Source organism: Streptomyces sp. NBC_01237, assembly GCF_035917275.1.
Classification (GTDB): domain Bacteria; phylum Actinomycetota; class Actinomycetes; order Streptomycetales; family Streptomycetaceae; genus Streptomyces.
In genome coordinates this window covers 6,820,038-6,877,708 of the sequence record NZ_CP108508.1, presented here as the reverse complement: position 1 = coordinate 6,877,708, position 57,671 = coordinate 6,820,038, and the positions used below count along the sequence as shown (strand labels likewise).

The following is a 57,671-nucleotide window of genomic DNA, read 5'->3' as shown; positions in this document are numbered from 1 at the left end:
CGCCGGACTCGGCTCCGTCGGTACCGTCGAGCTCGTCGGCGACCTGCCCGGCCTCGCGCGCTTCGTCCGCCGTGTCCTCGGCGGAACCACTCTTCTTGCGACGTCCGAACACGTCAATGTCCTTCCCGGTCGGATACGACCGATGCGTAGCTGTTCCCACCGTCGGTGATCCCGCCCCTGACACCGTCCACGGCGGCATGACCGCCGGTGGACCCGAAGCCCCCCTCGGCCCGCGCCGAGCCGGGAAGCTCCGCCACCTCGTGGAAGCGCACCTTCTCGACCTGCTGGACGACCAGTTGGGCAATCCGGTCGAACCGCTCGAACCGCACGCTCTCGCGCGGGTCGAGATTGACCACGATCACCTTGATCTCCCCACGGTACCCGGCATCAACCGTCCCTGGGGCATTCACCAGGGCGACTCCGCAGCGGGCCGCGAGGCCCGAACGCGGGTGCACGAACGCGGCGTACCCGTCGGGCAGGGCGATCGACACTCCGGTGGGCAGCACGGTCCGCTCGCCGGGGGCGAGTTCCGCGGCCTCGGTGGTCACCAGGTCGGCCCCGGCGTCGCCCGGATGTCCGTAGGACGGAATCGGCACGTCCGGGTCGACGAGTCGGATCAGTACGTCGACGGGCTGTCGCATCAGGGGTTCACCTCGAAGGCACGGGCGCGCTTGACCTGGTCGGGGTCGGCCATCGCTGCGCGGATCTCGGCCGGGCGGCCGTTCTCGATGAAGTGGTCGACCTTGACCTCGATGAAGAGCGCGTCGGCACGGACCGCGACGGGCCCGTCCGGGCCGCCGATCCGGCCGGTGGCACTGGAGTAGATCTTCCGGCCGTGTACGGCGGTGATCCGCGCGTCGAGGTGCAGCACGGTGTCCACCGGAACCGGCCGCACGAAGTCGGTCTCCAGCCGCCCGGTCACCGCGATGACCCGCAGGAGCCAGTTCAGCGAGCCGAGGGTCTCGTCCAGCGCCGTGGCCAGTACGCCACCGTGCGCGAGGCCCGGTGCGCCCTGGTGGGCGGCCTTCACGGTGAACTCGGCGGTCACGCTCACGCCGTCGCCGGCCCGCGCCTGGAGGTGCAGACCGTGCGGCTGTCCCCCACCGCAGCCGAAACAGTGTTCGTAGTGCGCGCCGAGGAGCTCGCCGGGGGCGGGCGCGTCGGGGTGCCGGACCGGCGCCACCGCGTCGGCCGGGGGTGTCAGAGCTGCAGATGTTCCACTCACAGGCGCAGACCTTACCCGCGCGGACTACCCCGGGTCGCGCCGTGCCAAGCTTGGATTCATGCAGCCTTCCGCACCGCCCTTCGACGAACGTCTCACCGCCCCCCGTTCCTGGTGGTTCATCGCCTTCGGGGTCGGCATCGCCTGTGCGCTGATGCTCCTGCCGCTCGGCACCCTGCCCCTGCTCGGCGGCCTGGTCGGCGGCACCGCCGCGACGGCGGTCGTGGTGAGTTCGTACGGATCCGTACGGATCCGGGTGGTGGCGGGCGCGCTGGTCGCGGGTGACGCGCGGATTCCGCTGTCGGCGCTCGGGGAGCCCGAGGTGCTGGACGCGGAGGAGGCGCGGGCCTGGCGCTCGCACAAGGCGGACGCGCGGGCGTTCATGCTGCTGCGCAGCTATGTGCCGACGGCGGTGCGGGTGGAGGTCACGGATCCGTCCGACCCGACTCCGTACGTCTATCTGTCCACCCGGGACCCGCAGGGCCTGGCGGCGGCGCTCACGGCGGTACGGGCGGCCTGAGCGCCCTTCGCGGGGCCTGCTTCCCCGTCCCTGAGGACAGCCCTCAGTGCTCGTCGTTCCCGGTGGTCCTGTCGGTCGTCCCGGGCAGCTCGGCCGGATGTGCGGGCTGCTCCAGGGGAGGCAGCTCGGTGAGCCGGTCCCAGTCGACCTGCTGCTTGCGCAGGTCCTTCCTGACCCTCTCGGCGAGCTTCTTGGTGTCGCGGCGGTTCATCACGGCGCCGACCGCGGCGCCGACCATGAACGGAATCAGGTTCGGCAGATCGCGCACCATGCGCTTCATGATCTGCTGGCGCAGCTCGCGTTTCATCTGGCCGCCCAGTGCAGCGTTGAGCGTGGTGGGCCGGGAGACGTCGATGCCGCGCTCCTCGGTCCAGGACGTCAGATACGCGGTGGAGCGCTGGGCGAGATTGCCCTGCGGGCGCCGGCCGTAGACCTCGTGGAGCTCGGCGACGAGCTTCATCTCGATCGCGGCGACGCCGGTGATCTCCGCTGCCAGCTCGGCGAGCATGGCGGGCGGTACGGGCAGCATGGCCGCCGCCCCGATGCCCGCGCCGACGGTCGCGGTCGCTCTGCTCGCGCCCGCGATGAGTTTGTCGGCGAGTTCCTCGGGGCCGAGTCCCGGAAACTGCGCGCGCAGGGTGGCCAGATCCCGCACCGGGACGCGGGGAGCCATGTCGATGATCCGGTCGGCCAGCTGGCCGACCGCGGCCCTGGCGCTCTCTCCGCCCTTGCGTACGCCCCGTTTCAGTGTGTCCAGACGGCCCGCCCCGGTCCTGGGCTCCGTCGTCGTGGTCTGTTCGGCCCCGTCCGGTACGCCTGCCGCCCCGGCCACTTCGAGCGAGGCCGAACGGCCCCGCTCGTCGTCGGAGGTACCGGAAGGATCGGGCAGGGCGGCAGAACGCTCGGCAGACGGGCTGATGCCCTCTGCCGGGCCTGTGCCGCCCTGATGCGTCTCCGGACCGTGCCGGCGCCGCAGGCGCCGCTTCCGGAACGGTGTGTCGCCCGCCACGGCCGACTCGACCTCAGTCGCAGTCGCGGCAGATCGGCTGGCCGTTCTTCTCGCGGGCCAGCTGACTCCGGTGGTGCACGAGGAAGCAGCTCATGCAGGTGAACTCATCGGCCTGCTTGGGCAGGACCCGGACGGCCAGTTCCTCGTTGGAAAGGTCCGCGCCGGGCAGCTCCAGCCCTTCGGCCGCGTCGAACTCGTCGACGTCGACGGCGGATGCCGTCTTGTCGCTCCGACGAGCCTTGAGCTCTTCGAGGCTGTCCTGGTCCACGTCGTCGTCGGTCTTGCGTGGGGTGTCGTAATCCGTTGCCATGTCGCTCTCCCCCTCATGGGTGTCTGCGGGTGTCTCAGCGCACGTAACGCGTGAGAGGCCGGACTTGTGCCCGACCTGAGGCGGAGATCTTGCCTCACATCAAGGTCTGTTACTCAATCGACACCCAACCGGACAACCGCGACGGCGTTCGGCTTGGGTGGCGATGGGGACCGTACACGGTCCTGATGGTGCAGTTCACGGGCGCCACCCCGTGTACTTCCCGTGATATCGGCCCCCGAAAACCCGGACGATTACCGGCTTTCCGATGGAGGCTTGATCACGGAGAGTAGATGGCCTGAAAATCGCTTCTGTGATCGATCACACATGGATCGAGGGGGAACGGGTCCTGAAAATTCCGCCCAAAGCGAACACAGGGATTCGGTGCGGGCGTCACACCGTGCAGCCTCTCAGACCGGCAGGGTGACACGCATCACGAGACCACCGCCCTCGCGGGGCTCCGCGATGATACGGCCTCCGTGGGCCCGCGCGACGGATCGCGCGATCGACAGGCCGAGGCCGACCCCCTTGTCGCTGCCGGTGCGCTCCGTGCGCAGCCGTCTGAAGGGCTCGAAGAGGTTGTCGATCTCGTACGCCGGCACCACAGGACCTGTGTTCGAGACGACCAGCAGGGCGTGTCCGGGCTGGAGCTCGGTGGTGACCTCCACCCAGCCCGCATCGGCCACGTTGTAGCGCACCGCGTTCTGTACGAGGTTCAGGGCGATCCGCTCCAGCAGGACCCCGTTGCCCTGCACGACGGCCACCGCCCGCTCGCCGCGGATCGTCACGCCCTTCGACGTGGCCTCCGCACGGGCCTGGTCGATGGCGCGCTCGGCGACTTCGGCGAGGTCGACGGGCTTGCGCTCGACGATCTGGTTGTCGCTGCGGGCGAGCAGCAGCAGACCCTCCACCAGCTGCTCGCTGCGCTCGTTGGTGGCCAGGAGGGTCTTGCCGAGCTGCTGGAGCTCCGGCGGGGCCTCCGGGTCGGAGAGATGGACCTCCAGGAGCGTGCGGTTGATCGCGAGCGGGGTGCGCAGCTCGTGCGAGGCGTTGCCGACGAACCGCTGCTGGGCGGTGAAGGCCCGCTCCAGCCGGTCCAGCATGTCGTCGAAGGTGTCGGACAGCTCCTTGAGCTCGTCGTCCGGGCCGTCCAGCTCGATCCGGCGGGACAGGTCGGTGCCCGCCACTCTGCGGGCGGTGCGGGTGATCCGGCCCAGCGGGGACAGGACGCGGCCCGCCATGGCGTACCCGAAGGCGAACGCGATGACGCTCAGGCCGACCAGGGTCAGCAGCGAGCGGTTGAGCAGCGTGTCCAGCGCGTGCTGGCGCTGCTCCCCGTTGCACGCCTTGAGCGCGGCGTTGGCCTGGTCGGCGGAGAGGCCCGGGGTGAGCGCCGGGCAGGCGTTGTTGGTCAGCTGGATCTTGCTGTCGGGCAGCAGCTTGAAGGGCAGCTCGGTGCCCACGTGCAGGGCCTGGGCGGCCAGCATGTAGATGATCGACAGCAGCAGGATGCCCGCGATCAGGAACATGCCGCCGTACAGCAGGGTGAGCCGTATCCGGATGGTCGGGCGCAGCCAGGGGTACGAGGGCTCCTGCTGCTTGGGTTCCCAGGTGGGCTTCGGAGGCGCGGTGAGCGGCGCGGGGGCGGCCACGGCCCTCAGATCCGGTATCCGGAGCCGGGCACGGTGACGATGACGGGCGGCTCGCCGAGCTTGCGGCGCAGCGTCATGACGGTGACCCGCACGACGTTCGTGAACGGGTCGGTGTTCTCGTCCCAGGCCTTCTCCAGGAGCTGCTCGGCCGAGACGACCGCGCCCTCGCTCCGCATCAGGACCTCCAGTACCGCGAACTCCTTCGGGGCGAGCTGGATCTCCTGCTCGTCCCGGAAGACCTCGCGGCGGTTCGGGTCGAGCTTGATGCCGGCCCGCTCCAGGACCGGCGGCAGCGCCACGGTCGTACGGCGCCCGAGGGCCCGTACCCGGGCGGTCAGCTCGCTGAAGGCGAAGGGCTTGGGCAGATAGTCGTCCGCGCCCAGCTCCAGGCCCTCGACGCGGTCGCTGACGTCACCGGAGGCGGTGAGCATGAGCACCCGGGTGGGCATGCCCAGCTCGACGATCCTGCGGCAGACGTCGTCGCCGTGCACCAGCGGGAGGTCCCGGTCCAGCACCACGACGTCGTAGTCATTGACCCCGACGCGCTCCAGGGCCGCCGCTCCGTCGTAGACCACGTCGACGGCCATGGCCTCCCGGCGCAGTCCGGTGGCCACCGCATCGGCGAGCAGCTGCTCGTCCTCGACGACGAGTACGCGCACGGCGCATTCCTTCCTTAGGTCCTTCGATATGTACACACGGCGAACGGCCCGTGTCGGGGCCGCTCGCTCCACGGTCAGCAGCACCGACTGTGCGCATCCATCCTGCCCGCAACGCGCATAAACCGGCGGTAAGACGACGCGCGGCCACCTGCGGCTCCGGGGAATTCGCCGGATTCCCGGACCAGTTGAGGTTTCTCTGAGGCTGCGCGTGGGGAGGAGGGGTTCACACCCGCGATCACGCCACGCACGTGGCATGCCACAGCCCGCTCCGCACACCGGCGAAATGGCGTGATCACCCGCTCCTGCGGCCCCCGGCCGGAGGAATCCCGGGCACACCCCCGTGCCACCGACCCACGATGAGGGGGCGCTTTATGGACGCTTTCACCGCTGGTCTGCTGCAACGCATCAAGAGCACCGAGTCCGACCTCACGCGTGCTCGCGAGACGGGCGACGACTTCCTCGCGGACGTCGAGCAGGGCGAGCTGGACGACCTGCACCGCCTGGCCGCCGAGCACGGCGTCGAAATCGGCGCCACAAGCGTCTGAGTCGCTGCGAGAGGGCCCCGGTGCCGTGATCGGCACCGGGGCCCTTCGCTGCACCCGAACGCCCGCCGGAGCCCCCACCAGGGGCTTCGACGGGCGTTCTGTCAGTCGTGCCAGGCGCCCAGCTCTTCGAGGAGGGCCTGGAGCGGCTCGAAGACGCCGGGGGTGGCGGCCACGGTCAGGTCGCCGTCGGCGGGCAGTCCGGGGCGTCCGCCGGTGAGCGCGCCCGCTTCCCGGGCGATCAGGTCGCCCGCCGCCAGGTCCCACGGGTGGAGCCCGCGCTCGTAGTAGCCGTCGAGCCGGCCGGCCGCGACATCGCAGAGGTCGACGGCGGCCGAACCGCTGCGCCGGATGTCGCGCAGCCGCGGGATGAGCACCCGGGCGACGTCCGCCTGGTGCGTACGGACGTCGCTGACGTAGTTGAAGCCGGTCGACACGAGGGCCTGGTCGAGCGGCGGGGCGGGCCGGGCGCGCAGGACGTTCCCGTTCGCGTACGCACCGCCGCCGAGCACCGCCCGGTACGTCTCGCGGCGCATCGGCGCCTCGACGACGCCCACGACCCGCTCGCCGTCGCGTTCGGCGGCGATCGACACGGCCCAGGTCGGCAGGCCGTAGAGGTAGTTCACCGTGCCGTCGAGCGGGTCGATGACCCAGCGGATACCGCTGCTGCCCGCGGAGCTGGCGCCCTCCTCACCGAGGAAGCCGTCCTGCGGGCGGCGCTCGGACAGGAAGCCGGTGATCAGCTTCTCGGCGGCGATGTCCATCTCGGTGACGATGTCGATGGGGCTGGACTTCGTCGCGGCCACTCCCAGGTCGGCCGGGCGGCCGTCGCGCAGCAGGGCTCCGGCGCGGCGGGCGGCCTCCAGGGCGAGGTCGAGCAGTTCGGACAGGTCGGGGTCGGTCACAGCACTCCCAGGGGCTCGGTACGTCCGGGCTTCTCCGTGCGTACGGGCGTCTCGGTGGCGGGCGTCGTGGTGCGGTCGTCTCGGGTCGGGCGTCTCAGCTGCCGCGGCCCGGTGTCCACCGGGGCCGGCCGCCTCCTTCACGCGTACGGGCTGTCGGCGCCCGCGGCGGCCGGCTTGAGCGCCCTGGCCGGGCAGCAGCCGGCCGGGCACAGGTCGTGCGAGGGGCCGAGCGCGCCCAGTGCGCAGGGCGTCACCGGGCTCCCCCGCTCGGCCTCGGCGCGCTCCAGGATCAGCTCGCGTACGGCGGCGGCGAACCGCGGGTCGGCGCCGACCGTCGCGGACCGGCGGACCGGCAGACCCAGCTCCGCCGCCTTCGCGGTGGCCTCGGTGTCGAGGTCGTACAGGACCTCCATGTGGTCCGAGACGAAGCCGATGGGGGCCATCACGACCGCCGGGACGCCCTCGCCGTGCAGCGCCTCGATGTGGTCGCAGATGTCGGGTTCCAGCCACGGAATGTGCGGGGCTCCGCTGCGCGACTGGTAGACGAGCCGCCAGGGGTACTCGATGCCGGTCTCCTCGCGCACGGCGTCGACGATCACGCGGGCGACGTCGAGGTGCTCGGCGACATAGGCGCCGCCGTCGCCGTGCGCCTCCGGGGGGCCGGAGGTGTCGGCGGCGGAGACCGGGATCGAGTGCGTGGTGAAGGCCAGATGCGCACCGGCCCTGACGTCCTCGGGGAGGTCTGCCAGCGAGGCCAGCACCCCGTCGGCCATGGGCCGCACGAAGCCGGGGTGGTTGAAGTAGTGGCGCAGCTTGTCCACCCGCGGCACCGCCACCCCCTCGGCCTCCAGGACCGCGAGCGACTCGGCGAGGTTCTCGCGGTACTGACGGCAGCCGGAGTACGAGGCGTACGCGCTGGTGGCGAGGACGGCGATACGGCGGTGGCCGTCACCGGCCATCTCGCGCAGCGTGTCGGTGAGGTACGGCGCCCAGTTGCGGTTGCCCCAGTACACCGGCAGATCCAGGCCGTGGTCCGCGAAGTCCTTGCGCAGGGCGTCGAGCAGCGCCCTGTTCTGCGCGTTGATCGGGCTGACGCCGCCGAACAGGAAGTAGTGCTTGCCTACCTCCTTCAGCCGTTCCTCGGGGATGCCCCGGCCGCGGGTCACGTTCGCCAGGAACGGGACCACGTCGTCCGGGCCTTCGGGGCCACCGAAGGAGAGCAGCAGCAGGGCGTCGTAGGGAGCGGGATCGCACAGATCGGACATGACCTCGATCCTGCCACCCGCCGGGGACGGTGCGGCAACCGACATCGGCCCCGGTCCCGGGCCCCGCCCGCGGCGTCCCGGCCGCCGCTCCCCGCCGCCGGAGAGGCCGTAAGCTGTATCGGCCATCTTCACGCATGACAGGCTCGACCGGAGTGCCCCTTGCCCAGCCCCTACCGCGCCATCTTCGCCGCCCCCGGCTCCAAGGGGTTCTCCGCCGCCGGATTCTTCGGCCGCATGCCGCTGTCCATGATGGGCATCGGCGTGGTGACCATGGTTTCGCAGATCACCGGCCGGTACGGGCTGGCCGGTGCGCTCTCCGCCACGCTCGCCATGGCGGCGGCGGTCTTCGGCCCGCAGATCTCCCGGCTGGTCGACCGCTACGGGCAGCGGCGCGTGCTGCGCCCGGTCACCCTGGTCTCGGTGGCGGCGGTCACCGGGCTGCTGATCTGCGCCCAGCAGCGGCTGCCCGACTGGACGCTGTTCGTCTTCGCCGCGGGCGCGGGCTGTGTACCGAGCGTGGGGTCGATGGTCCGGGCCCGCTGGGCGGAGATCTACCGCGGCTCGGGCCGCGAGCTGCACACCGCGTACTCGTGGGAGTCGATCGTCGACGAGGTGTGCTTCATCTTCGGGCCGATCATCTCGATCGGGCTCTCCACCGCCTGGTTCCCGGAGGCGGGACCGCTGCTGGCCGCCGTGTTCCTGGTGGTCGGCGTCTTCTGGCTGACGGCGCAGCGCGCCACCGAGCCGGTGCCGCACCCCAAGTCGCAGCACACCGGCGGCTCGGCGCTGCGCTCCCCCGGTCTCCAGGTCCTGGTGATCACGTTCGTGGCGACGGGTGCGATCTTCGGGGCGGTCGACGTGGTGACGGTGGCCTTCGCCGAGGAGCGCGGCCACAAGGCGGCGGCCAGCCTCGTGCTGGCGGTCTACGCGCTGGGATCCTGCCTGGCGGGGGCCGTGTTCGGGCTGCTGCACCTGAAGGGCAAGCCCGGCACCAGGTGGCTGGTGGGGGTCTGCGCGATGGCCGTGAGTATGATCCCCCTCCAACTGGCCGGGAACCTTCCGTTTCTGGCCGTGGCGCTCTTTGTCGCGGGCCTCGCCATCGCACCGACGATGGTGACCACCATGGCCCTCGTCGAGCAGCACGTACCGCGCACCAAACTGACCGAGGGCATGACCTGGACCAGCACCGGGCTCGCGGTCGGGGTGGCGCTCGGCTCCTCGGCCGCCGGCTGGGTGGTCGACGCGTCCGGGGCCGAGGCGGGGTACGCGGTGCCCGCCGTGGCGGGAGCACTCGCGGCCGCGGTGGCGTTCCTGGGGTATCGCCGGCTTGCCAAGCCGGTACCTACGGGAGGGCGCGGGGAACATGACGGACACCTACGCACGGACAACGGCGAGCACGTGGCGTAACTGGGCGGGCAATGTCACCGCCCGACCGGTACGGACCGTGTCCCCCGCCTCGGTGGACGAGCTCGCCGAGACGCTCCGCGGGGCACGCGAGGACGGCCTGAAGGTCAAGCCGGCCGGCACCGGACACTCGTTCACGGCGGCGGCGGCCACCGACGGGGTGCTGATACGCCCCGACCTGCTCACCGGAATCCGGGAGATCGACCGTACGGCGATGACGGTGACGGTCGAGGCCGGCACCCCGCTCAAGCGGCTCAACACCGCTCTCGCCCGCGAGGGACTGTCGCTCACGAACATGGGCGACATCATGGACCAGACGGTCGCCGGGGCCACCTCCACCGGTACCCACGGCACCGGCCGCGACTCGGCGTCGATATCCGCGCAGATACGCGCCGTCGAGATGGTCACCGCCGACGGCACGGTGCTGCGCTGCTCGGCCGAGGAGAACCCGGACGTGTTCGCCGTGGCCCGCCTCGGGCTCGGCGCCCTCGGCGTGATCACGGCGATCACCTTCGCCGTGGAGCCGGTGTTCCTGCTGACCGCCCGTGAGGAGCCGATGACCTTCGACCGGGTCACCGCCGACTTCGACCGGCTGCTGACCGAGAACGAGCACTTCGAGTTCTACTGGTTCCCGCACACCGGCAACTGCAACACCAAGCGCAACAACCGCAGCGCGGGCCCCGCCGCCCCGCCCGGCAGGGTCAGCGGCTGGATCGATGACGAACTGCTCTCCAACGGGGTCTTCCAGGTCGCCTGTTCGCTCGGCCGGGCGGTCCCCGCGACCATCCCGTCGATAGCCAAGCTCTCCAGCAGGGCCCTGTCGGCCCGTACCTACACCGACATCCCGTACAAGGTGTTCACCAGCCCGCGCCGGGTGCGCTTCGTGGAGATGGAGTACGCCCTCCCGCGCGAGGCCGCCGTCGAGGCGCTGCGCGAGCTCAAGGCGATGGTGGACCGTTCGCCGCTGCGGATCAGCTTCCCGGTCGAGGTCCGTACGGCGCCCGCCGACGACATCGCGCTCTCCACGGCCTCGGGCCGCGAGAGCGCGTACATCGCCGTGCACCTGTACCGGGGCACGCCCTACCAGGCGTACTTCACCGCCGTCGAACGGATCATGACCGCACATGCCGGCCGCCCGCACTGGGGCAAGATCCACACCCGCGACGCCGACTACCTGGCCGGGGTCTACCCGCGGTTCGGCGAGTTCACCGCGGTACGCGACCGGCTCGACCCGGACCGTCTGTTCGGCAACGACTACCTGCGCCGCGTCCTCGGCGACTGAGGGCGTGTCGGGCTTCGCCACCGCCGCGGCGGTGGCGAAGCCCGACACGCCCCCCGGTGCCCACCGGTATCAGCGCCCGCCGGTGCCCGTGTCGGGCGGGGCCTGCTGCTCCTGGCCCTGGACAGCGCCCTCGCCGGTCGGCTCGGGAGCGGCACTGCCACCTCCGTCACCGGGTGGCGTGGGAGGCGGCGGAGCGGGCGACTGCGTGGTGTCGCCGCCGCCCGAGCGGGAGGGCGTCGGTGTCGGCCCGGTCGTCGATCCCTGGTCCTTGTCCTGGCTCGTGCCCGGGTCCGGGCTCTGCCGGTCGCCCTCGTCCGTGCCGGGCGTGGACCCGGTGCCGGTGCCGGGGCTCTGCCCGTCTCCGTCCGGCTCCTGCCCGGTGCTGCCGGACGGCGCCGGGTCGGCCGGGCCGGAGTCCCGGTCCCCGCCGCGTACGACGGAACCGACGGTCGTCCCCCGGCCACCGCTCAGGTCGTTGCCCGAGACCAGCTCGAACGCGGTGATCCCGACCATCGACACGCCGAAGACCACGGCGGCGGCGAGGACCGGGCGCTTCCAGCCGCGCAGGCGCGTGCCGTGCGTGGTCGCGCCGGAGAACTCGTCGTCCGGCCCGCCCGGCACCGGTACCCGGGCTCCGCCGGCCTGCGGGAGGAGTTGCGTTCGGGCCGGGTCGGCGGCTTCCGGCCCCCGGGCCTCGGGGACCCGCCTCAGCATCCGGGTGCGTTCGGGGTCGAGCCCCAGCACCCGCGTGCGATCCGCGTCGGCGCCGTGGGCACCCTCGGTACCGAGGGCTTCCGCGCCGTCGGTACGGGGCCGCAGCGCTCGCGTACGGTCCGGGTCGTGCTCCACCGTGGGCAGCACCGTCGTGGCGTCGTCGGCCGGCCGCCCCGTCGCCCGGGTCTGCTGGGCCGGCATCGTCTCCCTGGTGCGCACCGTCACCTGACGGCCCGCCGGGTGCGTCACCTGGACCGTGACTTCGCGGATCTGCTCACCCGTACGACGGAAGAAGTGCTGGAAGACCGACCCTCCGCAGGTGGCGACGATGCTCATCACCCCGGCGCCCACGATCGTTCCGTACACGCCCAGCTGCGAGGCCAGTACCGCGGCCGCGACGGCCGCCACGGCACTGCCGGCGACCTGCGGCAGACTCAGATCTATGCGCCTTTCCTTGGGTTCTATGTCACTTTCCGGCTTCTGAACCATTACCAGCCCCTGCTTGACATCTCTCCCACCATGCAACAGGAAGGGACAAATGAGCGAAGTGAATAGTTCCGTTTCTGGCGATTCTGTGAAGCAGGACACGCATCGGGGGCATTTCGCAGGTAACTGGGTAACCCAACTCCCGTGCCGCACGAGAACTTCGGCGGCGCGCCGGTCCACCCAGGTGGCCCAAATGGAGTACTGTGACGAGCCCTGGGGCGGACTCCCGCATGGGTATCCGCAGCTACGGAGGGGGCCGACGGCGGCACTCGAACCGGCGACGCCAAGGCGGCACACGGGCGCCAGCTACACGGGGTGACCATTTTCGGTCACTTCGGGTCGCGATGGGCAACCGTGTCATGCAGGCGTTCCAGGGCCAATGCCCGACACGCCGGGCAACTTGGCAAGGTTGTGGCAGGCTGCACCCGGGCAGGCCACACTCGACTAGCGGAAGCAGCGACGCACGTGACGTCGGCAGGCACCACCCGGGAGGTTCCCATGCCCGAACTGCGTGTCGTGGCCGTCTCAAACGACGGCACACGACTGGTGCTCAAGGCTGCGGACAGCACGGAGTACACGCTTCCGATCGATGAGCGGCTGCGCGCCGCCGTGCGCAACGACCGCGCACGGCTCGGCCAGATCGAGATCGAGGTGGAGAGCCACCTCCGCCCCCGCGACATCCAGGCCCGGATACGTGCCGGTGCCTCCGCGGAGGAGGTCGCTCAATTCGCCGGAATCCCCGTCGACCGTGTTCGCCGCTTCGAGGGCCCCGTGCTCGCGGAGCGCGCCTTCATGGCCGAGCGGGCCCGGAAGACTCCTGTGCGCCGTCCCGGCGAGAACACCGGACCCCAGCTCGGCGAGGCGGTGCAGGAACGGCTCCTGCTGCGCGGCGCCGACAAGGAAACCGTCCAGTGGGACTCCTGGCGCCGTGACGACGGCACCTGGGAGGTCCTCCTCGTCTACCGGGTCGCGGGCGAACCGCACTCGGCGAGCTGGACGTACGACCCGCCCAGACGACTGGTCCAGGCCGTGGACGACGAGGCGCGCTCGCTGATCGGCGAGAGCGACGACGTCGCCGCGCCGGAGCCCAGCTTCCCGTTCGTGCCCCGGATCGCCCGGCTGCCGCGCGACCGGCCGCTGGACCGTGCCCTGGACCGCCAGATCCAGATGGAGCGCCCCGCCCCGCCCGCGCCGGAGCCGGACGACTTCCTGACCGGCCCCTCGGCCGGTGAGCGCGACTCGCTGACCAGCCTGCTGGAAGCGGTGCCGAGCTTCCGCGGCGACATGGTCGTACCGGAACGGCCCTCGCAGCCCGAACCGCCCGCGCTCGAACCCGCCGGGCAGGAGCCCGAGGCCGACGAGCCCCCGGCCGCGGCGGCTTCCGCGGGCGCCGGTTCCGCCTATGCCGATGTCCTGATGCCGCGGGCGGTGGCCGGTCATCGCGACCGGCTGACCGGGACGACCGACCGCCAGGCCGAGGCGGACGGGGTCCGTCCGGGCCGGCGGGCCGCGGTGCCCAGCTGGGACGAGATCGTCTTCGGCACCCGCCGCAAGAAGCAGGACTGATCGAGAAGTGACCCGCAGCGGAACGAGGGCCCGTACGCAGTCGCGTACGGGCCCTCGCCCGTTCTGGGTGCCCGACTTACCGCGGATCGGGCCCCTTGGCGACGGGCCGGGACCCGTCGAAGGACCACTCGGACCAGGAGCCCGGATAGAGGACACCCCGGAATCCGGCGATCTCCAGGGCCAGCACCTCGTGCGCTCCCGAGACCCCCGAGCCGCAGTAGACGCCGACCCCCTCGGCGCTCGTGGCCCCCAGCCCGGAGAAGCGGGCGGCCAGCTCCGCGGCGGGCAGGTAGCGCCCGTCCTCGCCGACGTTCTCCGAGGTCGGCGCCGAAACCGCGCCCGGGACATGACCGCCCACCCGGTCGATCGGCTCCACATCACCCCGATAGCGCTCCGCGGCCCGCGCGTCGAGCAGCAGCCCGGAACGGGCGAAGGCCGCCGCACCGTCCGCGTCCAGCGTCTCCAGCGCACCCGGCTCCGGCCGGAAATCGCCCTCGGCGGGGGCCGGGACCTCGGTGGACAGCTCACCGGTCCACGCCGCGAGACCGCCGTCCAGGACCCGGACGTCCCTGTGCCCCGTCCATCGCAGCAGCCACCAGGCGCGGGCCGCGGCCCAGCCCTGGCCGCCGTCGTACACCACGACGGGAGTACCCCGGGAGACCCCGGCGCGGCGCATCGCGGCGCCGAAGGCTTCGGGGTCCGGCAGCGGATGACGGCCGTTGCTCCCCGCCGGACCCGCGAGTTCCGCGTCGAGATCGACGAAGACCGCGCCGGGGATGTGCCCGGCCTCGTAGTCGGCGCGGCCGTGCGGGCCGCCCAGCTGCCAGCGGACGTCCAGGAGCACCGGCGGACGCGGCCCCGCCGACTCGCTCGCACATTCGGATGCGGTAATGATGGGCTTCATGGGTGCCATCCTCGCTCAGGGGCCGACCCAGCTGTAACAGCGCCGGAACGGACAGACCGCGACAAAGCGGTCTCCTTCCGTCGAGAACCCGGAACTCGCGGCGCGGCCGGGGCGCCTCGCGAGCCGGGTGGTGCAAGCATCTGCACGGGACGAACGCACCCGATCCGGAACACCGGACGGAAACCGACGCCGTTCCCCCGTACGGCCACCACAACGGTCCGAGGAGAGAGAAGACGATGACCGAGGCTGCCGCTCGGCGCACGCCCGGAACACCTTGCTGGGTGAGTCTGATCGTGCACGGCCTGACCGCGACCCAGGAGTTCTACGGAGCCCTGTTCGGCTGGGAGTTTCAGCCGGGGCCCGATCAGCTGGGCCCCTACGTACGCGGTCTGCTCGGCGGGAAAGAGGTCGCGGGCATCGGCCAGCTGCCGCCCGACCGGCATCTGCCGATCGCCTGGACCACCTATCTCGCGACCGACGACGCGGATCTCACCGCTGAGACGATCCGCTCCTGCGGCGGCACGGTCGCGGTCGGGCCGCTCGACGCGGGTGATGCGGGCCGGCTCGCCCTCGCCTCCGACCCCTCGGGGGCCGTGTTCGGGATCTGGCAGGCCGCCGAGCACCTCGGCACCCAAGCGGCGGGGACCCCCGGGACACCCGTCTGGAACGAGCTGGTGACCCGCGAGACCTCCATGGTCGGCAAGTTCTACCAGGCGGTCTTCGGCTATGAGACGGAGGCGGTCGTCTCGGCCGACTTCGACTACCAGACCCTGCATCTGGACGGCCGTCCGGTCGCCTCGCTGCACGGTGTGGGCCACGCCCTGCCGCGCGACCGGGGCCCGCACTGGATGACGTACTTCGAGGTCGCCGACACCGACGAGGCCGCCGCACGGGTCGTGCAGCTGGGCGGGCACGTCCTCACGCCGCCCCAGGAGGGTTCCCACGGCAGGCTCGCGACGGTGTCGGACCCGGAGGGTGCCGTGTTCACGGTCGTACGGTCGCACAAGCGCTGACCCCGGGCTCCCGGCCGGCTCGTCAGCCTGCCGCGCGCACCGGCGGTCCGTCGCCCCCGGGCGCCCTGGCGGTGACCAGCAGACCGACGAGCAGGCCCGCGAGCAGCATGCCGCCGAAGGCCCACCAGAGGGTGTCGGTGTAGCCGCTGAGCATCTTCTCGCGGAGCTGCTCGGGCGACCAGGACGCGGCGGGGCGCAGGCGGGCGGCGAGAACGCCGGTGAGCAGCGCCGCACCGATCGCACTGCCCAGGTGCTGAGCCGCGGTGATCGTCGCCGAGGCCGCGCCGGAGTGTTCCGGGGCGACGGCCGCGGTCGCGGTGGCGAAGACCGGCATGAAGGCCAGGCCGGTGCCGAAGCCGGTGAGGACCATGCCGGGCAGCACCTGGGTCGTGTACGCACCGTCGGCCTCGATGCCGGTCAGGAGCAGCAGTCCGAGAGCCGCGATCGCCAGGCCCGCCACGATCAGGACGCGGGGCGCGACGCGGGGCAGCAGACGGCCGGCGACCTGGGTGGCTCCGATGACGAGGGCGGCGGCCATGGGCAGGAAGGCCGCTCCCTCCGCGGCCGGGGCGTAGCCGTGGACGGTCTGCAGGTAGAAGGCCAGGGTGGTGAACGAGGCGGCGACGCCGAGGCCGGACAGCAGCATGGCGAGGAAGCAGCCGACGCGGTCGCGGCCGTCGACGGTGAACGGCGAAGGGGACGGGCGTGATGTCGTGGTCCAGCGCCACAGGTAGGCCACGAGCAGGACGACGCCCACCACCAACAGGGCCAGGATCAGCAGGTCGTTCCAGCCGCGGGACTCGGCCTCGGTGAGGCCGTGGACGAGGGCGGCGAGTCCGCCGGTGCCGAGCAGCACCCCGAGCACGTCGAAGCGTGCTCCCGTACCACCCGGTCGGTCGTGCGGCAGGGTGAGTGCGCCGATCAGGGCGGCCGCGGCGAGGGGGACGGTGGCGTAAAGGGACACACGCCAGGTCAGGGTCTCCAGGAGCCAGCCGCCCGTGAGCAGCCCGAGTGCCGAACCGCCGCCGCTGATCGCGGCGTAGATCCCGAAGGCTCTGCCGCGTTCCTTCGGGTCGGTGAAACCGGTGGTCACCAGGGCCAGCGCGGCCGGTGTGAGCACCGCGCCGAAGGCTCCCTGCAGGGCGCGGGCCCCGATCAGCATGCTGGAATCGGCCGCCGAGCCGCCGAGCGCGGAGGCGACCGCGAATCCGGCCAGGCCGATGATGAGTGTGCGTCTGCGTCCCACGAGGTCCGTGATGTGCCCGCCGAGCAGCAGCAGGCCGCCGAAGGCGAGCACGTACACGGTGAACATCACGCTCAGCCCACTGGCGGGCAGACCGAGATCGGCCTGGACGGACGGCACCGCCATGGTGAAGGTCGTCGCGTCGATCAGCACCGTCAACTGGGCCAGGGCGACCACCGCCAGCCCCCACCAGCGTCTGGGGTGCGGGGACGCCGGGTCCTGGAGGGGGGCCGTGGCCGGGTGTGCGGACCAGGCGCCGGGGAGTGGGCCCGGCGGTGGCCCGAACCCCTGTGCGGGGACGAAGTGCGCCGGGGCCGTCGGGGCGTACGCGGGCGGCGCGGGCAGCGGGTGGGGCTGCGCGGGCGGGACAGGGGCGGCCGGTTGGACGGCAGGTGTCCCGGCAGGGTCCGCGGTGACGGCTTCCGGGGCGAAGTCCAGCAACTGGGCTGCATGCCGGCCCAGTTGTGCCAGCACGGCGCCCGGCAGCCATTCCGCGGCCTGATCCTCGGCCGTGCGTGCGGCCACCTGCGCAGGGGTGGGCCTCTTGGCCGGGTCCTTCTCCAGACATGCGCGTACGAGGTCGACCAGCGACTCCGGTACGCCGGTCAGGTCCGCCTCCTCCTCCGCGATCCGGAAGAGATGGGCGTTCAGGCCGGTGTCCGTGGCGCCGAAGAGGAGGCGCCCGGTGGCGGCGTGGACAAGGACGGCCCCCAGACAGAACACGTCGCTGGCGGGGGTGAGTTCGAGGCCGCGGACCTGTTCCGGCGACATGAAGCCCGGGGAGCCGATCAGCATGCCGGTGCGGGTGTGCAGGCTGTCCCCGGTCGCCCGGTCCATCGCCCGCGCGATGCCGAAGTCGATGACGCGGGGGCCGTCGACGGTGACGAGGACGTTCGACGGCTTGAGGTCACGATGGATCAGACCCGCCTCGTGCACGGCCTGCAGGGCGAGGGCGAGGCGGTTGGCCAGGGTGTGGACCGCGTACTCGGGCAACGGTCCGAAGTCCTTGGCGACCACGGTGTGCAGGTCGGGCCCCGGGATGTACTGGGTCGCCACCCAGGGAAGGGCGGCCTCGGGGTCGGCGTCGAGCACCGCCGCCGTCCAGCTCCCGCCGACCCGCCGCGCGGCGGCCACTTCACGGGCGAAGCGCCTGCGGAACTCGGGGTCCCCGGCGTATTCGGCCTGCACCACTTTCACGGCCACGGTGCGTCCGCCCTCGGATCGGCCCAGATAGACCAGACCCATGCCTCCCTCGCCCAGCCGGGCGATCAGGCGGTAGGGGCCTATGCGGACCGGATCTTCGGCGATCAGCTGATTCACGGGAGAAAGATAGCCCAACTATCCAACGGGGGTGGGCTCCTCAGGCGAATCGTGCCCGTCCCTGCCACCGGGAAGCGGCGCGGGGCCTCCAGGTTCCACCGCGGTGCCGCTCGCTCCGCGGCCGACGGTGCCCTCCTCGGGCAGGGCGGGTACGTCCGCCACCCGCCTTCCCGCCGGAGGAGAGGACCTGAGGACGCCTCAGCCGTGGTTGACCGGGAGGACATCCGGGGAAAGGGCACCCGCACGGGCCGCGGCGCTGGTCATGCGCCGGTAGTGGTGGCGGCGGCAGAGGACCTCGTAGCCGATCTCCTCGGCCGGGCGGTTGACGTCGCCGACCACGACCTGGGCGCCCTCGACGACCATCTCCCCGTCCACCGTGCGGGCGTTGTGCGTGGCGCGGTCGCCGCACCAGCACAGGGCCTCCACCTGAAGCTGCTCGATCCGGTCCGCGAGCTCGATCAGCCGCTGGGACCCCGGGAACAGCTTCGTGCGGAAGTCCGTCCTGATGCCGAAGGCGAAGACGTCCAGGCCGAGATCGTCGACGACCCGGGCCAACTGGTCGATCTGCTCCGGCGCGAGGAACTGGGCCTCGTCCACGATCACGTAGTCCGCCTTGCCGCCCTGGGACAGCTGGGCGACCAGATACGCGTACAGGTCCATGCCCTCGGTCGCCTCGACCGCCTCCGTCACCAGGCCCAGCCGGGAGGAGAGCTTGCCCTCCCCCGCCCGGTCGTCGCGGGTGAAGATGACGCCCTGGAGTCCGCGAGCCGACCGGTTGTGACCGATCTGGAGGGCCAGCGTGCTCTTTCCGCAGTCCATCGTTCCGGAGAAGAACACAAGCTCGGGCATGAGGGGTCGAGCACCTTTCGGAGGGTGGCCGGTCGGCCGGGAGAACGGAAATCGCGGTTACGAGCGTACTTCGAGGAGCGGGACCAGTTGTTCGACGGGGGTCATCGAGCCGTGCATGCCGACCATCGCGGACTCGTGCGGCTCGTTGACCGACGCGGTGATCACCACATCGTCATGGGCGGCGGCGACCACGTCGCCGATGCGGCCGTACACCCGCTCGTCGATCCGCGGCCCGAACCAGCCGGCCTCGATCGCCTCGTCCCGGCCCGCCACCCAGAACTGCTCGCCGAGCACTTCGCGCCAGACCGTCAGCACATCCGCCTCGGCCCCGGGGACCGCGTACACATGGCGCGCCCGGCCCTCGCCGCCGAGCAGGGCGACGCCCGCGCGCAGTTCCCAGTCCTCGTCGAAGTCGATCCGGGACTGTTCGTCGAAGGGGATGTCGATCATGCCGTGGTCGGCGGTGATGTACAGCGCCGAGCGGGGCGGGAGCTGCTCGGCCAGGCGCTGGGCGAGCCCGTCGACGTACATCAGCTGGCCGCGCCAGGCATCGGAGTCGACACCGAACCGGTGTCCCGCGCCGTCGACCTCGCTGTAGTACGTGTAGACGAGCGAGCGGTCCCCGGCGGCGAGCCGTTCGGCCGCCACGTCCATCCGGTCCTCGCCGCTGAGCCGGCCGAGGAACGAGCCGCCGCTGAGCGCGACCTTGGTGAGCGGGGTCTGCTCGAACGTGGGCGCGGAGACCTGGGCGGTGCGCACACCCGCGGCGTCGGCGAGCCGGAAGACGGTGGGGTACGGCTGCCAGACCTTCGGCGCGGTCCACGGCTTCCAGCGGAGCTGGTTCATCAGCTCGCCGGTCTCGGGATTGCGCGCGGTGTATCCGGGAAGGCCGTGCTCACCGGGCGGCAGCCCCGTACCGACCGAGGCCAGCGAGGTGGCGGTGGTCGCCGGGAATCCCGCGGTGATCGGGCGGCCGGTGCCGCCGCGCGAGGACGACAGCAGGGAGTGCAGGAAGGGGGCCTCGTCCGGATGCGCCTTGATCTGCTCCCAGCCGAGGCCGTCGATCAGGAAGACGCAGTTGCGATCGGCCGGCGTCAGCTCGGGAATCGTCGCGGTGAGACCGGGTACGCCCTGCCCCGCGGCGAGGGTGGGCAGCAGATCGGCGAGCGAGCCACTGCCGTACTCGGGAACGGGTGCGGTGTCGAGAGCGAGCGGGACAGGGTCCTGCCAGGCCGGCTGGGCCATCAGCGGCCGGTCGCCGCGGTGGCGGCCGTGGCCTCGGAGAGCGACTGGGCGAAGGCGAGGGTCTGCCGGACGGCGTCCGGACCGTCACCGGCCTCGCTGACGCGCAGGCTCAGGTCGTCGGCGGTGGAGCTGCCGGTGTAGCCGTGGTCCGCCTCGCAGTTGGGGTCACCGCAGGCGGCGGGCTCCAGATCGATCCGGGAGACGGCGCCCCAGCCGATGGTGAGGACGACCTCGCGGGGCAGCGTGCCCGGTACGTACTTCTCGGGGTTGGCCACCACCCGGCTGACCACGACCGACGAGATCCGGTCGAGCTTGACCGACTCGGTGGACGTGGTGGCGTACGGCGTCGGGGAGCTGGTGTCGGCGGCCTGCTCGTCGGTGTGGCTGACGATGAACCGGTTCTCCGTCAGGACGAGGACCGTGACATGGCGGCGCACTTCGTTGGAGTCGAAGGTGGTCTCCTGGTGGACCAGGTACGAAGCAACCGGCTCGCCGCCGACGGCGGCCTCCACCGCCTCGGCCACGAGGGCCGGGTAGTAGCCGCTGCGCTCGATCGCCGCGCGCAGCCCCTGGGTCGTCGTACCGGTCTTTGCCATGCGGACCATCCTACGGGGGGCTGATGGCTGCCGGGGACGCCATGGGGCGGGTCGGTGGGGCCGGGGCGGCAGGCCGGCCGGCACCGGTCAGTAGCTGGGGAGGCGGCGCGGGCCGCGGTCGGTGCGGGCGGGGGGCGGGGCGAGGCGGACGCTCGCGCCCAGCACGCTCAGCCCCTGGGTGGCGACCACGACCGGTTCGAGCGCGACGGAGACCACCTCCGGATGGTCGTCGACCAGGCGGGACACCCGGAGCAGCAGCTCTTCGAGCGCCGCGGTGTCGACGGGCGCCGCACCGCGCCAGCCGAAGAGCACCGGGGCCGCCTTGATGGAGCGGATCAGCTCGGCGGCGTCGCGGTCGGTGACCGGTACGAGGCGGTGGGCGGTGTCGCCGAGCAGCTCGGAGGGCGCGCCGGCCAGGCCGAAGGAGAGGACGGCCCCGGCGGCGGCATCGATCGAGGCACGGACGACGGTGTCCACGCCGCGCGGCGCCATGGCCTGGACCACGGGCTGGAGTTCGGCGGGCTTGCCGAGCAGGTCGGTCAGTTCGCCGTACGCGCGGCGCAGCGCGCTCTCGCTCCCGAGGTCGAGACGGACACCGCCGAGGTCGGCGCGGTGGCGCAGATGGGGGGCGGTGGTCTTCAGCGCCACCGGATAGCCGAGCCGGGCGGCCGCGGCGACGGCGGACTCCGGGTCACGGGCGGGCAGCGTCGGCCGGACGGTGATGCCGTAGCGGCCGAGCAGTTCACGGGCCTCGTCGTGGGTGAGCGGCCGGCCGCGCGGGTCGGGGGCGGGGCCGAGCAGTGCGTCGATCAGGCCCGCCGCACCGGGCTCGTCGATGGTGTCGTCGAGGAACTCGGGCACCTTGCCGGGTACGGCCGCCTGGCGCCGCCACTGCGCGTACTTCACGGCTTCGGCGAGCGCGCGCACGGCTCGTTCGGCGGCGGGGTAGGCGGGGATCCGGCCGGTGCGGGGACGGGCCGGGTCGGAGTCCGGGGCGGGAGCGGCCGGGGATGAAGGGGATGAAGGTGCGGCTGTGCTCGTTGCCGCGGCGGGGCGCGCGGGGTGGGGTGCGGGAACGGCGGCGGAGGCCGTGCCGGGGGCGGACGGTCCGTTCGCGGGCCCTGTCCCGGACCCGCCGCCGGACGCCGTGGCCCTGGGGCGGGTCCGGGCCACCGTGCTGCTGGCGGCGGCCAGGGCCTCGGCCAGCCCGCCGATCTCCACATGAACCACGGCCACCGGCTTGGCGGGGCCACCGGCCGCCGCCCGGTGCAGGGCCGCGGCCAGGACCTCACCGTCACCCGTCTCGGCCTCGCCGTTCTCCCCGACCCAGGGGATCGCGGTCACGATGACGGCGTCGCACGTCTGGTCGGCGAGCGCCTCGGTCAGGGCGTCCCGGAAGTCCTGCGGGCCCGCCGCCGTGGTGAGGTCGAGGGGCGGGCGGGGGCGCAGCCCCTCGGCGAGGCAGGCGTCGTACGTGAGGAGGCCGAGGGATTCCGAGTTGCCCAGGATCGCGACCCGGGGGCCTGCCGGGAGCGGCTGGTCGGCCAGGAGCAGCCCCGCGTCGACCATCTCGGTCACCGTGTCGACCCGGATGACGCCCGCCTGACGCATCAGCGCGGAGACCGTGGCGTCGGGGATGCGGCTGACCGGCACCGCGTGGCCGGGTGGGGTGGAGCCGCTGTGCCGGGCGCCCTTCACCACGACGACGGGCTTCACGGCCGCGGTCCGCCGGGCGAGCCGGGTGAACTTGCGGGGGTTGCCGATCGATTCGAGGTACAGCAGGGCGACGTCGGTGTCCTGGTCCTCGTACCAGTACTGGAGGAAGTCGTTCCCGGAGACATCGGCCCGGTTCCCCGCGGAGATGAAGGTGGAGAGCCCCGCGCCCCGCCGGTGGAGGCCGGAGAGCAGGGCGATCCCGATCGCCCCGGACTGGGTGAACAGGCCGATGCGGCCGGGGGCGGGCGACTCGGGGGCGAGGGAGGCGTTCAGCCGTACGGCCTCGGAGGTGTTGATGATGCCGAACGCGTTCGGGCCGATGATCCGCATGCCGTACGAGCGGGCCTGCCGGACCAGTTCGCGCTGGAGCTCGCGGCCCTCGGCGCCCCGCTCGGCGTATCCGGCGGAGAGCACGACGAGCCCCCGCACTCCGTGTTCGCCGCAGTCGGCGACGGCCTCGGGCACGCGGCGGGCGGGGACGGCGATGACCGCGACGTCGACGCGCTCGTCGATCTCGCCGACGGAACGGTGCGCGGGGACACCGTCGAGCGTCGTCAGGTCGGCGGCGAATGCCCGGTTGACCGCGTACGCGCGCCCCGTGTAGCCGGAGCCGAGGAGATTGCGCAGGACGGTGCGGCCCACTCCGCCGGGGGTGCGGCCGGTACCGACGACGGCCACGGAACCGGGGGCGAGCAGCCGCTGCACCGACCGCGCCTCGGCCCGCTGTTCGCGGCCGCGCTGGACGGCGAGCGACTCGGCGGTGGGTTCGAGGTCGAGGGTGAGGTGGACGGAGCCGTCCTCGAAGGTGCGCTGCTGGGTGTATCCGGCGTCCCGGAACACCTTGATCATCTTGTTGTTGGCGGGCAGCACCTCGGCGGCGAAGCGGCGGATGCCGCGCTCGCGGGCGACCGCAGCGATGTGTTCGAGGAGCGCCGAGGCCACTCCGCGGCCCTGGTGGGCGTCCTGGACGAGGAAGGCGACCTCGGCCTCGTCGGCGGGCGCGGAGGCGGGCCTGCCCTGTTCGTTGATCCGGTCGTAGCGGACGGTCGCGATGAACTCACCGCCGATCGTGACGGCGAGTCCCACCCGGTCGACGTAGTCGTGATGGGTGAAGCGGTGCACGTCCCTGTCGGAGAGACGCGGGTACGGGGCGAAGAAGCGGTAGTACTTCGACTCGTCGGAGACCTGCTCGTAGAAGCTGACCAGCCGCTCGGCATCGTCCGTGGTGATGGGCCTGATCCGCGCGGTGCCACCGTCACGGAGCACCACGTCCGCTTCCCAGTGGTCGGGGTACGCGTGATGCGGACTCTGCTCCGGCGTGGGGTGCATGGGCAAAGCGTACGGCCGGCACACCGGTCGCGGAGGGATCGGGGCCGGGGCAGTCTGGGGAGGCCGACCGGCGGCGCGGCAGTGCCGGAGGTCGGGCACAGCACCGCATACTGCATGAGAGACTGGTCTAGACAACCGTTGATTCGTGAAGGGCAGAACCATGGCTGAGCGCCGCGTAAACGTCGGTTGGGCCGAGGGCCTGCACGCCCGCCCCGCTTCCATCTTCGTCCGTGCCGCCACGGCTTCCGGCGTCCCCGTGACGATCGCCAAGGCCGACGGCAACCCGGTGAACGCCGCCTCCATGCTCGCCGTGCTCGGTCTGGGCGCCCAGGGCGGCGAGGAGATCGTGCTCGCGTCCGACGCCGACAACGCCGAGGCCGCCCTGGACCGTCTGGCGAAGCTGGTCGCCGAAGGTCTTGAGGAGCTCCCCGAGACCGTCTGATTCCCCCCGGGAACAGAATGGCTTCATTCGTCGAAAGAGCCGCGGCACCCGACAGGGCGCCGCGGCTCTTTCGTCTCCACCACCCGCACCGTCGAATTCGGGCAGCAGAAATTTTCGGGCAGCAGAAATAAAGCCCTCCGGAATTGCTCCCCTTTGTATACGGCGAAATTGTTAATGCCGGGCGCTTGCGATGTTTACGCCGTGTTGCGAACCGCTCACCCGGCCGCGGCCCGCCGTGCGGCCGCCCGCGCGGTCCGTGCGGCGCGGCCGGTGCGCGGCGACGGCCCGCTCCGCGTGCTGGACGGCCAGCGCCCTGGCCCGTTCCGCGTCGCCCCGTGCCACGGCGTCCACGATGGCACCGTGCTCGGCCCAGGAGTCGACGGGCCGGGCGGGCTGCTCGACGGCGTACATCCAGGCGGTCTTGTGCCGGAGCTGGGTGAGGAGCGCGATGAGGCCGGGGCTGCCGGACGCCTGCGCGAGGGTCTCGTGGAACCAGCCGCCCAGCGAGCGCAGATCCTCGCCCTCGCCCCGGCGGGCCCGCTCCTGACCCAGCCTGACCAGGCCGCGCAACACCTTGAGGTGGGCGTCGGTGCGCCGCTGGGCGGCTCGTGCGGCACCGAGCGGCTCCAGGAGCATCCGGATCTCCAGAAGGTCTGCGGCCTCCTGCTCGGTCGGCTCGGCCACACAGGCACCGGCGTGCCGGCGGGTGACGACGAACCCCTCGGACTCCAGGGTGCGCAGCGCCTCGCGGACCGGGACCCGGGAGACCCCGTAGCGACGCGCGAGCACCTCCTCGGTGAGGCGGCTGCCGCGCTCGAAGACACCGGAGACGATGTCGTCACGAATTGCCGTGCATACCGAATGCGCGGGAATGCGCATATCCGAACCTCCGCCTTAATCCCCGCGAAACGCGGCCGATCGACGCCTGCTCTTCGACTCTATGGCAATCGGCCGGAATTTCCGATGGCAGGCCGGAATTCAGGGATATCTTTTGGCCACGGAGCGGTTCGGCGACGGGTTCGGCCGCACTTTCGACCGGGGTCCGGCTGCCATGGGTCCGACCAGGGGTTCGACCACCGCTCGGCGAGCGGATCCGGCGGGCGGATCGCCGAAGGCCCCGGCGGGTAGCCGGGGCCTTCGGGAAGGCGTGCCCATGGGACAGCCGCGAGAAGCGCGGGTCAGACGTTCAGGCCGTGGGCGCGCAGATAGGCGACCGGGTCCATGTCGGAGCCGTACTCGGCGGTGGTCCGCGCCTCGAAGTGCAGGTGCGGTCCGGTGGAGTTGCCGGTGGAGCCGGAGAGGCCGATCTGCTGGCCGGAGGTGACGCTCTGGCCGACGGAGACGCCGATGGAGGAGAGGTGGCCGTACTGGGTGTACGTGCCGTCCGTCATCCGGAGCACGATGTTGTTGCCGTACGCGCCGCCCCAGCCGGCCTCGACGACCGTGCCGGCGCCGACCGCGACGACGGAGGTGCCGGAGGCCGCGTGGAAGTCCACGCCGGAGTGGCTGCCGGAGGACCAGAGCGAACCGCTGGACTTGTAGCCGGTGCTGACGTACGAACCGGCGACCGGGAGGTGGAAGGAGGTCAGCCGGGTGCGCTCGGCGGCGCGGGCTGCGCGCGCCTTGTCCTCGCGCGCCTCCTTGGCGCGGGCCTCGGCCTTGCGCTCGGCCTCCGCCTTAGCCTTGGCCTTGGCGGCGGCCTTCGCCTTGGCTTCCGCCTCGGCCTTCGCCCGCGCGGCCACTTCGGCCTGGTGCTCCTGGACCTGGGCCTGGGCGTCGATCCGGTCGGCGAGGGTCGCCTCGATGGCGATGACCTGGGTGAGGCCGGTGTCGCTGACACCGCGGGCCTCGGAGTCCGCGGCGAGGGCCGGGGTGGCCATACCGCCGATGACGCCGGTGGTGGCCAGAGCCGCGACGCCGGCGACCTGGACACGCTTGCGCGTCAGGCGGCTCGGGGCACGGTGCTTCCCGGTGGCACGGGTGAACGCCATGGAGGGCTGATCCTTTCCTTCCTTCTCGCCTACCGGGTTAGCTGACGGGTTCGGAGCAGGAAGGTCTCCTACGGACACCGGGGGTCCCGTACGGGACCCGGCATCCGATTCACCCCAGGGACTTCATGGGTCCCCGGCTCCCCAGGCTCGCGCCTGACGGGGACTCGGCGATGGCTGCCCGGCGCCGCGGATGCGGCATACGGATGACGGACAGCGGACCGACGCTAAGCCGGGCCACTTTCGCTCTCCAAACGGACAGCCGGTTTTGTCGCACATCCCACAGGACAGACAGGCAACCTCCCCCCGAAAGCGGATGAACAGGACAAAGAAGAAGACCCCGACGATATGGATCACGCCGGGGTCCCTCTCCTGCCGTTTCGCGCCTGCGCGAACAGGCCGGTCAGCCGCTGACGACCGACACCTCACCGATACCGAGTGCCCGCACGGGCTCCTCGATCTGTGCCGCGTCCCCCACGAGGACCGTCACGAGCCGCTCCACCGGGAACGCGTTGACCACGGCGGCCGTCGCCTCCACCGTTCCCGTCTCGGCGAGGCGGGCGTACAGGTGGGCCTGGTAGTCGTCCGGAAGGTGCTGCTCGACCTGGTCGGCCAGCGTGCCGGCGACCGAGGCGGCGGTCTCGAACTTCAGCGGGGCCACCCCCACCAGGTTCTGCACGGCCGTCTCGCGCTCGGCATCCGTCAGCCCTTCGGCGGCCAGGGTCTTCAGGACCGTCCAGAGGTCACCCAGCGCCGGGCCGGTGGACTCGGTGTCCACCGAGCCGCTGATCGCCAGCATCGCGGCGCCCGCAGCCCCGGTGGACGAGTCGGGAGCCGTCGAGCGCAGGACCTGGCCGAAGGCCCGGACCCCGTAGGTGTAGCCCTTCTCCTCGCGCAGCACCCGGTCCAGCCGGGAGGTGAGGGTGCCGCCCAGGCAGTAGGTGCCCAGCACCTGCGCGGGCCAGACGCTGTCGTGCCGGTCGGCGCCGATCCGGCCGATGAGCAGCTGCGTCTGCACCGCACCGGGACGGTCCACGATGACCACCCGGCCGGTGTCGTCGGCGGTGATCGGCGGCACCGGACGGGACCGGGCGGAGTCGCCGGACCAGTCGCCGAGGGTGTCGGCGAGCAGGGCGTCCACATCGATCCCGGTGAGGTCGCCGACGATCACGGCCGTCGCGGTGGACGGGCGGACGTGCGCGTCGTAGAAGGCGCGCACGGACGCCGCGTCGATCCGCCGCACCGTCTCCTCGGTGCCCAGACGCGGGCGCGACATCCGCGCCGTCGCCGGGAAGAGCTCCTTGGAGAGCTGCTTGGCGGCGCGGCGGGCCGGGTTGGCCTGCTCGTGCGGGATCTCGTCCAGCCGGTTGCCGACGAGACGCTCGATCTCGCTCTCGGCGAAGGCCGGGGCCCGCAGCGCTTCGGCGACCAGGCCGAGCGCCTTGGCCAGCCGGGAGGCCGGAACCTCCAGGGAGACCCGGACACCGGGGTGGTCCGCGTGCGCGTCGAGGGTGGCGCCGCAGCGCTCCAGCTCGGCGGCGAACTCCTCGGCACTGTGCTTGTCCGTGCCCTCGGAGAGCGCCCGCGACATGATCGTGGCCACGCCGTCCAGGCCCTCGGGCTCGGCGTCCAGCGGGGCGTCCAGGAAGATCTCCACGGCGACGACCTGCTGGCCGGGCCGGTGACAGCGCAGCACGGTCAGCCCGTTGGGCAGCGCACCGCGCTCGGGGGCGGGAAACGCCCAGGGCCGCGCCACGCCGGGGGTGGGCTGCGGGTGGTACTCCATGGCTACTCCAGTCACGGCGGCGTCGCTCACTTGTCCGCTCCCTCGGGCGCGTCGGTGCCCTCGGCGGCCTCTGCGGCCTCCGGGGCGTCGGCCGCGGCCTCGTCCGCCGGCTCGACCGGCTCATAGACCAGGACCGCCCGGTTGTCGGGGCGCAGGGCCGCTTCGGCGGCGACCCGGACCTCCTCCGCGGTGACGTCCAGCACGCGCTGCACGGCGGTCAGGGCGAGCTGCGGGTCGCCGAACAGCACGGCGTACCGGCACAGTTCATCGGCGCGGCCCGCGACCGTACCGAGCCGGTCCAGCCACTCGCGCTCCAACTGGGCCTGGGCCCGTTCCATTTCCTCGGGCGTGGGGCCCTCGGTGGCGAACCGGGCCAGCTCCTCGTCCACCGCGGCCTCGATCTGCGGCACCTCGACGCCACCGGACGTCTTGACGTCCAGCCAGCCCAGCGAGGGCGCGCCGGAGAGCCTCAGCAGCCCGAACCCGGCGGCCACCGCCGTACGGTCTCGGCGGACCAGCCGGTTGTGCAGCCGGGAGGACTCGCCCCCGCCCAGCACGGTCAGCGCCAGATCCGCGGCGTCGCACGCGCGCGTGCCGTCGTGCGGCAGCCGGTAGGCCGCCATCAGCGCACGCGCCGGGACCTCCTCGTGCACCACTTCGCGCAGCTGCTCACCGATCACCTCGGGGAGCGTGCCGTCGCGCGGCGGCTGCTTGCCGTCGTGGGACGGGATGGAGCCGAAGTACTTCTCGATCCAGGCGAGCGTCTGCTCGGGGTCGATGTCGCCGACCACGGAGAGCACCGCGTTGTTCGGGGCGTAGTACGTACGGAAGAACGTACGCGCGTCTTCCAGGGTTGCCGCGTCCAGGTCGGCCATCGAGCCGATCGGCGTGTGGTGGTACGGGTGGCCCTCCGGGTACGCGAGGGCCGTCAGCTTCTCGAACGCGGTGCCGTAGGGCACGTTGTCGTAGCGCTGACGCCGTTCGTTCTTCACGACGTCGCGCTGGTTCTCCATGGACTCCTCGTCGAGCGCGGCGAGGAGCGAGCCCATGCGGTCGGCTTCCAGCCAGAGAGCCAGCTCCACCTGGTGGGTGGGCATGGTCTCGAAGTAGTTGGTCCGCTCGAAGCTGGTCGTCCCGTTGAGCGAGCCACCGGCCCCCTGTACGAGCTCGAAGTGCCCGTTCCCCTTGACCTGGCCCGAGCCCTGGAACATCAAGTGCTCGAAAAGGTGAGCCAGGCCGGTGCGTCCCTTGACCTCGTGGCGCGACCCGACGTCGTACCAGAGGCAGACCGCGGCGACCGGGGTCAGATGGTCCTCCGAGAGCACCACACGCAGACCGTTGGCCAGGCGGTGCTCGGTCGCTGTCAAGCCGCCGGAGCCGGCCTGTGCTGTGGCCGTGTGACCCATGGGCATGTACGTCCCTTCGATCGCGATACTGGATTTCCTGCCAGACCTGCCACTGTAAGCAAGCGCACCGACACCTGGCGAAGTTCCCGTTCCGTCGATGTTGTCGTAGATGCTGCCGCAAGCGGGCCCCTCCGCGGGCCCCGGCGGAGCGCTTCGGACCGCTTCGGACGGGTCGAGGTCGGCGTTGTCAGTGCGGCGGTCCACAATGGTCCGCGTCAGAACCTCAGGTTGCCCGAACAGAATCTGTGAAGGAGTCGCAGCCGCGATGGCCCGCCGTAGCACGAAGACCCCGCCGCCGCCGGACGACTTCGAGGAGAAGATCCTCGACATCGACGTCGTCGACGAAATGCAGGGCTCCTTCCTCGAGTACGCGTACTCGGTGATCTACTCCAGGGCCCTGCCCGACGCCCGTGACGGTATGAAGCCCGTGCACCGCCGCATCGTGTCCCAGATGAACGAGATGGGACTGCGCCCCGACCGCGGCTATGTGAAGTGCGCCCGCGTGGTCGGCGAAGTCATGGGTAAGTTGCACCCGCACGGCGACGCGTCGATCTACGACGCCCTGGTGCGCATGGCCCAGCCGTTCTCGATGCGGCTCCCCCTCGTCGACGGACACGGCAACTTCGGCTCGCTCGGCAACGACGACCCGCCGGCCGCCATGCGTTACACCGAGTGCCGGATGGCCGACGCCACGTCATTGATGACGGAGTCGATCGACGAGGACACCGTCGATTTTCAGTCGAACTACGACGGCCAGGAGCGGGAGCCGGTCGTCCTCCCGGCCGCCTATCCCAATCTCCTGGTCAATGGCGCGTCCGGGATCGCGGTCGGCATGGCCACCAACATGCCCCCGCACAACCTGGGCGAGGTCATCGCCGCGGCCCGCCACCTCATCAAGCACCCGGCCGCCGACCTGGAAACGCTGATGCGGTTCGTCCCCGGTCCCGACCTGCCGACCGGTGGCCGGATCGTGGGCCTCGGAGGCATCAAGGACGCGTACGCCGCGGGACGCGGCACGTTCAAGATCCGAGCGACCGTCGCCGTGGAGGACGTGACGGCGCGCCGCAAGGGCCTCGTCGTCACCGAACTGCCCTTCACCGTCGGCCCGGAGAAGGTGATCGCCAAGATCAAGGACCTGGTCTCGGCGAAGAAGCTCCAGGGCATCGCGGACGTCAAGGACCTCACCGACCGCGCCCACGGCCTGCGCCTGGTCGTCGAGGTGAAGAACGGCTTCGTGCCGGAGGCCGTGCTGGAGCAGCTCTACAAGCTGACGCCGATGGAGGAGTCCTTCGGCATCAACAACGTGGCACTGGTCGACGGCCAGCCGCTGACCCTGGGCCTCAAGGAGCTGCTGGAGGTCTATCTCGACCACCGCTTCGAGGTGGTCCGCCGACGCAGCGAGTTCCGCCGTGCCAAGCGCCGCGACCGGCTGCATCTGGTCGAGGGCCTGCTCGTCGCGCTGCTCGACATCGACGAGGTCATCCGGCTCATCCGGGACAGCGACAACTCGGCGCAGGCGAAGGAGCGGCTCATGGAGCGCTTCTCGCTGAGCGAGATCCAGACGCAGTACATCCTGGACACCCCGCTGCGCCGGCTCACCCGGTTCGACCGTATCGAGCTGGAGAGCGAGCGCGACCGGCTCACCAGCGAGATCGACGCGCTGACCGCGATCCTGGAGTCCGACACGGAGCTGCGCAGGCTCGTCTCCTCCGAGCTGGCCGCGGTGGCGAAGAAGTTCGGCACGGACCGGCGCACGGTGCTGCTGGAGTCCGCGGGCTCACAGGTCGCCTCCGTACCGCTGGAGGTCGCGGACGACCCGTGCCGGGTGCTGCTCTCCTCGACCGGTCTGCTGGCCCGTACGGCCAACGGCGATCCGATCGTGGTGGCGGAGGACGCCAAGCGCGCCAAGCACGACGTGATCGTGTCGGCCGTCCCGGCCACGGCCCGCGGCGACGTGGGCGCGGTGACGTCGACCGGGCGGCTGCTGCGGATCGCGGTGATCGATCTGCCCCAGCTGCCGGACACCCACGCCGCCCCCAACCTCTCGGGCGGGGCACAGATCTCGGAGTTCCTCACCCTGGAGACGGGCGAGGAGCTGATCTGCCTCACCACGCTGGACGAGTCCGGGCCGGGCCTGGCGATCGGCACCCTCCAGGGAGTGGTGAAACGGGTGGTGCCCGACTACCCGGCCAACAAGGACGAGTTGGAGGTCATCGCCCTCAAGGACGGTGACCGCATCGTGGGCGCGACGGAGCTGCGTACGGGCGAGGAGGACCTGGTCTTCATCACCTCCGACGCGCAGTTGCTGCGCTATCCGGCGGCGCAGGTGCGCCCGCAGGGCCGGGCGGCCGGAGGTATGGCGGGCGTCAAGCTCACCGCGGGGGCTGAGGTGCTCTCGTTCGCCGCGGTGGACCCCGCCGCGGACGCGGTGGTGTTCACGGTCGCCGGGTCGCACGGCACGCTGGACGATTCGGAACTGACGTCGAAGCTCACCCCGTTCGACCAGTACCCGCGCAAGGGCCGGGCGACGGGCGGGGTGCGCTGCCAGCGCTTCCTGAAGGGTGAGGACGTCCTGGTGTTCGCCTGGGCGGGTGCGGTCCCGGCGCGGGCCGCCCAGAAGAACGGCACCCCGGCGCGGCTGCCCGCCCCGGATCCGCGACGCGACGGTTCGGGCACACCGCTGCTCCAGCCGGTGGCGGTGATCGCCGGACCGGTGTAACCGGCCCGGCGCCCGGCCGCCGCGCCGCGAGCTGTCCCTCCCGCAGTTCCCTGGCCCGCCAGGGGACTGCGGGACAGCCCTCAGTCCGCGTCGGCCGGCTGTTGTACGTACCTCAGGACGCCCCACATGCTGCGCTCATGGTGCTCCCGACGCTCACGGTCCACGTGATCCTGGGACGCGGTGCGCGACGCGTCGTGAGCCGCGTCCTGCCCGGCGTCGTGAGCCGCGTCCAGTCCGGCGTGGTGATGCGCGCCGTGCGGCCCGGCGCCCGGTGAGGCGTTCCCGGCATCGTGAGGGACATTCACGGAATCGGTGGGTACGCGGCAGTCGGCGAGGTCCTTGTGCAGGGCCTCGGCGTCGATGCCCGAGCCGATCAGGACCAGCTGGGTGAGCCGCCGCTCGCCCCGGGCCCAGGGCCGCGGAACGAAGCGCAGAAATCTTCCCACCGCGTGCAGGGCGTACTTGTTCGCCAGGTCACCCTCACCGAAGTCGGCGAACCCCTTGATCCGGTAGAGGCCCTCGGGCCTGGAGTCGAGGAACGCGAGGAACCGGCGGGGGTCCATCGGCTCGTCGGAGGTGAAGGCGACGCTCTCGTACGCGGCGTGCAGATGGCTCGCGTGCCCCTGCTCCCCCGGCTCGCACGTGTCGAGGAGCAGATCCTCGAAGGTGAGCTGACGGGCCTTCTCCTCGGCGTCCGGCCGCACCGCGGGGTCGAAGAGCAGCTCGGGGTCGATCCGGCCGTGAACAGCGGAGATGACGGCCGCCCGGCTGCCGAGGGCCGCGACGTCCGCGCGCAGCCGCTCGTGCTCCGCCCCGTCCACCCGGTCGGTCTTGTTCAGCACGACGAGATCGGCGACGGCGAGATGGCGTTCGATCTCCGGGTGGCGTTCCCTGGTCCGGTCGAACTCGGCGGCGTCGACGACCTCGACCAGTCCCCCGTACAGGATGTGCGGGTTGTCGCTGGCCAGCAGCATCCGTACGAGCTCCTGGGGTTCGGCGAGGCCGCTCGCCTCGATGACGATCACATCGAGGCGGGCGGAGGGCCGCGTCAGCGTCTCCAGGAAGGTGTCGAGTTCGCTCGCGTCGACGGCGCAGCACAGACAGCCGTTACCCAGCGAGACCGTCGAGCCGACCTGCCCCGCGACGGTCATGGCGTCGATCTCGATGGCCCCGAAGTCATTGACGATCACGCCGATCCGGTTGCCGGCCCGGTTGCGGAGCAGGTGGTTGAGCAGCGTGGTCTTGCCTGATCCCAGGAAGCCGGCGAGGACGACGACCGGGATCTGCGGGGCGCGGGGCGGGGGCAACGGGGGCCTTCCTCGGAATGTCGTCAGGGTGCCGGGACCGGCTGCGGCGGAGGGGTACCGACGTAGCGGGCCGCCGGGCGGATGATCTTCGAGTCCTCCGCCTGCTCCAGGATATTGGCGCTCCATCCGACCACGCGCGCCGCGCAGAAAGTGGGTGTGAACATCTCGCGCGGCAGCCCGCAGAGCTCCATGACGACCCCGGCGTAGAACTCCACGTTGGTGTGCAGCTCACGTCCCGGCTTGAGCTCGGCGAGGATGGCCTCGACCTGTCGTTCCACCTCGACGGCGAAGTCGACGAGCGGGCCGCCGAAGCCCTGGGCGATGCCCCTCAGCATGCGGGAACGCGGGTCCTCGGTGCGGTAGACGGGGTGCCCGAAGCCCATGATGCGTGCGCCCGAGAGGACCTGTTCGCGGATCCAGCCGTCGATACGGTCCGGGGTGCCGATCGCGTCCAGCGTGTCCAGGGCCCGGCTGGGCGCTCCGCCGTGCAGCGGCCCGGAGAGCGCGCCCACGGCGGCGACCAGGCAGGCGGCCATGTCGGCGCCGGTGGAGGCCACGACCCGGCCGGTGAACGTCGAGGCGTTGAAGCCGTGGTCGACGGTGGAGATGAGGTACTGCTCGACCGCCCTGACGTGCGCGGTGGCCGGTTCCGCGCCGGTGAGCATGTACAGGTAGTTCGCGGCATGGGGCAGGTCCTCGCGCGGCTCCACCGGATCGAGGCCCTGGCCGAGCCGGTACAGGGCGGTGAGCACGGTGGGTACGGCGGCGCAGGCGGCGAGGGCGTCGTCGCGGCGGCTCGGGGCCCCGATGTCGTACACCGGGCGGAATCCGGCCGAGGCCCCGAGCAGGGAGAGCGCGGTGCGCAGTCCGGCGAGCGGGCCCGGCACCGCGCCCGCGCGGGCGATGGCGGGCAGCGCCCCGCGCACCTCGGCGGGCAGCCGGCGAAGGGCCGCGGTGCGGGCGGCGAAGTCGGCGCGGGCGGCCCGGTCGGGCAGCTCGCCGTGGAACATCAGGTACCAGACGTCCTCGAAGCTGCGGGTCCGCGCCAGCTCGATCGCCGAGTACTGGCGGTAGTGGTAGAAGCCCTCACGCCCGCGTACGTCGCCGAGAGCGGTGTCGGTGACGACGACTCCCGCGAGGCCGCGGGGTACGTCGAGGGGGGCGGTGCTGTGGGTCGTGGCCGGCATCTCAGGATCTCTTTTCCGTGACTCCCAATATTGATTCGACTGTCCATGCTTGACTTAATTCCTGTCAATATTGATTGAATCAACGTATGTGTATGGATGGAAGCCGAGGAATGCGTGGATACGGTGGGCACCATGACGGATCAAGCAGCGCACGCCTCCGGCTCCCGCTGCGAGCCGGAGAGCGCGGCCGGAGGACGGCGGCTCACCACACGGGAGACCGCCGAACTGCTGGGCGTGAAGCCCGAGACGGTGTACGCGTACGTCAGCAGGGGCCAGCTGAGCAGCGTGCGCGCCCCCGGCGGGCGCGGCAGCACGTTCGACGCCGCCGAGGTCGAGGCCCTGGTCCGGCGTACGGGGCGGCGCGAGCACACACCGGCCGGGAATGATCTCGTCTTCCGTACCGGCATCACCCTCATCGAGCAGGACCGGTACTACTTCCGCGGGGTCGACGCGACCGAGCTGGCCCGGGAGTACGGCTACGAGGAGGTCGCCGAGTGGCTGTGGACGGGTGAGCTCCGGCCGGGGGTGCGCTTCGACGCACCCGCCGCGGCGCTCGCCGCGGCGCGCCGGGCGGTCGGCGCGCTGCCCGCGCACAGCGGCTCGACGGACCGGCTGCGGGTGGCGGTGATCGCCGCGGCGGCCGCGGACCCGCTGCGGTTCGACCTGTCGCCCCGCGCGGTGCTCAGCAGCGCCCGCAGCCTGATTCCCACTCTGGTCGGCGCACTCCCGGTGATCGGGGGCGCGAAGCCGGGCGAGGGCGCCGGGCCGGGCGAGGGCGCCGGGCGGGACGAGGACGGCGGGCGGGACGAGGACGGCTCCGGCACGCTCGCCCAGCAGCTGTGGCCCAGGCTCACCGCGCGGCCCGCCGACCCGGCCTCGCTCGCGGTGCTGGACACTGCTCTGGTTCTGCTGATCGACCACGACCTGGCGGCCTCGACACTGGCCGCACGGGTCGCCGCGTCCGCCCACGCCCATCCGTACGCCGTGGTCTCCGCGGGTCTCGGCGTTCTGGAGGGGCCGTTGCACGGCGCCGCGAGCGGCCTGGCCCACCGGATGCTGACGGAGGTCGTGGACCGGGGTGGCGCGGCCCCGGTCGTCGCCGACCATCTCCGGACCGGCCGCAGGGTGCCGGGGCTGGGACACCGGCTGTACACGGGTGAGGACCCCCGCGGCCGGACCCTGTTCGCCCTGCTGGAGAAGGTGCCACAGGCGGCCGACGCACTGGCGGCGGCCCGTGACGTGGTGAGCACGACAGCCCGGCACACCCCCCTGCACGCCAATATCGACCTGGCCCTCGCTGTCCTCTCGGTCTCCTGCGGCATGCCGGCGGAGGCGGGCGAGACGGTGTTCGCGGTGTCCCGTACGGCGGGCTGGATCGCCCATGCGCTGGAGGAGTACGCGGAACGCCCACTGCGGATGCGGCCCAGTGGACAGTACGGAGGCCCCCGCCCGCCGCAGCCGTTGCCCACACCGGCACCAGGGGAAGGGCACGGGGAGGATCCGCCCCGGTAGTCGTACGGCGAAGGCATCCGGAGCCTTCTGGCGCAAAGCCGTCCGGAGCTGAGCGGGGCCGCACCGAGCCGGCCCGGAGCCGGCCGGAGCCCGTCCCGCGAAGCGTCATCCGGCGAGATTTCCGGAAGGGCGGGAGTCGGCTCTACCGTTCGTACGATGAGCACCCCACCGACCACCGTCCGGGGACCGCGCCGGTTCGGCTGGCCGAAGCGGGTCTTCTCCCAGGTACTGCTGATGCAGCTGACCATCATCACGGGTGTCACGGTGCTGGTCACCGGCCTCTTCCTGGCTCCGCTCAGTGCCCAGCTCGACGACCAGGCGATGCGCCGCGCCCTCGCCATCGCCCAGAGCACGGCGGCCCAGCCGCAGATCACGAGGGACCTCCTCACCACGGAGCCCTCGCCGCGGGGCCCCGTGCAGTCCGTGGCCGAGCGGATCAGACGGTCCACCGGTGCCGAGTACGTCGTGATCATGGACGGCAGAGGAGTGCGCTGGTCGCACACCGAGACCCACCGGATCGGCAGGGTCGTGTCCACCGATCCCAGCGAGGCGCTCGCGGGCCGGGACGTCATGGAGATCGACAGCGGGACTCTCGGCCGCTCCGCCCGCGGCAAGGTGCCGCTTCTCGACGCGTCCGGTCAGGTCGTCGGGGCGGTCTCGGTCGGAATCGCGTACGACAGCGTCCGCGCCCGGCTGCTCGCGGCGATCCCCGGACTGCTCGCGTACGCGGGCGGTGCACTGGCCGTCGGCGCGCTGGCCGCCTATCTGATCTCCCGCCGCCTCCAGCGGCAGACCCATGACCTGGCGTTCTCCGATATCTCCGCGCTCCTGACGGAACGCGAGGCCATGCTGCACAGCATCCGCGAAGGAGTGGTCGCCCTGGACCGGACGGGGCACGTCCGGCTGCTGAACGACGAGGCGCAGCGTCTGCTGGGCCTCGGCCCGGACGCCGCCGGCCGCCCCCTCGACGAGGTGCTGGGCAGCGGGAGGACCGCGGATGTGCTGGCCGGACGCGTCGTCGGCGACGATCTCCTGACCGTACGGGGCAGCCGGGTCCTGCTCGCCAACCGGATGCCCACGGACGACGGTGGCGCCGTGGTGACCCTGCGCGACCGCACCGAGCTCGAACATCTCGGCCGTGAACTCGACTCCACCCGTGGCCTGATCGATGCGCTGCGCGCCCAGGACCACGAGCACGCGAACCGTCTGCACACCCTTCTCGGCCTCCTGGAGCTGGAGATGCACGAGGACGCGATGGAGTTCGTCACCGAGGTCGTCGGGGTCCACCGGGCTACGGCCGAACAGGTCACCGAGAAGGTACGCGATCCGCTGCTGGCCGCTCTGCTGGTCGGCAAGGCCACGGTCGCGGCGGAGCGCGGTGTCTCGCTGCGCATGGCTCCCGGCTCGCTGCTGCCGGACCGGCTGGTGGACCCCCGGGGTCTGGTCACGGTCGTCGGCAACCTGGTCGACAACGCCCTGGACGCGGCGGCCGGCTCCGCCGAGGCGCGCATCGAGGTGGGCCTGCGGACGGAAGGCCGTACGGTGATCCTGCGGGTCCATGACAGTGGTCCCGGCGTGCCCCCCGGCCAGTACGAGTCGATCTTCACTGAAGGCTGGTCGACCAAGGAGCTCCCGGCACACGGCAAGCGGGGCCTGGGACTTCCGCTGGTGCGGCGGCTGGCCGAGCGCCAGGGCGGCAGTGTGGGCGTCGCGGAGTCCGCGGACGGTGGAGCGGTGTTCACGGTCGTGCTGCCGGAAGCCCTGAGCGAACCCGAGCCGGGCGGCACACAGGTCCCCGCGCATCCGGCGACGTCAGGAGAGAACCGTTGATCCAGGTCCTGGTGGTGGACGACGACATCCGGGTCGCGCAGATCAACGCGGCCTACGTCGCCAAGGTGCCCGGTTTCCGGGTGGCCGCGCAGGCCCACTCCGCGGCCGAGGCCCTCTCCAGGATCGAAGCGGTCCCCGTGGACCTGATCCTGCTCGACCACTACCTTCCCGACCGGAACGGCCTCGCGGTGGTACGTGAACTGCGCGGCCTCGGCCACCACGTCGACGTGATCATGGTGACGGCGGCACGCGATGTCGCCACGGTCCGGGCGGCGATGCGGCACGGTGCGCTCCAGTACCTGGTCAAGCCGTTCACGTACGCGGGTCTGCGGACCAAACTGGAGGCGTACGCGGCACTGCGCCACGCCCTCGGCGGAGACGGCGAGGCCGAGCAGACCGAGGTGGACCGGCTCTTCGGCGCACTGTGGGCGGCCGGCGAACCCGACCTCCCCAAGGGGCACTCACCCACCACGGCGGAACTGGTCCGGCAGGCGCTGCGGACCGCCGACAACCCGCTCTCCGCCCAGGAGATCGCGGAGAGCGCCGGAATGAGCCGCCAGACGGCCCAGCGCTATCTGAAGCTCCTGGAACGCACCGGCCGGGTCCGCCTGACCCTGCGTTACGGCGAGACGGGCCGCCCGGAACACCGCTACACCTGGACGACGGGCGCCTAGAGCCGCCTGTCACTCGTCGCGACCGGCAGGACCGCACGACCGGCAGGACCGGGAGGACCGGCAGGACCGGGAGGACCGGCCGAGGCAGGACCGCGACGGCCCGGGAGCGGGCTCCCCCGCTTCACCGCACCCGCACCTGTCAGGGCACGGACCTCCGTCTCCGCGTGCTTGGCCTCGTCGGGCGGGCCGGGTGAGGTGACCGTGCCGATCCATCCGGCCAGGAAGCCCAGTGGGATGGAGACGAGTCCCGGGTTCTCCAGGGGGAAGAGCTGGAAGTCGGCCCCGGGGAACAGCGCGGCGGGGCTCCCGGAGACGACCGGGGAAAGCAGCACGAGGACGACGGAGGGGATCAGCCCGCCGTGGACCGCCCAGACCGCGCCCCGGGTGGTGAAGTTGCGCCAGAACAGTGAGTAGAGCAGCGCCGGAAGGTTCGCCGAGGCCGCCACGGCGAAGGCCAGACCCACCAGGAAGGCCACGTTCAGATTCTGGGCGATGAGGCTCAGCGCGATGGCGACCGCCCCGATACCGGCGGCGGCGATCCGGGCGACGGCGACCTCGCCGCGCTTCTCGGCGCCCGGACGCCGGAGCGAAGCGTAGAGGTCGTGGGCGACGGAGGCGGAGGAGGCGAGCGTGATCCCGGCCACGACGGCCAGGATGGTGGCGAAGGCGACGGCAGCGACGACCGCGAAGAGAACCGTTCCGCCGGTGGAACCCTCACCGCCGCCGAGAACCAGGGCCAGCAGCGGAACCGCCGTGTTCCCGGCCGCGTTCGAGGCCCGTACGTCCGCCGGGCCGACGAGCGCCGCCGCCCCGAACCCGAGCACGATCGTCATCAGGTAGAAACTGCCGATGAGGCCGATGGACCAGACGACCGAGCGGCGGGCGGCACGCGCGGTGGGCACGGTGTAGAAGCGCGACAGGATGTGCGGCAGTCCGGCCGTGCCGGGCACCAGTGCCAGCCCCAGGCTGATGAAGTCGAAGCGCGCCGTCCAGTCCCCGCCGTACCTGAGCCCGGGAGAGAGGAACTCCTTGCCGTGGCCGCTGCGTTCGGCGGCGGTGTTCAGCAGGGCGTTGACGTTGCCGTGGAAGTGCGCCAGGACGAGCACCGTGAGCGCGATGGCCCCGGCCATCAGCAGAACGGCCTTGACGATCTGGATCCAGGTGGTGGCCCGCATCCCGCCCAGCGACACATAGATCACCATGAGCGCCCCGACACCGACCACCGTCCAGGACCGGGCGGCATCGCTCGTACCGCCGAGCAGCAGGGCGACGAGGCTGCCCGCCCCCACCATCTGCGCCACCAGGTACAGCACGGAGACGGTGACGGACGAGGCGCCGAGGGCAATGCGCACCGGGCGCTCCGCCATCCGGGCGGCGACCACGTCCGCGACCGTGAACCGGCCGCAGTTGCGGAGGAGTTCGGCGACGAGCAGCAGAACGACCAGCCAGGCGACCAGGAAGCCCACCGAGTAGAGCACGCCGTCGTATCCGAAGAGGGCGATCAGCCCGGAGATCCCGAGGAACGAGGCCGCCGACATGTAGTCACCGGCGATGGCGAATCCATTCTCCATGGGCGCGAACAGCCGCCCCCGGCGTAGAACTCCTCTGCGGAGCCCTGCCGGTTACGGCTCACCCAGGTGGTGATGCCGAGCGTCACGGCGATGAACGCGCTGAACAGCAGCAGCGCCAGCGTCTGATGGTCCCCTCTCAACGCGTGATCCCTCTCGTCATCTCCTGGGTGTCCCACCGGAGATCGAGCGCCGCCCGGTCCCTGCGCAGTCGCGCGTGCCGGGAATACGCTCAGGTGAGCAGGAACGTGGTGAGGAACTGCCCGAGCCCCGCCACCATGGCGACATTGACGGCACCCACCACGGGACGGGCCATCAGCCCGCTCGCCGTGGTCGCCGCGACGACATAGGCGAGGTACCAGAGGAGGAAGGCGGCGACAGCGGGAACCACGAAACGCCGGTACCGGCGGCGCACCTCGCGAAACGCCTCGCTGCGCTGCACCTCGACGTAGATGTCGGCCGCACTGAGCCCCTGCCGCGGACCCACCGGTCCCGGTACGCCACCGGGTGAGCCCCGACCGATGCCGCCCGGCCCGCCCCGGCCGGAAACCGGCGCGTCGTACCACGGGTCAACCAGCCGCACCCCCGCGGCATCGGACCCTGCTTCCTTCTCCACCGAGCAACTCCCTTGTCCACGGGCCTCCTTGGCCGCGCAGCCAACCACGGGCAGATCGGGAAGATCCCGGACACATCATTCGTCGGGCTTCACCTCTTCAGGTGACGGAAGATCCGGACAGGCGCGCGAGTCCCCGAACGTACGCATAGCGCACCGCCTGCGCTCTGTCGCGCACCCCCGTCTTGGCGAAGAGGTTGTTGATATGGGTCTTCACCGTCGCCTTCGAGATGTGCAGGCTGCGGGCGATCTCGGGATTGGACAGTCCCTCGGCGGCGAGCACGAGCACCTCGGCCTCACGGGGCGTCAGCCCGTCGGGCAACTCCGCCGAGGCGTCCCGGACGTCCGGGACCGGGGCCGCGGTGACCCGCTCCACCAGACGCCGCTGCACGGTGGGGGACAGTCCTGCCTCGCCCGACAGCACCGCCTCGATGGCCCGCACGATCTCTTCGCCCCGGGCGTCCTTGGTCAGATAGCCGCGTGCTCCGGCCCGCAGCGCGGCGAGGAGCGAGTCGTCGTCCGCGAAGGTGGTGAGCACCACGACCTGCGTACCGGGGTACTCCCGGCGGATACGCCGTGTCGCCTCCACCCCGTCACAGCGGGGCATCCGCAGGTCCATCAGGACGACATCCGGGGCGAGCTCGGCCACGAGCCGGACCGCCTCGTCCCCGTCCTTCGCCGATCCGATCACCTCGATTCCGGGCAGCAGCCCCAGCAGCATGACGATGCCTTCGCGGACCACCGACTGATCGTCGGCGACCACTACCCGCGCGCTCACGCGGGCACCCGCAGATTCACCACGAACCCCTCCTCACCCGGCCCGGCGTCCAGCGTCCCGCCGAGCAGTTCGGCGCGCTCCCTCATTCCCAGCAGACCGTAACCGGAGCCGCTGACAGCCAGCTCGTCCGCGGACCGGCAACCACCCGAATCGCGTACTTCCAGGGCGATCGCGTCAGGCAGGTACTCCAGCGTCACGAGCACGGTGGACCCCGGCGCGTGCTTGCGAGCGTTGGTCAAGGCCTCCTGCGCCACCCTCCTGATCGCCTGGGAGGCTTCCACCGGCAGGTGCCTGCGCTCTCCCCGCACCGTCACCCGGGCCGGTTCGGCGACCGTCAGATGGCGCAGGAAGTCCTCCACCGGGGTCATCTCCCCGCGCAGCGCGGAGAGCGCCTGTCTGGTCTCCGTGAGCCCTTCCCCCGCCATGGACCGGGCGGCGACCACCCGTGCCAGAACCCGATCCCGGAACTCGCCGGGCGGTTCCCGCTCGATCAGCAGCCGGGCCGCCTCCAGATGCACGAGCTGCGCGGAGAGGCTGTGGGCAAGCACGTCGTGGATCTCGCGGGCGATCCTGGAACGCTCGTCCAACGCGGCCGTCCCGGCCTCCGCCACCCTCGCGGCCCGCTCCTGCTCCAGAAGCCGCTGACTGTTGCCGCGGGCCTCCGCGTCGAGCCGCAGGACATATCCCGCAAGGCAGAGCCCCCCGGTGGTGACCGCCGTGGTCAGCCACCCGTCGCCCTCGACGACCGCGTAGGCGCCGAGGGCCACCAGCGTGGACGGCACGGCCGCGCTGAGCGGCAGCCGCTCCAGAGCCGTGACCGCACATCCGCACCACAGCACCGCGGCGAGCATCCCGGCCCCCGCTTCCTGTGCTCCGAACGCCGCGAGCAGGAGGAGCACCAGCAGCGCAAGCGACGGCCACAGGCGGTGATGCAGAGTGGTACGGAGGAAGGCCCGTGCGGCCACGGCGCAGCCTGCCACTCCCAGCAGGCCGGTCACGATCCCCCAGGGCCCGAACCCCGTGTCGTTGTAGGTGCTCCAGAGCAGACCCGCCGCCACGGCTATCCGCACGGCCCACCCGATCATGGCCCGGTGGGGGGTCCGGTTCATCCTGGCGAGGGCTTCCCGGGAGGGCCAGCTCGTCCAGGCGCTGCGGGTCACACGCGGTCCTTCCAGACCGAATGCGCCGATATGCCCTCGGCGGCGACACCGTACGACGGACACATCCGCCGGGCCCGCCAGGTCAGCACCCCACCGCGTGCGAACAGCGTCATGGCGAGTGCGGCCAGCAATGCGGCGGTGCCCTGGTGGATGCCCAGCAGCAGCGCTCCCCCGGCGAGAGCCGCCCGCAGAGCCACTCCGCCGGTCCATACGAAGACGGTGGCTCCGGTGCCTCGGCTCCACAGCGTGCCGTCCTGCTCGCGCCACAGCCGGGCAGTCCAGCCCCAGCCGGCGCCGGTGACCAGTCCCACCAGGAGTCCGGCCCCGAGAATCACCAGGGACAGCGCCTCGTGGCGCGGATCGGTCAGCCCCTTCTCACGCACGGAGAGAACAAGCAGAACGCCCGGCAGAAGCCACCAGCGCTTGTCCTCGGCGATCCGCCGCGCGGAGAACTGGCGGACCACGACGAGAGCGATGACGGCGACGATCACCAGGACGTTGAAGAGCCCGGACATGGCAGCCTCCGAAGTGCGGGAAGGTTCATCGCCTTCGACGCTACGGAGTCGCCGGGGCCGGCAGATCGGCCCGGGGGTTGATCGTGGGTGGAGACCTGTCAGACGTCGATGCGCGAGCGGTCCAACGTGGCCGCCGAGCTGGTGATGAACTCCTTGCGGGGGGCGACCTCGTTGCCCATGAGCAGATCGAAGACCTGCTCGGAGGATTCCAGGTCCCCGATGTTGATCCGTCGCAGCGTGCGGTGGCGCGGGTCCATGGTGGTCTCCGCCAGCTGGTCGGCGTCCATCTCGCCGAGACCCTTGTAGCGCTGGATCGAGTCCTTGTACCGGACGTTCTTGCGCTGGAGCTCCAGCAGCGTCTGGCGCAGTTCACCGTCGGAGTACGTGTAGATGTACTTGTCCTGGCCCTTCTTGGGCTGGACCAGCTCGATCCGGTGCAGCGGCGGAACCGCGGCGAACACGCGTCCCGCCTCGACCATCGGACGCATGTACCGCTGGAAAAGGGTCAGCAGCAGGCATCGGATGTGGGCGCCGTCGACATCGGCGTCGACCAGCAGGACGATCTTGCCGTAGCGGGCGGAGTCGATGTCGAAGGTCCGCCCGGACCCCGCCCCTATGACCTGGATGATGGCGCCGCACTCGGCGTTCTTGAGCATGTCCGAGACGGATGACTTCTGGACATTGAGGATCTTGCCCCGGATCGGCAGCAGGGCCTGGAACTCACTGTTCCGGGCCAGCTTGGCCGTACCGAGCGCCGAGTCGCCCTCGACGATGAAGAGCTCGCTGCGGTCCACGTCGTCGCTGCGGCAGTCGGCGAGCTTGGCCGGCAGCGAGGAGGACTCCAGTGCGGTCTTGCGGCGCTGGGCGTCCTTGTGCTGACGTGCCGCGATGCGTGTACGGGCGGCTGCCACCGCCTTTTCGAGCACCGCCCTGGCCTGGGCCTTGGCGTCCCGCTTCGTCGAGGTCAGGAACGCCTTGAGCTCCTTGGCCACCACATTGGCGACGATCCGGTTGGCGGCCGAGGTGCCGAGCACCTCCTTGGTCTGCCCTTCGAACTGCGGTTCCGCGAGCCGTACGGTGACGACCGCCGTGAGGCCTTCCAGGGCGTCGTCCTTGACGACGTCGTCCTCGGCCACCCGCAGCATCTTGGCGGAGCGCAGCACCTCGTTGACCGTCTTGGTGAGCGAACGCTCGAATCCGGTCACGTGGGTGCCGCCCTTGGGGGTGGCGATGATGTTGACGAAGGACTTGACGTTGGTGTCGTACCCGGTGCCCCAGCGCAGCGCGATGTCGACACCGAGCTCACGGGTGACCTCGGTCGGGGTCATGTGCCCACGATCGTCGAGGACCGGGACCGTCTCCTTGAACGTACCCGTTCCGGTCAGGCGCTGGACGTCGCAGACCGCCTTGTCCTGAGCCAGGTACTCACAGAATTCGCTGATCCCGCCGTCGAAACGGAAGACCTCTTCCGTCTTGCCCTCGCCATCGATCCCTCGCTCGTCGCGCACGACGATCGTGAGGCCGGGGACGAGGAACGCTGTCTGGCGGGCCCGCTGGTACAGGTTCTCCAGGTTGAGCTTGGCGTCCTTGAGGAAGATCTGGCGGTCCGCCCAGTACCTCACCCGGGTACCGGTACGGGTCTTCGGAACCCGCTTCCCCTTGCGCAGGCCATTGGCCGGATCGAACGGGCTGTCCGGCCCCTGCTCCGTGAACATGCCGGGGACGCCGCGCCGGAAGCTGATGGAGTGGGTCGCGCTGTTGCGGTCGACCTCGACGTCCAGGCGGGCGGAGAGCGCGTTGACGACGGAGGCGCCCACACCGTGCAGGCCGCCCGAGGCCGCGTAGGAACCGCCGCCGAACTTGCCGCCGGCGTGCAGCTTGGTCATGACGACCTCGATGCCGGACAGACCGGTCTTGGGCTCCACGTCGACCGGGATGCCGCGACCGTTGTCGCGCACCTCGACGGACGAGTCGTCGTGAAGGATGACCTCGATGTTGTCGCAGTACCCGCCGAGTGCCTCATCGACCGAGTTGTCGATGATCTCCCAGAGGCAGTGCATGAGGCCGCGGCTGTCGGTGGACCCGATGTACATCCCGGGGCGCTTGCGAACCGCCTCGAGCCCTTCGAGCACGAGAAGGTGCCGCGCGGTGTAGTTGGAGCTGTCCCTGTCCACGGCGCCGCCTGCTCCGGTCAGCAGCGCAGTGGACGGCACGGACGTATCGGCGGTCACGCGGTTCGCTCCTCGCTGAATTTCATTTGGGGCCCAAGTGGGTAAGGGCTCGGCTTCGGTAGCCGCTGAGAGCCTACCGAGGCCTGGTAGAGCGGTTGTAACGCCACCCTCGGGGAATCCTCATGCTAGTCGAGCAACTTCCAGGCTCGCATGAATGTTCGATCATTCGTTGGAGTGACGTGCACATCACGTTCCCTTCGAGGCATGAACCATTTAGGCTCCGGGCACGTCCTCATGAACAACCGGCAAGCCGGCCGGCGGACCGACCCAAGACAAGCAACGCGAAACCGTAGCGCTACGCAATACGGCACATTCGCCGCCAACCGTCAACAGACAGCCATCCCGAGAAGAAGTTTCGAAGAAAAGCCACGAGCGGGAACGTTTTCGGCCTGGTTGGATGTTGACCCTGGTACGACAGCTCGTCGAGCTAGAGAAGAGGCGACGTGACTACTGTTCTGACCCCCGCGAGCCCGCTGACCGCAGCAGACCGCTGTGACCGTTGCGGCGCCCAGGCATATCTGCGCGTCGTCCTGATCAGTGGCGGTGAACTGCTCTTCTGCGCCCACCACGGACGCAAGTTCGAGCCGGAACTCAAGAAGATCGCCGCGGAAATACAGGATGAGACGGATCGGCTCACCGCCGTACAGGCCAGTGCCGCCGAAGAGGAACAACACTGAGACCTCGCATCCACGACGAGCCAGGGGCCGGTCCAGGACCGGCCGACGGGCGACTCCCCGATGAGGGGGAGCCGCCCGTTCTCGTCGTTCCGCGGCCCTTCCGCTCAGATCCGGCCCGCCGCCCAGCCGACGGCGGCGGAGATCCGGGTGTACACCCCCGGGCTGTCGGCATGCCCGCACCCGCTGCCCCAGGAGACCAGGCCCACAAGCCGTCCACGGGCCACCAGAGGCCCGCCACTGTCTCCCTGGCATGCGTCGTGCCCGCCCTCCGGATCGCCCGCACAGAGCATCGCTGAGGCGTCGTAGGCGCCCTCCTGGCCGCCCGGGTACGCCCGGGCGCACTCACTGTCCGGGAGAACCCGGACACGGGCGGAGCGCAGAGCTGACGCGTATGTCCCGCCGCCGGTCGTGTCGCCCCACCCGTAGACCACCGCATCGGTCCCCGTGGCATAGGCGGCGTCGCCCTCCCGGGCCATCGCGATCACGCTGCTCTCCGGCAGGGCCGTGGCCAGAGTGAGCACCGCGAAGTCACCGGCATTCGTGTCGGGGTCGTACCCCGGATTGGCCCAGGCCTCCCGTACCGGAATCTCCTGACCACCGGAACCGCGCAGCTGGTCCCGGCCCGCGATGATCCGCAGATCGCGCACCTGGCCCACGTCCCCACCGAGCACCTCGCCGCTCAGACAGTGGGCGGCCGTCAGCACCTTCGTCGGGGCCACTGCCACCGCACCGCAGAACTGACCGGCGCGCGTACCTCCGAACCGGTCACGGCTCGACAGGGCCACCACCCAAGGGCTTTCCGCCACGGTGGCGGGCTGCCCGCCGATGATAATGGTGTCCGCGGCCGCGGCGGCCGGGGATCCGAGCGGCATCAGTGCCGCCGCGACGGCCAGGGCGAGCGCCCCCGTCAGGGCGGGGGCGACGGTGCGGGACATGGGAACTCCTGACTCTACGGTGGACAAGGTTCACTCAGAGTTGTCCAGTGCTGAGGTGCCCGCACCCGCACAGAGCACACAGAGCGACACAGGCCGAGGGCCCGGCTCCCCCTGGGATACCGGGCCCTCGGCCTGTGCATCTCGCTCTGTTCGACCTGCGGCCTAGTCGAGGTAGTCGCGCAGCACCTGGGAACGCGACGGGTGACGAAGCTTCGACATGGTCTTCGACTCGATCTGACGGATGCGCTCACGCGTCACGCCGTAGACCTTGCCGATCTCGTCCAGCGTCTTCGGCTGACCGTCGGTGAGACCGAAACGCATCGAGACCACGCCGGCCTCACGCTCCGAGAGCGTGTCGAGCACCGAGTGCAGCTGCTCCTGGAGGAGCGTGAAGCTGACCGCGTCCGCCGGGACGACCGCCTCGGAGTCCTCGATCAGGTCACCGAACTCGCTGTCGCCGTCCTCACCCAGAGGGGTGTGGAGGGAGATCGGCTCGCGACCGTACTTCTGGACCTCGATGACCTTCTCAGGGGTCATGTCGAGCTCCTTGGCCAGCTCCTCCGGGGTGGGCTCACGGCCCAGGTCCTGGAGCATCTGGCGCTGCACGCGCGCGAGCTTGTTGATGACCTCGACCATGTGCACCGGGATACGGATGGTGCGGGCCTGGTCGGCCATGGCGCGGGTGATCGCCTGACGGATCCACCAGGTGGCGTACGTGGAGAACTTGTAGCCCTTGGTGTAGTCGAACTTCTCGACCGCACGGATCAGGCCGAGGTTGCCCTCCTGGATCAGGTCGAGGAAGAGCATGCCGCGGCCGGTGTAGCGCTTGGCCAGTGAGACGACGAGCCGGAGGTTGGCCTCCAGCAGGTGGTTCTTGGCGCGGCGCCCGTCCTCGGCGATGATCTCCAGCTCGCGCTTGAGCTTCGGCGCGAGCTTGTCCGAGTTCGCCAGCTTGTCCTCGGCGAAGAGCCCCGCCTCGATACGCTTGGCGAGCTCGACCTCCTGCTCGGCGTTGAGGAGAGGGACCTTGCCGATCTGCTTCAGGTAGTCCTTGACGGGGTCGGCCGTGGCGCCGGCGACGGCGACCTGCTGGGCAGGCGCGTCGTCCTCGTCGTCGTCGGAGAGGACGAAGCCCTTGTTCTCGCCCTCGCCCTCCTCTTCCTCGCCCTTGCCGGCCTTGACTTCCTCGGCCGCCTCGTCACCGTCGAGGAGCTCGTCGTCCTGCTTGCCGGACTTCTTCGTCGCTGTCTTCTTGGCCGCGGTCTTCTTCACCGCGGTCTTCTTGGCAGCCGTCTTCTTGGCAGCTGCCTTCTTCGCGGGAGCGGCCGCAGTGGCGTCGTCGGCCACCGCGTCCGCGCTCCCGGCCGTCGAAGCGGGAGAGGCCGCGACGGTCCTCGTCACGGTCGTCTTCGCCGCGACAGTCTTGGTGGCGGTGCGCTTGACCGGGCTCTTCGCTGCGACGCTCTTGCGGGCGCGCTTCGGCGACTCCGCGGCACTGACCATCAGCGTCACACCCTCTTCCTCGAGGATCTGGTTGAGGCTGCGCAGAACATTCTTCCACTGGGTTGGCGGAATCTGGTCAGCCTCGAAGGCCCGACGCACGTCATCGCCGGCGATCTGCCCATCAGCCTTTCCCCGCTCGATGAGCGCCATCACAGACTCGGACTCGGCGATCTCCGGCGGGAGCGTACGGGATGTGCTGGCCGACACGAACAACCTCTCGGAACGATGGAAACGGCTTCCGGCCCGGCCCTGGAGAGGGCTGGAACCGACGACCGTCGACTGGGGATGTCGCCGACGGCGCGGGTTTGGCCTCAGAACTGCACAGCGCCCTGAATGGCTGCTGTATTCCTTCCGCGACGGTCACCTCTTAAGTCATCGCACTGTTTCGAGGAGTGTTACGCCCAATCCGCGTGGCCCGAGTCACACCTCATTTGCGACGAACAGTGCCACGGGTGACATCCCCCCACAATTGTGCCGCCGGACCGAGGGTCCGGCGGCACAGGGTCCATGCACCCCGGCCGTGCTGTGGTCAGTGCTCGCGCGGCGCGGGAACCACCCGCTCCACCTCCGGGTGGACGACGAGCAGTTGACGCATGGCCGCCTCGGCGCCCGCGGAATCGCCGGAAGCGAGGGCATCCACGATCCGGGCGTGGTGGGCAACCGACGCCTCGGTCGGGCGGTCACAGCCAGTGACGGGTGAGCCCGAGACATGCAGAGCCGCCGAGACGATCCCGGAAAGGTGCTCCAGCATCCGGTTGCCCGCGGCCTGGATGAGCAGGGAGTGGAACTCGGCATCGGCCCGGGAGAACGTGATCCCGTCCCCCTGCCCCAGGGCGTGCCCCATGATCTCGACCATGTCGCCGAGCCGCTGCTGAATGTCCTCACGGCCGTGCCCGGCCGCCAGCCTGGCCGCGAGCGGCTCAATCGTCCAGCGGAGCTCGGCCAGCTCGCGACGCTGGTCGTCACGCTGGGGGCCGAAGGCCCGCCATTCGATGATGTCGGGGTCCAGCAGATTCCAGTCACTGACCGGCCGCACCCGGGTACCCACATTGGGGCGCGCGCTGACCAGGCCCTTGGCCTCCAGAACGCGCAGGGACTCACGTACGACGGTGCGGGAGACCTCGAAACGCTGGCCGATCTCCTCGGGAACGAGCGGTCGGTCGGCGCCCAGATCACCGGAGACGATCATCTGACCCAACTGCTGAACGAGTTGGCCGTGGAGGCCGCGTCCACGGCTGGCCGATCCGCGCCGGCCGGCTCGCCCCAACTCGGAATCGGGACCGCCCCAGGAGCGGATCGCGGCGCGCTCGCCGGCCGGCGCCTCCGCATAGGGATAGCGGTCGAGTTCGCCCGACCCAGCGAGGCCGGAGTCGGCGGAGCGGGCGGCGGTCATCATGGTGTGCGCAAGGGTACTCACGCATCCTTTGTCGGCCTGGCGCGCCCGCCCCTTGAGGTCTTTGGTGAAAAGCACACGAAAGGGTGATCGGCGCTGGCCCCGCAATTGACGACATAATGTCACAAAACCGTCAATTCCAAGGGAGTTGCGCCCGCCGTACGGCTCACTGGGAACGTTGTGGTCACCAACGCGCCCTGCCGCGAAGGCTGGTGAACAGATACGCGCAGATCAGGGCCGACAGCGACAAGGTGAGCGCCGCCCCCACGGGCTGCGCCACGACCCGCGCGATTGCCAGGACCCATCGGTCCGCCTCGTGCGGAAGCTGCCACCAGGCCAGCTCCCGCAGTCGGGCCGGCAGTCCTGCGATCGATCGCGCCGATGGACCCGCCAGAACCTTCTGGACGAGAGGAACGATGAGTACCGGAACAGCCAGGACCGCGGCGACTCCGGCTCCGGCCACCCGGAAGACCCCCGCCGCCAGCAGACCGGCCCAGGCACAGCCGACAGTGAGGCCCGCCCAACTCGCGGCGAGTGGGACAGCGTTTGCCGGGACCTCGATCAACTCCTGGCCGTAGGCGAGGCGAAGGGCCTGTGCGTCGCAGAGCACGACGAGCGAGGCGAGCAGGAGGGCGGTGCCCGCCGTGACCGCCAGCTTGGCAAGAAGCAGCCCGAGACGCCTCGGGACCGTCCCACGGCCCGCGGCCAGCGCCGGATACCTGTACTCGTCCCCGAAGGAGAGGGCACCCAGCAGTCCGGCACCGAGCGCCGCGGGAGGAAGCGGCAGCAGGGCGGGCCAGGCGGCCAGGAGGTGCGACAGCGGCGTCCCGTCCGTGCGGGCGAGAAGAACCGCGGAGCCTGCCGACGCCACCAGAACAGCCACCATGATCATGGTCGTTGTTCTGACACCGAAGAGGCGGCGCAGTTCGTAGCGCAGGGGGCGGAGCGGTCCGCGGGCGGGCCGTACCGGGATCGGGGGCGGCAGTTCGGAGAGGGCGACGGACGACGCCTGCCGCGGTACGGCCGCGGCCTCCGGGGCGGCCGCGGGACCGGCGTCGCCGACCTCATCGGCAAGTTGATGAACCGGAACACCGTGCCTGAACGCCGTGTCCCCGATCTCGGCGCAGCTGCTGCCGTACACCGCCAGACGGCCGCTCGCCTCGGCCACCACCTCCACGGAGCGCTGGGCGGCGCGCGCCTCACGGCTGACCACTGCGGCAAGCCTGGCGGCGTGCGGTGTCCGGACAGCGACGCGGGGGCGCAGCCGGGTGCGGGAGAAGTCGGCGACGTCCTGGTCCGCGACGAGGCGCCCGCCGTCGATGGTGACGACGCGGTCAGCGGTGCGGGCGGCCTCCTTGGGATCGCTGACGGCACACAGGACCGTGCCCCCCTGAGCCGCGTGGGCGCGCAGCAGCCCGTACAGCCAGCTGTTCTCCCGCGGCGAGAGCCCTTCCGCCGGCTCGTCGAGGAGGAGCGTGTGCGGATCGCCCAGGAGTGCGGACGCGAGACCGAGCCGACGGTCCATTCCGACCGAGAGGGTGCCGATGCGCTGGTCCCCGAGTCCGGCGAGGCCGACGACTTCGAGCACCTCATCGGCCCGGACCGCGGGCACACCGGCAGCGGCGCAGAGCATACGGAGCTGGCCGCGGCCCGTCCGGGACGGGTGGCCCGGCACGTCACCGAGGAGTACGCCCACTTCCCGCGCCGGGTGGGCGATGCGGTGCAGCGGCCGGCCCCGGAAGTAGGTGACGCCGCGCCCGGAGTCGAGTTCGAGCATCAGGCGGAGTGCCGCGGTCTTGCCGGAGCCCGGAGCGCCGAGCAGTGCGGTGACACGGCCGGGCCGGGCTTCGAAGGTCAGATCGTCCACGGCGGGCAGGGCGTCGCGGCGGGGGTTGCTGGTGAGTCCGATGGCCTGGAGCATCGCTTCTCTCGCGTTTCTCGCGGAAGGTGAGACCGCTCGGCGGCAGGTGGGTACCGCAGCAACATAACGCGATATTTAGGACTTTTTGTGCAGCTACGGACCGGCGGGTGTTCCGCAGGTACGGGCGGGACACCGCGATCGGCGTCGCGGGTTCACGCCCCGGCTCGTGAACCCGCGGTGTGTCAGACCTCGGGCCTCAGCATCGGCGGGTTGAGCACAGTGGCCGCACCGGCCCGGAACAGCTGCGCGGGGCGACCTCCCTGCCGGGTGGTCGTCCCTCCGGAGGGCACCAGGAAGCCGGGCGTGCCGGTGACCTTGCGGTGGAAGTTCCGGGGGTCGAGAACCACGCCCCACACCGCCTCGTAGACCCTGCGCAACTCGCCGACAGTGAACTCCGGCGGACAGAACGCCGTGGCCAGCGACGAATACTCGATCTTGGAACGGGCCCGCTCCACCCCGTCCGCGAGGATCCGCGCATGGTCGAAGGCCAGCGGTGCCGACTGTTCGCCGTCCCGGCCCAACCCGTCATCGGGACGGAGTACATCGACGACGGACGCCCAGCGCGCGCTGTTCGCGTCACCGCCCGCGCGAGGCGCGGGAAGATCCGGGGCGAGCGCGAGGTGGGCGACGCTCACGACCCGCATCCGGGGGTCGCGCGCCGGATCCCCGTAGGTGGCGAGCTGTTCGAGGTGGGCACCGTTGCCCACCGCCGGGGTCTCCGGGTCGTGTGCGCAGAGTCCGGTTTCCTCGACGAGCTCACGCGCGGCCGCGGCTCCGAGGTCCTCGTCCTCCCTGACGAACCCGCCGGGCAGTGCCCACCGGCCCTGGAACGGCGGCTCCCCCCGGCGCACGACCAGCGCGCAGAGTTCGTGACGGCGCACCGTGAGCACGACCAGGTCCACGGTGACGGCGAAGGGCGGGAACGTCGACGGGTCGTAGGGCGGCATGCCGCGATCATAGTCGTCTGCCTGACGATAAACACTCCATTCGTCATCCTCGCGACGCGGAATCCTGCGGGCTGTGGGGCAGTCCCGCCCGGAGCCCGGAGGGGCCTTCTTCGATCACCCCGCCGAGGCCGATTCGGCTGATCCGTGCCGCGGAGTGCTCACCCCCCATGTGCGGTCCGGAGGCGCGCACCGGACCGGGTCCGCGCCTGCCCCGCCCTCGGCGCCGCCCCGCAGGGCCGGATGCCGCCCGGATCCACCGGGGCCGGGGCACGTGCCCACATCGCGGGAACGCGCCACGGCGTCCGGACGGTCTCCATGACCTGCTCGTTGATCCACTCGGCCACCTGCTCGTCGACCGGGTCCGGGGGCTCGGAGCAGAACAACAGTGGGGGCATCGGGGTCATCCGCGCCGCCCGTGCGCTCGCAGCCGCGGTATCCGCAGGGCGACGGACCGTACAGCCTCCGGCACCCCTGTGAAAAGCCCCGGCGCCGACGAGACCGCGCCGTCATCGGCCGCTCCTGGTCCCCCGCTGGCCGTGCCGCCCGACGTCCCGCGTCCTGCGCCGGGCCACGGACGTACCCGGACGGACGGAACCGGGCGTCGCCCTCCCGCCCTTCGCGTCCGGCGGTGTCCGACGCGCCGGGCGGGGCCGGGGCCTGTGCTCCGCACGAAGCCGCGAGCGTCCCTCACGGCGGACGCCGCGGGTGCCCCCTCCCCACACGCCACTGTTCCGGATTCCGTCGCCCGGGACGCCACTGTCCTTGGTGCCACCGTTCAGGACACCGCCGTCCTCGACGCCTTCGGCACCTTCGCCGACTTCACCGCGCAGACAACGGCGCAGCGTCTCCGGGTCCAGTCCTTCGTTGCACGCCTGGTGCAGCAGTTGAGCGAAGGTGTAGTCGGGGTCGGCGCGCAGGGCCAGGCCCAGAGCGACTCGCGCGCCCGGCTCGTCACCGGTCGACCAGGAGACCCAGCCCGCCAGGGTGAGCGGGGCGGCGGAATGTTCCACATAGGGTCCGACGCACCGGCGGGCGAGCGCTCGCCACAGCCTCAACGCGGAATCCGCTTCGGCGCCCTCCATCCACTCTGCGGCCTTGTCCCGCGTCTCCCGGTCCTGAAGCCCGAGGATCACGGCCGCGGCCTCGTCATGGCTGATCAGGTGGTCATCACTCCGGTCAGTGACCGATGGCACCGCCGAGGGCGCCTGCCGGAGACGAGCCATGAGCACCCGGGCGAGATCAAGCGTCTCCTTCGCCACTTCGCCCCGCCCCTCGCTGTCCAGAATCCTGGACACGAGCGTGGCCCCGGCCGTGTCCAGCGCATGGCACTGTGCCGGTACCGCCGTGCTCTGCCACGGTGCGAGCCGCTCCTCCATGTCCCGCAGGGACCCCCTCACCTGAATTCCGGCGTACGTGGCCGCGGCGGCCATGACCGTGGTGCCGGGCAGCGCGAGGGGGTTTCCCTCCGTCGGACAGCAGCGGCCGTCGGGGCAGCAGTAGGACCAGTAACGGCCGTCGGAGATGCAGAGCGCTTCCAGAACGGGTACGTCGAGTGCGCCGCAAGCCGTGCGCAGACGCTGGGCCAGAGGTTTCAGACGCTCCATGGTCTGGCCGGCGCTCTCACCCCCGACCGGATCCTGGCAGAGGAAGATGACGATGGCGTCGGGTCGGGAACCTCGTCGCTCGCTGCCCGAGATCAGACATTCCGCGAGCTGATCCGCGACGGGCCCCCATTCCTTCGGCGACTGCGGAATACCGAGCCTGAGCCGGCCGCCGAAACGGCCCCGGCCGCCGTGCAGGGCCACCATGACCACGCTGTCGCTCGGGTGGAAGCCCATGAGGTAAGGAAGTGCGTCGGCGAGCTCGGCGGGACCGCGCAGGGTGATCTGCTGCTCGTCGGCCGGACCGGTGGATTCGTGGTGCTTGTTCATGGCATGACCGTCCCGCGATCAGCCGATTTCCGCGACCCCTGTGGATAACGTTATCCACAGGGCTGCGTCGTCGTTCGCGGTTTGTCGTAGCCATCGGGTTGCATGGGGGCATGACCAACGCAGACCGTGCAGAGCTCAGGGCTTCGGCCGATTCCGTACTCGCCCGCCTCGTCGGGGATCCCACCGGTACGGCCAGACTGCGCGAGGACCAGTGGCTGGCCATCGAGGCGCTCGTCGCCGAAAAACGCAGAGCGCTGGTGGTGCAACGCACCGGTTGGGGCAAGTCCGCTGTGTACTTCGTCGCGACCTCGCTGTTGCGCGCGCAGGGCAGCGGCCCGACCGTCATCGTCTCGCCGCTGCTGGCGCTGATGCGTAACCAGGTCGCGGCCGCGGCCCGGGCCGGGATCAGCGCCCGGACGATCAACTCGTCCAACCCGGAGGAGTGGGACACCGTCCAGGCCGAGGTGGCCGCGGGCGAGGTGGATGTGCTGCTGGTCAGCCCCGAGCGGCTCAACAACCCCGACTTCCGGGACCAGGTCCTGCCCAGACTCGCCGCAGCGACGGGGCTCCTGGTGGTCGACGAGGCCCACTGCATCTCGGACTGGGGACACGACTTCCGGCCGGACTACCGACGGCTGCGGACGATGCTCGCCGGCCTCCCGGCCGGTGTCCCCGTGCTGGCCACGACCGCTACCGCCAACGCACGCGTGACCGCGGATGTCGCGGAGCAGCTGGGTACGGGCGCCGACACGGACGCGCTGGTTCTGCGTGGTCCCCTGGACCGGGAGAGCCTGAGCCTCAGCGTGCTGCAGCTGCCCAACGCCGCACATCGGCTGGCCTGGCTGGGTGACCACCTCGGCGAGCTTCCGGGCTCGGGAATCATCTACACGCTGACGGTCGCGGCCGCCGAGGAGATCACGGCATACCTGCGCCAGTGCGGCCATACGGTCGCTTCCTACACGGGGCGGACCGAGAACGCCGACCGCCAGCAGGCCGAGGACGATCTGCTGGCCAACCGGGTCAAGGCCCTGGTCGCCACCTCCGCGCTCGGCATGGGATTCGACAAGCCCGACCTGGGCTTCGTCGTGCACCTGGGCTCCCCCTCCTCCCCCATCGCCTACTACCAGCAGGTCGGACGTGCGGGACGTGGCGTCGAGCACGCGGAGGTGCTGCTGCTTCCCGGCAAGGAGGACGAGGCGATCTGGCAGTACTTCGCCTCGGTCGCCTTCCCGCCCGAGGAGCAGGTGCGGCGCACGCTCGATGTGCTGGGCCGGGCGGACCGGCCGGTGTCGCTGCCCGCGCTGGAACCGATGGTCGACCTGCGCCGCACCCGGCTGGAAACCATGCTCAAGGTGCTGGACGTCGACGGTGCGGTCAAGCGGGTGAAGGGCGGCTGGACCTCCACAGGAGAGCCGTGGATCTACGACTCCGAGCGCTACGCCTGGGTCGCCCGGCAGCGGGCCGCCGAGCAGCAGGCCATGCGTGACTACGCCTCGACGACCGGGTGCCGCATGGAGTTCCTCCGCCGCCAGCTGGACGACGAGGAAGCCACGGCCTGCGGGCGCTGCGACAACTGCGCGGGCGCACGGTTCGACGACAAGGTCTCCACCGCCGCCCTCGACGGCGCCCGGGGCGAGCTCGGCCGCCCGGGCGTCGAGGTCGAACCCCGGAAGATGTGGCCCACCGGCCTGGCCTCCGTGGGCGTCGACCTCAAGGGCCGCATCCCCGCGGGTGAACTGTCCTTCACCGGCCGGGCGCTCGGCCGTCTCTCCGACATCGGCTGGGGCAACCGGCTGCGCCCCATGCTCGCGGCACAGGCACCCGACTCCGTGGTCCCGGACGATGTCGCCAGTGCCGTCGTCACCGTGCTGGCCGACTGGGCCAGGGGACCCGGTGGCTGGGCCTCCGGGGCACCCGACGCCCTCCCGAGGCCGGTCGGCGTGGTGACCGTCGCCTCGCGCCGCAGGCCGCAGCTCGTCCAGTCGCTCGGCAGCCGTATCGCGGAGGTCGGCCGAATGCCCCTGCTCGGAACCGTCGCGTACGCACCGGAGGCCGAGGACGTACGGATCTCGCAGACCAACAGCGCACAGCGGGTGCGGGCACTGCACGAAGCACTCGTCGTCGAGCCCGAGCTGGCCGCGGCGCTGTCATCCGCGGGAGGACCCGTCCTTCTCGTGGACGATCTTTCCGACACGGGCTGGACGCTCGCCGTCGCGGCACGCCTGCTCCGACGGGCGGGGGCGGAAGGGGTGTTTCCGCTGGTCCTCGCAGTTCAGGCGTGACAGGTGGCGTCATCCGGGCCTGGCCTGGGCAGGGATATCAGTGTCATTCCGGCTGATTCCCGTCAGCCTTGGCAATTGCTCGTTGCCGCCTGCGGATACGCCAGGAAGAATTGGAGTCGCTCCCCGCACGGTCCTTTCGCGGCCCGGAAGGGCTGTGCCGCGGCGCGCCCTCACCCGACCCTGCCCGCATCGTGGGCGCGTAGCGAAGGGAGGACCGTGACCTTCGGATTCGCTCCGTCCGCAGCCACTTCGATGTCGGCGTCTTCGGTTTCGGCAGACTCCGACAACCGCCTTGCCCGGATACTCGAACCGGCCGAATGGGCCTCGGCGGGCATACCGCTGCTGCGCAACCCCCGCGAGGTCGTGAGTGGCCTGCACGCCAGGCACGCCCCGACGCCTACCACCGCTGTCCTCGCGGTGCTCGACCACGAGGAGCGGCTCACGGCCAGCGCCTCATTCGTCCGCCGAACGGCTGTGGCCGCGGACGGCTGGGACTTCCGCAACGCGCTGCTGGCCCATCTCCGCCGTGTCATCCCGCACGACCTGCGCCGCCGTACCCCCGTACGTACCGCGGTGCTGCTCTACTGCCGTGAGGGCGACGAGCGCTGGACCGAGGAG

Annotated in this window: 47 protein-coding genes, 2 pseudogenes and 1 riboswitch (2 of these 50 cut by a window edge); of the genes and pseudogenes, 14 read left to right on the top strand and 35 right to left on the bottom strand. The window is 71.2% G+C overall.

The features are described 5' to 3' along the window. The 3 genes in view from OG251_RS30630 to OG251_RS30620 are tightly spaced (at most 1 nt apart) and all read right to left on the bottom strand, a layout consistent with a single transcriptional unit that may run on beyond the window. A protein-coding gene (locus OG251_RS30630) for a DUF3710 domain-containing protein (RefSeq protein ID WP_073721999.1) crosses the window boundary here: on the bottom strand, positions 1-112 show its beginning. The gene continues 662 nt to the left of window position 1, outside the view; only the first 112 of its 774 coding nucleotides appear in the window; its start codon is at positions 110-112; its stop codon lies beyond the left edge, outside the window. 1 nt (position 113) lies between these two features. Further along, the gene (dut, locus tag OG251_RS30625; protein WP_326680125.1) at positions 114-641 is read right to left on the bottom strand and encodes a dUTP diphosphatase; all 528 of its coding nucleotides are present in this window, start codon (positions 639-641) and stop codon (positions 114-116) included. Continuing rightward, complete coding sequence (locus OG251_RS30620) at positions 641-1,225, bottom strand: PaaI family thioesterase (protein ID WP_326680124.1); 585 nt, start codon at positions 1,223-1,225, stop codon at positions 641-643. The genes dut and OG251_RS30620 overlap by 1 nt, the downstream gene beginning before the upstream one ends. Before the next feature lie 58 nt (positions 1,226-1,283). On the opposite strand from OG251_RS30620, the gene OG251_RS30615 reads away from it, so the two are divergent. Beyond that, on the top strand, positions 1,284-1,742 hold the full coding sequence (locus OG251_RS30615) for a DUF3093 domain-containing protein (protein ID WP_073721993.1): 459 nt from the start codon (positions 1,284-1,286) through the stop codon (positions 1,740-1,742). A 43-nt stretch (positions 1,743-1,785) separates the two neighbouring features. Here the strand turns inward: OG251_RS30615 and OG251_RS30610 are convergent, their stop codons facing one another. The 4 genes from OG251_RS30610 to OG251_RS30595 form a co-directional block, all read right to left on the bottom strand. Then, positions 1,786-2,751 carry a hypothetical protein gene (locus OG251_RS30610; protein ID WP_326680123.1) on the bottom strand — a complete coding sequence of 322 codons (966 nt, stop codon included), beginning with the start codon at positions 2,749-2,751 and terminating at the stop codon, positions 1,786-1,788. Between the two features lie 13 nt (positions 2,752-2,764). Then, complete coding sequence (locus tag OG251_RS30605) at positions 2,765-3,061, bottom strand: DUF4193 domain-containing protein (RefSeq protein WP_003965732.1); 297 nt, start codon at positions 3,059-3,061, stop codon at positions 2,765-2,767. Positions 3,062-3,468: 407 nt separating this feature from the next. Next, positions 3,469-4,719 carry a sensor histidine kinase gene (locus OG251_RS30600; protein ID WP_326681471.1) on the bottom strand — a complete coding sequence of 417 codons (1,251 nt, stop codon included), beginning with the start codon at positions 4,717-4,719 and terminating at the stop codon, positions 3,469-3,471. Beyond that, on the bottom strand, positions 4,716-5,369 hold the full coding sequence (locus OG251_RS30595) for a response regulator transcription factor (RefSeq protein ID WP_073721987.1): 654 nt from the start codon (positions 5,367-5,369) through the stop codon (positions 4,716-4,718). The genes OG251_RS30600 and OG251_RS30595 overlap by 4 nt, the downstream gene beginning before the upstream one ends. Positions 5,370-5,740: 371 nt before the next feature. Here OG251_RS30595 and OG251_RS30590 point away from each other — a divergent pair, with 371 nt between their 5' ends. Then, entirely contained in the window at positions 5,741-5,914 is a 174-nt protein-coding gene (locus tag OG251_RS30590) for a hypothetical protein (protein ID WP_326680122.1), read from the top strand. A 101-nt stretch (positions 5,915-6,015) separates the two neighbouring features. Here OG251_RS30590 and OG251_RS30585 read toward each other — a convergent pair whose 3' ends face one another. Together OG251_RS30585 and OG251_RS30580 are read right to left on the bottom strand one after the other, a co-directional pair. After that, complete coding sequence (locus tag OG251_RS30585) at positions 6,016-6,816, bottom strand: inositol monophosphatase family protein (RefSeq protein ID WP_326680121.1); 801 nt, start codon at positions 6,814-6,816, stop codon at positions 6,016-6,018. Positions 6,817-6,953: 137 nt separating this feature from the next. Continuing rightward, a complete protein-coding gene (locus OG251_RS30580) occupies positions 6,954-8,081 on the bottom strand; it encodes a ferrochelatase (RefSeq protein ID WP_326680120.1) in 1,128 nt (375 codons plus the stop codon). A gap of 159 nt (positions 8,082-8,240) precedes the next feature. On the opposite strand from OG251_RS30580, the gene OG251_RS30575 reads away from it, so the two are divergent. Together OG251_RS30575 and OG251_RS30570 are read left to right on the top strand one after the other, a co-directional pair. Then, entirely contained in the window at positions 8,241-9,488 is a 1,248-nt protein-coding gene (locus tag OG251_RS30575; protein ID WP_326680119.1) for an MFS transporter, read from the top strand. After that, positions 9,445-10,767 carry a D-arabinono-1,4-lactone oxidase gene (locus OG251_RS30570; RefSeq protein ID WP_326680118.1) on the top strand — a complete coding sequence of 441 codons (1,323 nt, stop codon included), beginning with the start codon at positions 9,445-9,447 and terminating at the stop codon, positions 10,765-10,767. The genes OG251_RS30575 and OG251_RS30570 overlap by 44 nt, the downstream gene beginning before the upstream one ends. Positions 10,768-10,836: 69 nt before the next feature. Here the strand turns inward: OG251_RS30570 and OG251_RS30565 are convergent, their stop codons facing one another. Continuing rightward, on the bottom strand, positions 10,837-11,970 hold the full coding sequence (locus OG251_RS30565) for a hypothetical protein (RefSeq protein ID WP_326680117.1): 1,134 nt from the start codon (positions 11,968-11,970) through the stop codon (positions 10,837-10,839). A 495-nt stretch (positions 11,971-12,465) separates the two neighbouring features. Between OG251_RS30565 and sepH the strand changes: the two genes are divergently transcribed. Further along, positions 12,466-13,533 carry a septation protein SepH gene (gene sepH / locus OG251_RS30560; protein WP_326680116.1) on the top strand — a complete coding sequence of 356 codons (1,068 nt, stop codon included), beginning with the start codon at positions 12,466-12,468 and terminating at the stop codon, positions 13,531-13,533. Between the two features lie 76 nt (positions 13,534-13,609). On the opposite strand, the gene OG251_RS30555 is transcribed toward sepH, so the two are convergent. After that, positions 13,610-14,437 carry a sulfurtransferase gene (locus OG251_RS30555; RefSeq protein WP_326680115.1) on the bottom strand — a complete coding sequence of 276 codons (828 nt, stop codon included), beginning with the start codon at positions 14,435-14,437 and terminating at the stop codon, positions 13,610-13,612. A 236-nt stretch (positions 14,438-14,673) separates the two neighbouring features. Between OG251_RS30555 and OG251_RS30550 the strand changes: the two genes are divergently transcribed. Beyond that, entirely contained in the window at positions 14,674-15,450 is a 777-nt protein-coding gene (locus OG251_RS30550; protein ID WP_326680114.1) for a VOC family protein, read from the top strand. Positions 15,451-15,472: 22 nt separating this feature from the next. On the opposite strand, the gene OG251_RS30545 is transcribed toward OG251_RS30550, so the two are convergent. From OG251_RS30545 to OG251_RS30525, 5 genes are all read right to left on the bottom strand, one after another. Further along, positions 15,473-18,013 carry an MDR family MFS transporter gene (locus OG251_RS30545; protein ID WP_326680113.1) on the bottom strand — a complete coding sequence of 847 codons (2,541 nt, stop codon included), beginning with the start codon at positions 18,011-18,013 and terminating at the stop codon, positions 15,473-15,475. Between the two features lie 198 nt (positions 18,014-18,211). Then, entirely contained in the window at positions 18,212-18,862 is a 651-nt protein-coding gene (locus OG251_RS30540; RefSeq protein ID WP_073721969.1) for a thymidine kinase, read from the bottom strand. Between the two features lie 57 nt (positions 18,863-18,919). Next, positions 18,920-20,107 carry an alkaline phosphatase family protein gene (locus OG251_RS30535; protein WP_326680112.1) on the bottom strand — a complete coding sequence of 396 codons (1,188 nt, stop codon included), beginning with the start codon at positions 20,105-20,107 and terminating at the stop codon, positions 18,920-18,922. Then, positions 20,107-20,703: a DUF5998 family protein gene (locus OG251_RS30530; protein ID WP_073721965.1), complete on the bottom strand. Its 597-nt coding sequence runs from the start codon at positions 20,701-20,703 to the stop codon at positions 20,107-20,109. Before OG251_RS30530 ends, OG251_RS30535 begins: the two co-directional genes overlap by 1 nt. Positions 20,704-20,790: 87 nt before the next feature. Then, positions 20,791-23,748 (bottom strand): bifunctional acetate--CoA ligase family protein/GNAT family N-acetyltransferase, encoded by a 2,958-nt coding sequence (locus OG251_RS30525; protein ID WP_326680111.1) that lies wholly within the window; start codon positions 23,746-23,748, stop codon positions 20,791-20,793. 160 nt (positions 23,749-23,908) lie between these two features. Here OG251_RS30525 and OG251_RS30520 point away from each other — a divergent pair, with 160 nt between their 5' ends. Then, positions 23,909-24,190: an HPr family phosphocarrier protein gene (locus OG251_RS30520; RefSeq protein ID WP_018105371.1), complete on the top strand. Its 282-nt coding sequence runs from the start codon at positions 23,909-23,911 to the stop codon at positions 24,188-24,190. A 171-nt stretch (positions 24,191-24,361) separates the two neighbouring features. Here OG251_RS30520 and OG251_RS30515 read toward each other — a convergent pair whose 3' ends face one another. The 4 genes from OG251_RS30515 to OG251_RS30500 all read right to left on the bottom strand — a co-directional run bounded on the left by OG251_RS30515 (position 24,362) and on the right by OG251_RS30500 (position 29,376). Beyond that, entirely contained in the window at positions 24,362-25,069 is a 708-nt protein-coding gene (locus OG251_RS30515; protein WP_326680110.1) for a GntR family transcriptional regulator, read from the bottom strand. Between the two features lie 299 nt (positions 25,070-25,368). Continuing rightward, positions 25,369-26,181: a M23 family metallopeptidase gene (locus OG251_RS30510; RefSeq protein WP_326680109.1), complete on the bottom strand. Its 813-nt coding sequence runs from the start codon at positions 26,179-26,181 to the stop codon at positions 25,369-25,371. A gap of 12 nt (positions 26,182-26,193) precedes the next feature. Continuing rightward, positions 26,194-26,361, bottom strand: a riboswitch (cyclic di-AMP (ydaO/yuaA leader). Between the two features lie 220 nt (positions 26,362-26,581). Further along, the gene (locus tag OG251_RS30505) at positions 26,582-27,964 is read right to left on the bottom strand and encodes a M16 family metallopeptidase (protein ID WP_326681470.1); all 1,383 of its coding nucleotides are present in this window, start codon (positions 27,962-27,964) and stop codon (positions 26,582-26,584) included. 26 nt (positions 27,965-27,990) lie between these two features. After that, a complete protein-coding gene (locus tag OG251_RS30500; protein WP_326680108.1) occupies positions 27,991-29,376 on the bottom strand; it encodes a M16 family metallopeptidase in 1,386 nt (461 codons plus the stop codon). Between the two features lie 259 nt (positions 29,377-29,635). On the opposite strand from OG251_RS30500, the gene OG251_RS30495 reads away from it, so the two are divergent. Then, positions 29,636-32,089: a DNA gyrase/topoisomerase IV subunit A gene (locus OG251_RS30495; RefSeq protein WP_326680107.1), complete on the top strand. Its 2,454-nt coding sequence runs from the start codon at positions 29,636-29,638 to the stop codon at positions 32,087-32,089. 80 nt (positions 32,090-32,169) lie between these two features. Here OG251_RS30495 and OG251_RS30490 read toward each other — a convergent pair whose 3' ends face one another. Together OG251_RS30490 and OG251_RS30485 are read right to left on the bottom strand one after the other, a co-directional pair. Next, complete coding sequence (locus OG251_RS30490; RefSeq protein WP_326680106.1) at positions 32,170-33,396, bottom strand: CobW family GTP-binding protein; 1,227 nt, start codon at positions 33,394-33,396, stop codon at positions 32,170-32,172. Positions 33,397-33,419: 23 nt separating this feature from the next. Further along, positions 33,420-34,583, bottom strand: coding sequence for a citrate synthase/methylcitrate synthase (locus tag OG251_RS30485; RefSeq protein ID WP_326680105.1), 1,164 nt, complete (start codon positions 34,581-34,583; stop codon positions 33,420-33,422). 132 nt (positions 34,584-34,715) lie between these two features. Here OG251_RS30485 and OG251_RS30480 point away from each other — a divergent pair, with 132 nt between their 5' ends. The 3 genes from OG251_RS30480 (at position 34,716) to OG251_RS30470 (ending at position 38,599) form a co-directional block, all read left to right on the top strand. Beyond that, a complete protein-coding gene (locus OG251_RS30480) occupies positions 34,716-36,095 on the top strand; it encodes a citrate synthase (RefSeq protein WP_326680104.1) in 1,380 nt (459 codons plus the stop codon). A 156-nt stretch (positions 36,096-36,251) separates the two neighbouring features. Beyond that, the gene (locus OG251_RS30475; protein WP_326680103.1) at positions 36,252-37,925 is read left to right on the top strand and encodes a sensor histidine kinase; all 1,674 of its coding nucleotides are present in this window, start codon (positions 36,252-36,254) and stop codon (positions 37,923-37,925) included. Beyond that, positions 37,922-38,599 (top strand): DUF7342 family protein, encoded by a 678-nt coding sequence (locus OG251_RS30470; RefSeq protein WP_326680102.1) that lies wholly within the window; start codon positions 37,922-37,924, stop codon positions 38,597-38,599. Before OG251_RS30475 ends, OG251_RS30470 begins: the two co-directional genes overlap by 4 nt. On the opposite strand, the pseudogene OG251_RS30465 reads toward OG251_RS30470, so the two are convergent. From OG251_RS30465 to OG251_RS30440, 6 genes and pseudogenes are all read right to left on the bottom strand, one after another. Beyond that, positions 38,596-40,310, bottom strand: a pseudogene (locus tag OG251_RS30465) (solute symporter family protein). The gene OG251_RS30470 and the pseudogene OG251_RS30465 overlap by 4 nt on opposite strands. After that, positions 40,307-40,750, bottom strand: a pseudogene (locus OG251_RS30460) (DUF485 domain-containing protein). The pseudogenes OG251_RS30465 and OG251_RS30460 overlap by 4 nt, the downstream one beginning before the upstream one ends. Positions 40,751-40,880: 130 nt before the next feature. Continuing rightward, positions 40,881-41,558 (bottom strand): response regulator transcription factor, encoded by a 678-nt coding sequence (locus OG251_RS30455; RefSeq protein ID WP_326680101.1) that lies wholly within the window; start codon positions 41,556-41,558, stop codon positions 40,881-40,883. Beyond that, a complete protein-coding gene (locus tag OG251_RS30450; protein ID WP_326680100.1) occupies positions 41,555-42,718 on the bottom strand; it encodes a sensor histidine kinase in 1,164 nt (387 codons plus the stop codon). The genes OG251_RS30455 and OG251_RS30450 overlap by 4 nt, the downstream gene beginning before the upstream one ends. Next, positions 42,715-43,233 carry a DUF1453 domain-containing protein gene (locus tag OG251_RS30445; protein ID WP_326680099.1) on the bottom strand — a complete coding sequence of 173 codons (519 nt, stop codon included), beginning with the start codon at positions 43,231-43,233 and terminating at the stop codon, positions 42,715-42,717. The genes OG251_RS30450 and OG251_RS30445 overlap by 4 nt, the downstream gene beginning before the upstream one ends. A gap of 98 nt (positions 43,234-43,331) precedes the next feature. Beyond that, a complete protein-coding gene (locus OG251_RS30440) occupies positions 43,332-45,464 on the bottom strand; it encodes a DNA gyrase/topoisomerase IV subunit B (protein WP_326680098.1) in 2,133 nt (710 codons plus the stop codon). Between the two features lie 443 nt (positions 45,465-45,907). On the opposite strand from OG251_RS30440, the gene OG251_RS30435 reads away from it, so the two are divergent. Further along, the gene (locus OG251_RS30435; RefSeq protein ID WP_073721947.1) at positions 45,908-46,141 is read left to right on the top strand and encodes a DUF7455 domain-containing protein; all 234 of its coding nucleotides are present in this window, start codon (positions 45,908-45,910) and stop codon (positions 46,139-46,141) included. Between the two features lie 104 nt (positions 46,142-46,245). Here OG251_RS30435 and OG251_RS30430 read toward each other — a convergent pair whose 3' ends face one another. The 7 genes from OG251_RS30430 to OG251_RS30400 all read right to left on the bottom strand — a co-directional run bounded on the left by OG251_RS30430 (position 46,246) and on the right by OG251_RS30400 (position 54,771). Beyond that, positions 46,246-47,076, bottom strand: a complete 831-nt coding sequence (locus tag OG251_RS30430) for a S1 family peptidase (protein WP_326680097.1) — start codon at positions 47,074-47,076, stop codon at positions 46,246-46,248. Between the two features lie 162 nt (positions 47,077-47,238). Next, positions 47,239-48,786, bottom strand: a complete 1,548-nt coding sequence (locus tag OG251_RS30425; RefSeq protein WP_326680096.1) for an RNA polymerase sigma factor — start codon at positions 48,784-48,786, stop codon at positions 47,239-47,241. A gap of 322 nt (positions 48,787-49,108) precedes the next feature. After that, positions 49,109-49,996: a FadR/GntR family transcriptional regulator gene (locus OG251_RS30420; protein WP_326680095.1), complete on the bottom strand. Its 888-nt coding sequence runs from the start codon at positions 49,994-49,996 to the stop codon at positions 49,109-49,111. A gap of 160 nt (positions 49,997-50,156) precedes the next feature. Beyond that, positions 50,157-51,893: an ATP-binding cassette domain-containing protein gene (locus tag OG251_RS30415; RefSeq protein WP_326680094.1), complete on the bottom strand. Its 1,737-nt coding sequence runs from the start codon at positions 51,891-51,893 to the stop codon at positions 50,157-50,159. 182 nt (positions 51,894-52,075) lie between these two features. After that, on the bottom strand, positions 52,076-52,840 hold the full coding sequence (locus tag OG251_RS30410) for an NUDIX hydrolase (protein WP_326680093.1): 765 nt from the start codon (positions 52,838-52,840) through the stop codon (positions 52,076-52,078). A 158-nt stretch (positions 52,841-52,998) separates the two neighbouring features. After that, a complete protein-coding gene (locus OG251_RS30405; protein WP_326680092.1) occupies positions 52,999-53,235 on the bottom strand; it encodes a hypothetical protein in 237 nt (78 codons plus the stop codon). Positions 53,236-53,346: 111 nt separating this feature from the next. After that, positions 53,347-54,771, bottom strand: coding sequence for a DUF4192 domain-containing protein (locus tag OG251_RS30400; protein ID WP_326680091.1), 1,425 nt, complete (start codon positions 54,769-54,771; stop codon positions 53,347-53,349). Between the two features lie 110 nt (positions 54,772-54,881). Here OG251_RS30400 and OG251_RS30395 point away from each other — a divergent pair, with 110 nt between their 5' ends. Then, positions 54,882-57,053, top strand: coding sequence for a RecQ family ATP-dependent DNA helicase (locus tag OG251_RS30395; protein WP_326680090.1), 2,172 nt, complete (start codon positions 54,882-54,884; stop codon positions 57,051-57,053). Between the two features lie 216 nt (positions 57,054-57,269). Then, positions 57,270-57,671, top strand: partial view of a hypothetical protein gene (locus tag OG251_RS30390; RefSeq protein WP_326680089.1) — the 5' portion only. Its footprint extends 240 nt past the window's final position; only the first 402 of its 642 coding nucleotides appear in the window; its start codon is at positions 57,270-57,272; the stop codon falls past the right edge of the window.

Excerpts from the sequence above, each read along its gene's own strand:
- dut (WP_326680125.1), bottom strand. The coding sequence starts at position 641 with ATGCGACAGCCCGTCGACGTACTGATCCGACTCGTCGACCCGGACGTG.
- OG251_RS30615 (WP_073721993.1), top strand. The coding sequence starts at position 1,284 with ATGCAGCCTTCCGCACCGCCCTTCGACGAACGTCTCACCGCCCCCCGT.
- OG251_RS30605 (WP_003965732.1), bottom strand. The coding sequence starts at position 3,061 with ATGGCAACGGATTACGACACCCCACGCAAGACCGACGACGACGTGGAC.
- OG251_RS30590 (WP_326680122.1), top strand. The coding sequence starts at position 5,741 with ATGGACGCTTTCACCGCTGGTCTGCTGCAACGCATCAAGAGCACCGAG.
- OG251_RS30580 (WP_326680120.1), bottom strand. The coding sequence starts at position 8,081 with ATGTCCGATCTGTGCGATCCCGCTCCCTACGACGCCCTGCTGCTGCTC.
- OG251_RS30570 (WP_326680118.1), top strand. The coding sequence starts at position 9,445 with ATGACGGACACCTACGCACGGACAACGGCGAGCACGTGGCGTAACTGG.
- OG251_RS30565 (WP_326680117.1), bottom strand. The coding sequence starts at position 11,970 with ATGGTTCAGAAGCCGGAAAGTGACATAGAACCCAAGGAAAGGCGCATA.
- sepH (WP_326680116.1), top strand. The coding sequence starts at position 12,466 with ATGCCCGAACTGCGTGTCGTGGCCGTCTCAAACGACGGCACACGACTG.
- OG251_RS30555 (WP_326680115.1), bottom strand. The coding sequence starts at position 14,437 with ATGAAGCCCATCATTACCGCATCCGAATGTGCGAGCGAGTCGGCGGGG.
- OG251_RS30550 (WP_326680114.1), top strand. The coding sequence starts at position 14,674 with ATGACCGAGGCTGCCGCTCGGCGCACGCCCGGAACACCTTGCTGGGTG.
- OG251_RS30540 (WP_073721969.1), bottom strand. The coding sequence starts at position 18,862 with ATGCCCGAGCTTGTGTTCTTCTCCGGAACGATGGACTGCGGAAAGAGC.
- OG251_RS30535 (WP_326680112.1), bottom strand. The coding sequence starts at position 20,107 with ATGGCCCAGCCGGCCTGGCAGGACCCTGTCCCGCTCGCTCTCGACACC.
- OG251_RS30530 (WP_073721965.1), bottom strand. The coding sequence starts at position 20,703 with ATGGCAAAGACCGGTACGACGACCCAGGGGCTGCGCGCGGCGATCGAG.
- OG251_RS30525 (WP_326680111.1), bottom strand. The coding sequence starts at position 23,748 with ATGCACCCCACGCCGGAGCAGAGTCCGCATCACGCGTACCCCGACCAC.
- OG251_RS30520 (WP_018105371.1), top strand. The coding sequence starts at position 23,909 with ATGGCTGAGCGCCGCGTAAACGTCGGTTGGGCCGAGGGCCTGCACGCC.
- OG251_RS30515 (WP_326680110.1), bottom strand. The coding sequence starts at position 25,069 with ATGCGCATTCCCGCGCATTCGGTATGCACGGCAATTCGTGACGACATC.
- OG251_RS30510 (WP_326680109.1), bottom strand. The coding sequence starts at position 26,181 with ATGGCGTTCACCCGTGCCACCGGGAAGCACCGTGCCCCGAGCCGCCTG.
- OG251_RS30505 (WP_326681470.1), bottom strand. The coding sequence starts at position 27,964 with ATGGAGTACCACCCGCAGCCCACCCCCGGCGTGGCGCGGCCCTGGGCG.
- OG251_RS30500 (WP_326680108.1), bottom strand. The coding sequence starts at position 29,376 with ATGCCCATGGGTCACACGGCCACAGCACAGGCCGGCTCCGGCGGCTTG.
- OG251_RS30495 (WP_326680107.1), top strand. The coding sequence starts at position 29,636 with ATGGCCCGCCGTAGCACGAAGACCCCGCCGCCGCCGGACGACTTCGAG.
- OG251_RS30485 (WP_326680105.1), bottom strand. The coding sequence starts at position 34,583 with ATGCCGGCCACGACCCACAGCACCGCCCCCCTCGACGTACCCCGCGGC.
- OG251_RS30480 (WP_326680104.1), top strand. The coding sequence starts at position 34,716 with ATGACGGATCAAGCAGCGCACGCCTCCGGCTCCCGCTGCGAGCCGGAG.
- OG251_RS30475 (WP_326680103.1), top strand. The coding sequence starts at position 36,252 with ATGAGCACCCCACCGACCACCGTCCGGGGACCGCGCCGGTTCGGCTGG.
- OG251_RS30445 (WP_326680099.1), bottom strand. The coding sequence starts at position 43,233 with ATGTCCGGGCTCTTCAACGTCCTGGTGATCGTCGCCGTCATCGCTCTC.
- OG251_RS30430 (WP_326680097.1), bottom strand. The coding sequence starts at position 47,076 with ATGTCCCGCACCGTCGCCCCCGCCCTGACGGGGGCGCTCGCCCTGGCC.
- OG251_RS30415 (WP_326680094.1), bottom strand. The coding sequence starts at position 51,893 with ATGCTCCAGGCCATCGGACTCACCAGCAACCCCCGCCGCGACGCCCTG.
- OG251_RS30410 (WP_326680093.1), bottom strand. The coding sequence starts at position 52,840 with ATGCCGCCCTACGACCCGTCGACGTTCCCGCCCTTCGCCGTCACCGTG.
- OG251_RS30405 (WP_326680092.1), bottom strand. The coding sequence starts at position 53,235 with ATGCCCCCACTGTTGTTCTGCTCCGAGCCCCCGGACCCGGTCGACGAG.
- OG251_RS30400 (WP_326680091.1), bottom strand. The coding sequence starts at position 54,771 with ATGAACAAGCACCACGAATCCACCGGTCCGGCCGACGAGCAGCAGATC.
- OG251_RS30395 (WP_326680090.1), top strand. The coding sequence starts at position 54,882 with ATGACCAACGCAGACCGTGCAGAGCTCAGGGCTTCGGCCGATTCCGTA.